Here is a 57,671-nt window from a genome sequence, read left to right on the forward strand (position 1 = left end):
GTTCTCGGTGCTGCTGCTCGGATCCGACCAGCGTGACAACGAACCGTCGCGTTCGGATACGATCATTTATTCGGTCGTACGTCCAAAGGATTCCAAGGTGCTGCTCATTTCGATTCCGCGGGACACGTATACAGAGATTGTCGGCAAAGGCAAAAAAGATAAAATTACCCATGCGTATGCCTTTGGAGGTCAGCAGATGTCCAAGGATACCGTCGAGGCGTTCCTGGACCACGATATCAATTATTATGCCACCATCAATTTCAAAGGTCTGAAGGACGCGGTTGACGCGCTGGGCGGCGTGGAGCTGCCGATCGGCAAAGATATTGTTAACAAAGGCAAGGATCATGAGAAATTTACGGTCAAAGCCAACAAGCCTATTTACAGCGGTGAAGAAGCGCTCAACTATGTGCGCTACCGGGAGGACAGCGATTTTAACCGGACGAAGCGCCAGCAGGTCTTTTTGGATGCGGTGGCCAATCGGATGCTGAACCTGAATCAAATTTCCAAAATTCCGGAGCTGCTCGAAATTATGGGTGACAATTTCAAAACCGATATGCAGCCCAATTTCATTATCAATTTAGCGAAACAAGTGCTGGCCGGCGATAAGGCTGAGATGACTGCCTATACCATCATGGGTGAGGGCATGAAGATTGACGGCGTTTATTATGATGAGCCGATCAAGAAGGATGTGCAGAACGCCAAGAAGCTGATCGACAGCTGGGAGAATCCGGACACCCCTTCGGATCAGCTGTTGACGCCGGACATGTTGGATAAGAAGGAAGAAACGACTGCTGTAAAGTAAGTTAGGAAGTCGGATCCCCGGTGTTTGTGCTTCCTTATGTCAAAAAAAGCGTGCCTATTGGCTCGCATATAGAGAAAACCAAACCGCAACAAGCAGCAGTGTGCATTTGCGGGATCAGAAATGCGGGGCATGATCGGCAGCCACAGGTTCGGCTGCTGATTTTGTGTCCCTACTGAGACATTGGGCGGTTTGAAACGTATGGAGTTAGGGGAACCTTGAAAAAGGGTAAGAGGAGGATCAATTTTCATGAATATAGCGTTTTTTCTGCTCCCTAAACAGGAAGTGGTCAGTGTTACCATGGACTCCACGCTGCGGCAAACGCTGGAACGGATGGAGTATCACAGGTATACGGCCGTACCGATCGTCGGGAAGAACGGGGAATATGCAGGAACGGTCACGGAAGGCGATCTGCTCTGGTATATGAAGAATTCCGGCGGAAAGGTGACGTTCGAGAACACGTCCAAATTTCTGCTGAAGGAAGTTCCGCTCAAAGTGCATAATAAGCCGGTGTCCATCGACGCCAATATGGAAGATCTGATTAATTTGGCGAAAGTGCAGAACTTCGTGCCGGTGGTGGATGATATGAACCGGTTTATCGGCATCGTGCGCAGAAGCCAGATTATCGAATACTGCGAGAAGTTCGTCTCCAGAGAATCCAAAGCTTCAGAGGAGACCAAGGCATCCATAGAGACCCGCTAATCCGCTGGTTTGAGGAAGCTGGGTAAAGATTTTGAATAAGCAATGGCAAAAGACCTGCTTGGATTGGGATGTACGGGATGGCAGGTCTTTTTTGCCTTATCATTTATTCATTTACCCGTTGGTAGGCAGGAACATAGGCAGAGGTTAATAAAGCCACTTTGCTGGATGTTTGCCGCCGTTTTAGGCCAAGGGGGGCTTTTCGTGAGAGGCTATTATTTATGCTATAATGGAGAATAAAGCTTTTTCATCAAATAAAGGCGTATTTGCTGATATTGGGCGCCGAAGAGAAACCGAATAGGCATCGGAGGATAAAGCCCCACATCGTGGGGTTATTTAAGGGAGTGTGACCTAGAGGCATGCCAAAGGATTTGGATGTAGCCAAACGCGCTAAAGTTATTGAATGGCTGAAAACCGAAGTCGTAGACCACGTATCCCGTCTTTTCAAAGCCTTGTGGGAAGGCAGCACCACCCGAGTGGGCGACAGTCTCGCCAGCTTGATTATGAGCTCTTACATACTGGCCCGCAGGCTCGGCATGTCTTACCGGGACATGGATGATCTGCTGCTCGACAAATTGAAGAAGCATAAACAGGAAGGTCACCAGCTTGAAGATTGGTACCAGGATATTTCCGCGCTGGAAGAACATATGCGTAAGAGGTGAACACATTGAAAATGCGCTGGACGTCGGTAGTCTGGAGTGTCGTCTATTTGCTCCTGCTGCTATCTTTACTATCTCCCTTCTCGATTGTGACCGTCTTTTTTCTCATCCTGCCGGCCGCAATCCTATTCACAACACTTAACGTCAAATCGTTCATACTGCATGTGCTCCCGGTTTGGCTGATTGCCTACCTTGTACATCCGGTGTATTTGCTGCTCGCCGTTTATTTTATGATTCCTGCCCTGATTATGGGGCGGGCCTACAAGAGAAGGGTGCCGGCTATACGCACATTGATGCTGGGTGCAGGTACCATTCTGGCGGAACTGCTGCTCCTGCTATTGGTCGGAACGGCGTTCTTCCACTTTGATCTGTCCAGCTACGTCCATGACATTGTCAAAATGACGATGTCTCCGCTGCGTGATGTGGGCGGAAGCAACCCGCTGATTTCGGATATGGCCTGGTCCCCCGAGGAGATGCAGATGGTAAGCGACGCCACGGTGCAAATGATTCCTTTTGCCATGATAGTCAGTTCCTTTATGATGGCGGTGATCACGCACGCGCTTGCTCGTCCGATCATGGACAGCATGGGCTTCTCTGTTCCAAAGCTGAAGCCGGCCCGCGAGTGGATGCTGCCGAGATCCCTGATCTGGTATTATCTGATTGGTGTCATTATTGAAATTTTCGCAAGCGGATCAAAGAACAGCTTTCTCGACATGATTGCAGCGAACTTGCTGCCGCTTCTGCATATTTGCTTTATGATTCAAGCGTTTGGCTTCTTCTTCTTTTTGGGGCACAAGCGGAAATGGCATCCCGTCATCCCGCTGCTGTTCGCGATTCCCATTCTGCTGTTCCCGCCGATGCGGATTATCGGCATTCTGGATCTTGCATTTCCGCTTCGTCAATTTATGACCAAATCAAAACGTTAGGGTGGGTGTCATGCCTAAATTTCTACAGAAACGCTGGCACGGCTATTATACCGTCTGGGCGTTTGCGCTGATGCTGGTTCTGGTCATTATTGTGACCCGGTATAACTGGGCGCTGGGAATCGTCAGCCTCTGCCTTGTCGTCGCGCTCTGCTATGCGGTGCTGAAGAAGGAAATGGATTTCCGCAAAAAACTGCTTGAATACATCAACGGCCTCTCCTTCCGGGTGAAACGGGTCGAAGGGGAAGCCATCAACACGCTGCCCTTCGGAATCGTGCTGTACAGCGAGGACCGCGTGGTTGAATGGAATAACCGTTTCGTGTGCACCATGTTCGGTCAAAAATCGCTTGTGGGCGCTAGCCTATCCGAGCTGTTTCCTGATCTGATGCCGCTGCTTGCCGAGAAAAGGGACGGCGGCCGGGAAGCGCATAAGGACGGGCCCAAGGAGATCGAGACGGAAATCCAGGTGGGCGAGCTGCACTACCATTTGATCCTGAATACCGATGAGCGGCTGATCTATCTGTACGATGTAACGGAGATGGTCGTGCTCCGGGAGAAATACGAGGCCGAGAAGCTGGCGATCGGCATTATTATGATGGATAACCTGGACGAAGCGGCCCAGGGCATGGACGACCAGCAGCGCACGTCGCTCATTGCTAAGGTGACTAGCGAAATCACGGAATGGGCGAAGCATTACGAAGTGTATCTGCGGCGTTTGTCGTCCGACCGGTATTTGATGATGCTGAACTACAGATCGCTTCAGGAGCTGGAGAAAAGCCGCTTTGTCATTCTTGACGAGGTCCGCGAAATGACCGCGGAGCTGAAGGTGCCGATGACGCTGAGCATCGGGCTGGGCTTTGGCCCCGACAGCATCAGCGAGCTGGGCGAGCTGGCGCAGTCGTCGCTCGACATGGCGCTCGGGCGCGGCGGCGACCAGGCGGCCGTCAAGGCCGGTCAGCGGCTGTCTTTCTACGGCGGCAAGTCCAACGCCGTCGAGAAGCGCACGCGGGTCCGGGCGCGCGTCATCGCGCATGCGCTGCGCGACCTGATGCAGGAGAGCGACAAGGTGTTCATCATGGGGCACAAGATGCCGGATATGGACGTCATCGGTGCCTCCATCGGCGTGCTGAAGGCAGCGCAGATGTACAATGTGGAAGCGTACATCGTGCTCCCGGGCACGAACCCGTCCATTGAGCGGATGATGACCCAGATCCAGAAGGACGAGAAGCTCGTCGAGCGCTTCATCTCGCCGGAACAGGCGCTGCAGCTGATCAGCCCGCACAGCCTGCTGGTCGTGGTGGACACGCACAAGGCGTCCATGACGATCGAACCGAAGCTGGTTCATCACGCCAGCCGGGTCGTCGTGGTCGACCATCACCGCCGCGGCGAAGAATTCATTAACGACGCCGTGCTCGTATACATGGAGCCGTACGCTTCATCCGCTTGTGAGCTGGTGACGGAGCTGCTTCAGTATATCCATGAGAAAATCCAGCTCACGCCGCTGGAAGCGACCATGCTGCTGGCCGGGATTACGGTGGATACGAAGCATTTTGCGCTGCATACCGGTTCCCGGACATTTGAGGCGGCAGGCTTCCTCCGCCGGAGCGGAGCGGATACGATCCAGATCCAGCGGATGCTGAAGGAAGACCTGCAGGAATATCTGGCAAAGTCAGATATCATTAAGCGTGCTAAAATGGTATATGATCATATCGCTCTGGCCGTCACGGATCCGGGAACGGTCATCCCGCAGCTGCTCATTGCGCAGGTGGCGGATACGCTGCTGAACATGACGGATGTGGTGGCCTCCTTCGTGATCAGTGAACGTCCGGACGGGTTGATCGGGATCAGCGCCCGTTCCTTCGGGAAGATGAACGTGCAGGTCGTGATGGAGCGCCTCGGCGGCGGAGGCCATCTGACCAATGCTGCCGTGCAGCTGAAGGGCACCGTCAAGGAAGCGGAGGCCCAGCTGCTCGAAGTTCTTGCACAAATTGAGGAGAAAGAGGGGTTGTTCGAATGAAAGTCATTTTTATCAAGGATGTTAAGGGTCAAGGCAAAAAAGGGGACATTAAAGATATATCGGAAGGCTACGCAACGAATTTTCTTATTCCGCGCGGTCTCGCCCGTGTGGCAACCGAGGGTAACATGAAGACGCTGGAGAACCAGAACGCGGCCGAACAGAAGCGCAAGCAGCAGGAGAAAGAGGAAGCACAGGTTCTCGGCAAACAATTGGAAGAGATGACCGTACAGCTTAAAGCGAAAGCCGGGGAAGGCGGACGGCTGTTCGGGGCCATCACGAGCAAGCAAATCGCGGATGCACTTTCGCAGCAAGGCATCAAGATCGACAAACGCAAGATCGAGTTGGATGAGCCGATCCGGACATTGGGCGTGACGCAGATGACCGTGAAGCTTCATCCGGATGTCAAAGCTACGCTGAAGGTCCAGGTCACGGAGGAATAAGATGGGCGGAGAGCTCTTTTTCGACCGGATTCCCCCGCAAAATCTGGAGGCGGAGCAGGCGGTTCTAGGTGCGATTCTGCTGCAGAGCGAGGCTATGATCACCGCGATGGAGCGGGTTACGCCCGAGGATTTCTACGATGTGCCGCATCAGCTGATTTATGAGGCGATGATCCAGCTTGGAGAAGAGAACCAGCCGATTGATCTCATTACCTTAACCTCGCGTCTGCAGGACAAGGGACAGCTGGAAGAAATCGGGGGCGTCAGCTACCTGGCGAAGCTGGCACATGCGGTGCCGACAGCGGCCAATGTGGAGTATTACGCTCAGATCATCGAAGAGAAATCCATGCTGCGGCGGCTCATCCGCACAGCGACGCAGATCGTCAGCGAAGGCTACACCGGCGGCGAAGACGTATCCGGCATGCTGAGCGACGCCGAGCGGCGCATCCTGGAGATTTCCAACCGGCGCAGCGGCAGCGGCTTTGTCGCCATCCGCGACGTGCTGATGGAAGTGTTCGAGCGCGTTGAGGTGCTGCACCAGCAGAGCGGAAGCACCACCGGCATACCGACAGGCTTTGTCGATTTGGACCGGATGACGAATGGCTTCCAGCGTTCCGACTTGATTATCGTGGCCGCCCGTCCTTCCGTCGGCAAGACGGCATTTGCCTTGAACATTGCCCAGAACGTGGCGGTGCGTGCGAAAGAAACGGTCGCGATCTTCAGTCTGGAGATGTCAGCGCCCCAGCTCGTCAACCGGATGATCTGTGCCGAAGCCAACCTGGATGCCAACCTGATGCGTACCGGCGATTTCAAGACCGATGAGGATTGGGCCAAGCTGACCATGGGGATTGCTTCCCTGGCGGAGGCCGAAATTTACATCGATGATACGCCAGGCATTACCGTTGCGGATATCCGCTCCAAGTGCCGCCGTCTGAAGAAGGAGAAGGGGCTCGGGATGATCGTAATCGACTACCTGCAGCTGATTCAGGGACGCGGCAAAGCCGGCGAGAACCGCCAGCAGGAAGTATCCGAAATTTCCCGTACACTGAAACAGATCGCGCGTGAGCTCAGCGTGCCGGTCATCGCTCTGTCCCAGCTCAGCCGGGGCGTAGAGCAGCGGCAGGACAAGCGTCCGATGATGAGTGACCTTCGTGAGTCGGGTTCCATCGAGCAGGATGCCGACATCGTTGCGTTCCTGTACCGCGACGACTACTATAACCAGGAGACGGAGAAGAAAAACATCATCGAGATCATTATCGCCAAGCAGCGTAACGGTCCGGTGGGCACCGTCGAACTGGTCTTCATGAAGAATTTCAATAAGTTCGTCAATTACGAGCGGACGCACACCGACGCATTCGCGATGTAGCGAAGCCGGCGATGATGTTGGCGATAACAGATAGATAGATCCAACCGATCTTATAAATGGTTATCCATATTTCTAAGAATGCTTGTCTTATTTCCGAACAATTGTACTTTAGTTAGTGCAATTGTTCGTTTTTTATTTGACTTTAAAAATGGGGACTGTTACACTGGTAATGCTGCTTTAGCACAGTCCAGCGCTCGTCTCATGGTAGGGGACACTGGAACGTGTGAGGGTTTTACATGCCCTTTGACGATGGCAGCTTTGAAATGGTGCATAATCATACTTGCAGGTAAACATAATGAAATAAGCTTGTAATTAAAATGCGGTGGTACACACCAAGCGGGGGAATGAACATGTCAACAGTAGTCGTTGTGGGAACACAATGGGGAGACGAGGGCAAAGGCAAGATTACGGATTATCTTGCAGAAAGCGCCGATGTGGTGGCCCGGTATCAAGGCGGCAACAATGCCGGTCATACCATTCTGATTGACGGTAAAAAATATAAGCTCAGCCTGATTCCATCCGGCGTATTTTATTCCGATAAAATTTGCGTCATCGGCAACGGGATGGTCATCAACCCGGCGGCACTGCTCGAAGAGATCCAATACATTCACGACAACGGATTTACGACGGACAATCTGAGAATCAGCGATCGCGCGCATGTCATTATGCCGTATCACATGGTGCTGGACGGTCTGGAGGAAGACCGCAAAGGGCCGAACAAGATCGGCACGACCCGGAAAGGGATAGGCCCATGCTACATGGACAAGGCGGCACGTAACGGCATCCGGATCTCCGATCTGATGGATCCCGAGGAGTTTGAACTCAAGCTCCGCCATCTGATGAAAGAGAAGAACCAGGTCATCGAAATGTACGGCGGGGAGCCGCTGGACGTCGAGGAAGTGCTGAAGCAGTACCTGGACTATGCAGAGCAAATTCGGAAGTACGTTACCGATACCTCGGTCGTCCTGAACGATGCGATCGACGAAGACCGCAAGGTGCTGTTTGAGGGTGCGCAAGGGGTCATGCTGGACATCGACCAAGGCACGTACCCATATGTAACTTCATCCAACCCGTCCGCGGGCGGCGTATGTATCGGATCGGGCGTAGGGCCGTCCAAAATCCAGCAGGTTATTGGCGTGGCCAAATCCTACACGACCCGTGTAGGCGACGGACCGTTCCCGACCGAGCTGAACAACGAGATCGGCGATTATATCCGGGAGAAGGGCCATGAGTACGGCACCGTAACGGGACGTGCACGCCGGGTCGGCTGGTTTGACAGCGTCGTGGTCCGCCATGCGCGCCGTGTCAGCGGCCTGACAGGTCTGTCGCTGAACTCCCTGGACGTGCTTACAGGTCTCGATACGGTTAAAATCTGCACCGGATACAAATACCGCGGGGAAATCATCACTCACTACCCGTCGAGCCTGAAAATGCTGGGCGAATGCGAAGCGGTTTACGAAGAAATGCCGGGCTGGCACGAAGATATCTCCGGCGCGAAGACGCTGGACGATCTGCCGGAAACGACACGCAACTATGTTAACCGCGTATCCGAGCTGACAGGCATTCCGATTGCCATCTTCTCGGTAGGACGCAATCGGAACCAGACCAATCAGGTATTGCCGATCTATTAATCAGTAATCAGCGTACAATAGCCTTGAAGCAGGCGAATAGATATCCGTTTTGATCGAAGAGGTCACCTCGACGCCAAGTGCGTCAGGGTGGCCTTTTTTGATGATGTAATAAATGTATAAACCACGCGGAGTCAGCTTCCTTGTTGTGGAGTCTGCGTAAAAGTATCTGGAATAAGCATCGAAGCGTAAGCCCCACTTTGTTGGGGCTATTTTGCGTACCGCAGGATTGAATCCTCCGCTTCTCGTCAATACTGCTAGATATATAGATTGAATTGAAATTTTACTGGAAGTTTTCAGTCCATTCTATTGAGCAGCGCCGTTTCATAGAGTTCGGCCGCTGTGACTTTGATAGAATCGGTCGGAACGGTGCAAGAATGGGGGCGGCCTGGCCCGTAGCGATTACGCTCTAATAACAGACAATCATACGTATTGGCATGGATAGGTCGTCACAGGTCGTCACAAAGAATAAAGGCTGGAATGCCGAGAAACAGCCTGGATATGAGACGGGAAGGGCAAAGGAGGAGGTGCGCCATGAAGATAGCGCAATGGCTGCTTAAAACGGTGCTGACTGTGGTGCTGATCAGCGGCCTGACGGTACTTACGACGGGAGCTGTCGTGAATATGTATGTCCAATCGCTGCTGGCCAGCTTTAACATTCAACTGGAGGGCCAGCCGACGGGCATTGGTGGCATAATGAAGGGAATGCTGGGTTTGAACACCACCAAGGAGAAGGAGCCCGATAAAGAGGCGTCCAGCACGGCTCATGCGACGGACGACAGCAAGACGTCGGGGGGAAGCACGAATACGGCCGACAACGGAACAGGCAGCACGGAGGGAGCGGGAGAAACCGCCGGAGACGGGTCCCAGACTGGAACCAACGCCGGTGAGGCGGGATCGGGGAGCGGCAGCACGGCCGGTACGGAGACGGGAGGAACTGCGGACGCCGAGGGCACGGATGCATCGGACGACGCACTGCCCGTTATGGGGCAGGGTCTGAGCGAATCGGCCATGGGCGGCCAGTCCGCAGCCGATCAGCAGGTCGTCATCAGTCCGGACGAAATGATCCAGAAGAAAGATGAGCTGACTGCAACGGAGAAGGAGCAGATTTTTAACATTTTGATGAAAAAGCTGCCGCAATCGGAAATGCAAAAAATTTCGGCCGCCATGGAGGACGGCCTGACCGAGCAAGAATTATCGACAATAGAAGACACGATCTCCAAGTATTTGACGAAGGAAGAATATGCCGCGCTTAGTAAACTGCTGGAGCAATAGGCGGCTGGAAACACTGGGCGATCAAACCCAACGGAGGAAGTTGTAACCTTTTAATGAATTAAAGCAGCGCAATCCACTTATAGGTAAATAACACAAACCCGCGCCGGACGCGGGTTTTTTGCTGTGCGCCGAGAGTTGAATTGTTTGTAAACGTTGTGTTAAAGTATAGATTGTGTTAAAAGGTATCAAAATTTTAACTTTTTCGTCATTTTTGAAAAAGCATACAAAGCAAACAAGGAGAGAGTTATGAAGGGTTTTAAAGGTAACCGCTGGAAGGAGAATAATCAAGCTTCGACAAATTCCGCGCAACTCTCCGGAAAGCAGGATGAACATCAGCATATGGGCGCTGCGACGCCTGGAACCGAACCCCAAGGGCGGAAATGGAGCGCTCCGCGGAAATGGATCGCGGGTACGGCCGGTGCGGTCATCGTGATCGCTGGACTTGTGTATGCAGGCAATCAGTACGTCAATGCCAATATGGTCCCGTATTATCATGTCCTTGTACATAATCAGGAAATCGGGACGGTCAAGGATCCCTCTCAAATCGATAAGCTGTTCAGCCAGAAGCAGCAGGAATATCAAGATAAATATCCGGGTGTGGAGATGGTGCTCCAGACGGACGGCATCACGACGAAGGTCGAGAAGGCGTTTCAGGCCAAGCCTGATACGGATAACACGCTCAAGAAGCTGGACGGTATGCTTAAGGCATATGCCGAAGGTGTGGAGCTGAAAGTAAACGGCAAGGTCGTCGGGATCGTGAAGGACCAGGCCACGGTGGATGCCGCGCTGGAACAGGCGCAGATGAAGTTCGCGCCGAAGGCTGCAGTTACTGCGGCCAGCGGGAAGGACAAGGCCGAAACGAAGCTGAAGAAGATGGCGGCTACCACCTCCTCGGCGAAAGCCGCGAATACACCGGGAGCTTCGGTCCAAAAGGTGTCGATTAAGGAGAAAGTGACGGTAGCGCCGGTCAAAGCCGACCCGAACAAAGTGCTGACCGCCGCGGAGGCAGCCAAGCTGCTGACGACGGGGCAGGAAGCGCCGCTCGTGTACACGGTGGAGGAAGGCGATACGATCAGCACGATCGCGAGCCAGTTCAAGATCAGCCAGAAGGAGATTTACAGCAACAATCCGGGTGTGAAGGAGAAGTACCTGCAGATCGGTGATCAGCTGAAGCTGACCGTACCGAAGCCGCCGATTACGGTGAAGACGGTCGAGAAGGTGACCGAACAGGTATCGACTGCGCCGGAAATCGAAATCCGCAAGAGCAAGGAACTGCCGGCCGGCAAGACCAAGGTCGTTCGGCCCGGACAGGAAGGCCTGAAGGTGATGACCTATCAGGTAACGAAGGAGAACGGAAAGGTCGTCAGCGAGCAGTGGCTCGGACAAACGGTCGTGAAGTCTTCGCTCAAAGAGGTCGTCCTGCAGGGAACGAAAGTTCCGGGCAGAGGCTCCGGACAGTTCGCCTGGCCGGTGAGCGGCCATATCATATCCAGCTCCTACGGCACCCGCTGGGGCAAGATGCATAAGGGCATCGACATGGTATCCGGCAACCGGACGATCATGGCGGCTGACGACGGCACGGTCACCTTTACGGGCCAAATCAGCGGCTACGGCAACGCCATCATCATCAGTCACGGCAACGGCTATGAAACGCTGTACGGACATTTGAACAGCATCTCGGTTCATAGCGGTCAAAAAGTAAGCCAAGGCGAAAAAATCGGCATCATGGGCAGCACCGGGCATTCGACCGGCACCCACCTGCATTTTGAGATCCACAAGAACGGTTCGATTCAGAACCCGATGAAATATTTGAACTGAGTTTGGCTGCGGTAAGGATTAGCATAAGATCATAACCGGATACAGCTATCATATATTTATATTCAAAGCATGGGCTCCTGAGGGAGGCCGTGCTTTTTTTAGTGGGATGGCGGAGGTTTGCAAGAAATTTTCATGAAAAGGAAAGGATTACTGTCAAAACTGCGGCTCTGCGGGATGTGACGGGCTTCCAGGTATGGTAAAATGAAAAGGACAGTATCAACAAGTACGGAGAGAAAAAGAGGTGGGGTCAGCCGATGCAGGGAACCATTTTGGTCGTGGATGATGAACAGCCGATTGCCGATATTTTGAAATTCAATTTGGAAAAAGAGGGATACGAGGTCATCTGTACCTTTGACGGCGTGAGCGCCGTGGAAATGGCCTTGTCTGCGCAGCCGGACCTGATGCTGCTGGATCTAATGCTGCCCGGCAAGGACGGCATGGACGTGTGCCGCGAGGTGCGCGCCGCCGGGATGGAGCTGCCAATCATTATGCTGACGGCCAAGGACGAGGAGATCGACAAGGTGCTGGGGCTGGAGCTTGGGGCGGATGACTATGTCACCAAGCCGTTCAGCACGCGCGAGCTGCTGGCCCGGGTCAAGGCGCAGATGCGGCGCCAGAACAAACCGAGCGGTACGGAGGCGGCCGCCGCGCCTGCCGCGGCAGCGCCGAAGCAGGGCGTGCAGCTGTTCGGCCTGTTTATCGATACGGATATGTATCTGGTGTACAAGGACGGCGAAGCGCTGGATCTGACGCACCGGGAGTACGAGCTGCTGTATTACTTGGCCAAAAATGCGGGCAAAGTCATGACACGGGAGCATCTGCTGCAGGCGGTATGGGGATTTGAATACTTCGGCGATGTCCGCACCGTCGATGTGACGATCCGGCGTCTGCGCGAGAAAATTGAGGAGAATCCGAGCAAGCCGGAATACATCCTTACCCGGAGGGGGCTTGGCTACGTCATGCGAAGTCCCAAAAACGGAGGCCTGTAAATGAAATGGCCCTCCTTTTTCCGCACGATCCAGGCGAAGCTGATCATCATCTATGTGCTGCTTATCCTGATCGCGATGCAGCTGATCGGGGTGTATTTTGTCAGCGCGATGAAAAATTCCCTGACCAGCAACTTTACGAAGGACCTGCAGGAGCGGGCGGAGCTGCTGTCGGTGCTTGCGGCGGATAAGCTGGGCGGCACCGGAGATACGGGAGAGAATAATCCGGTGGAGAGCCTGGGGGCGATCGTCAACAATCTGTTCAACCTGAACGGGGCGGAAATCCAGGTACTTGACGCGAGCGGCAAGGTGCTGATCACGTCGTACCCTTCGCATGCCGACTATGTCGGGAAGAAGAACACGCAAACGGTCGTGAGCCGGGCGCTGCAGGGCATCAAGGACAATGAGGAATACGTCATCGATGAAGACAATGTGCGCAAGAAGGTCGTGGCGAAGCCGGTCATGAACAACGGGAAAATCGTCGGCGCCATCTACATCGTCGCTTCGATGAAGGAGCTGTACGATACGATGGGCCGGGTGAACAACATTTTTATTTCCGGGATCCTGCTGGCGCTGGGGATGACCTGCGTGCTTGGCGTCATTCTGGCTCATACGATCACTCACCCGATCAAGGAAATGACCAACCACGCCACTGCGGTGGCCGAGGGCAGCTTCGACCAGAAAATGCCCGTATTCGGCAACGATGAAATCGGCCAGCTCAGCGAGGCGTTCAACTATATGACTTCGCGGCTGCGTGAAGCGCTGATCCAGAACGAAGAGGAGAAAGAGAAGCTCGCTTCGATCCTGACCAACATGAGCGATGGCGTGATCGCCACGGACGAGGCCGGCAAGGTCATCCTGATGAACCGCCGCGCCGGGGCGATCCTTGGCGTAGACGAGGATGAGCTGGCGGGAAGCGATATTGCGCAAGTACTGGGACTAACGCCGGAGCAGGCGGACACGTTCACGGAAGGAACGTACGTGACAATGCTGCTGCAGATCAGTCCGGAAGAGGAGAAGGAGAAGTCGCGCAATTACATGGTGCGCGTGACCTTTACTCCGATTCACCGCCGCGAATTCGGCATTACGGGCACGATCGCCGTGCTGCAGGATGTGACGGAGCAGGAGAAGCTCGAGGCGTCACGCCGTGAGTTCGTGGCGAACGTGTCGCATGAGCTGCGCACACCGCTCACGACGATCAAGAGCTACACCGAAGCGTTGGATGACGGGGCGCTGGACGATCCGCCGCTGGCCGCACGGTTTGTCGGGGTCATCCAGAACGAAACGGAGCGGATGATCCGGCTCGTGACGGACCTGCTCCATCTGTCCAGGCTGGACAACAAGGAGGCGCTGCTGCGCAAGCAGCCGACCGATGTGCTGGAAATGCTGGAGGACGTGTCGGACCGCTTTTCTTTTCAGATGCAGCAGAAGGGCATTCAGGCGGAAGTCCGCGTGGAGGAAGGGGTTCAGAAGGCGCCGTTCGACCGGGACCAGATCGATCAGGTACTGGACAACCTCGTATCCAATGCGCTCAAATATACGCCTTCCGGCGGCAGCATCACGATGGAAGCGGCGCTGACCGAAGGCCGTCTGCTCGCCATTTCGGTGCAGGATACCGGCATCGGCATTCCGAAGAAGGACCTGGACCGGATCTTCGAGCGCTTCTACCGGGTGGACAAGGCCCGTTCCCGCAACATGGGCGGCACCGGACTCGGATTGTCCATCGCCCGCGAGATCGTGCTCGCCCACGGCGGCACCATTTCCCTTCAGTCGGAGCTTGGGCAGGGCACGAAGGTGACGTTTACGCTGCCTCTGGGTGACGAAGGGGGGAGCGCCTCATGAAGGAGAAGATGAAATCGATCCTGCTGGCGCTGCTCGTGGCCGGCAGCCTGGTGCAGAGCTATTACCTGATTTACCGGCTGCCGGGCGGGGATTCGATCGCCAAAACGGAGAACAATTATATCAAGACGGACAACATGGGGCCGGAGGAGAGCGCCGAGAACCTCATTTATCCGGATAAAATGCAGATTCATATGGGAGAAGGCAAGCATACGGTCTTTTACCCGAACTCCACGTTCTACAACTTGATCTATTCGCGTCTAAAGGGACGCAGCTTCGAGAGCTTCCAGCGCCGTCCGGTGGAGAACACGGACTGGAACAAGATCCGCAATGAGGATCCCGGGATCGAGCTGACCTTCGGATCGGGGATCCCGGTATCGCTGCTCCAGCGCGTCATGCAGATCGCGCCGGATTCGCTGTTTGAAGCCGAGCGGATCGATCGGATCTGGATTTACACGTCGCCGAACGATTCCAAGACGCATGCGATGTTCTTCAGTACGGAAGGCGATGTCGTCTATGAAGCCGGCAAAGTCGATCTGACCGTGCAGGACGTGCAGCAGCATGTCGATTTCGGCAAGGAATGGACGGCTTACTCTTCGGAGGCAGGCGGCAAGTATTATGTGCCGCAGTCATCTATCCAGATGGTGGAGGCTGAGGTCAATATCGGCGTCTATACGGTGGAACAGATGCAGCAGAGCCTCTTCTTCGATCCCGGCATTACCCGTTACATCCAGGAAAAGGACGGATCGGAGATTTATACGGACAGCAAGCGGAGCCTGCAGGTGCGGCAGGAGCAGAAGTGGATCAGTTACACCGATCCGGCCGCGCCGCCGGCGGGCGAGAGCAGCGACGGGAAGGATGCGCTGGCCGCCCTTGACTTCGTCAACGAGCATGGCGGCTGGAACGGAACCTACCGGCTCGGTCAGTCGGGTACTGGAGAGGAACGCAGCCAAATCGTGTTCCAGCAGTATTACGGCGCCTATCCGATCCTGGACACGCTCAATTTCCATTACGGCACGATCCGGTTGAACTTGCAGCAGGGCACCGTGTCAGCCTATGAGCGCTCCCTGATCTATATGAAATCCGGAGAGCAGCACAAGACGATGGTGAAGCTGCCGGGCGGTGCCGAGCTCAAGGAGAAGCTGAGCCGGATCAACAAGGACTCGGCGATCGAGGATCTATATCCGGCGTATTTGCCGGAGCTGACCAAGACCGGGACAGGGCTGAAGCTGACGCCGGTTTGGGCGGTGAAGCAGGAGAGCGGCGCCGTGACGGTGATCCGCTAAGCGACGCCAGGCATGGCATGATGCGGGTTGACCGATGGAAAAGAGTGGCGTAAGGTGGGAGTAGCAGGGAATTCTGCCTACGGATGCAGCATCTAGCATGAAAGGTCGATTAGAAGGAGCAAAGCTCCATTTTCATAAACGATCGGATGGATCGCGTGTCGAGGCTTGGAAATGTTGGGTTAGACAAAGCTACAGGAACCATGCGGGATCAATTTGCGGGTAAAAGGAGGGCAAGGGATGGATTGGGGACGGGCCAAAAATGTGCTGATCTACGCTTTTTTGCTGCTGAACCTCGTGCTGGGCTACCAGCTGTGGGCCGACGTACGCGAACAGGCGGACACCAATCTGGACTTTGCCTCCCTGGCGGACAGCACGCAGAAGGCGATGGAGGAAAAATCGATTCAGCTGCTGTGCCCGATTCCGAGCATGACGCCCGCGCTGCCCAAAATCTCCTACCACTACGTGAGCGGGGAAAGCATCGGCAAGCCGGTCACGCTGAAGAAGCCGGTCGAGAGCAAGCTGATCTTTATGGGTACCGACCTTGTGGACGCCCTGGGCGACCAGATTCCCGAGTTCGGCAATTACCGGTATGACCCTCAGGCGAGTCAGGAGATGACGGAAGCGGAGCTGGAACGGGTGAAAGTTGCCGGCGCCGCGGGCCGATTCGTCATGCATACGCTGGTGGACGGCAAATGGCCGCTGTTCAACGATCAGCTCGAGCTGTACTACAGCGAGCAGAAAATCGTGTCGTACCGCCAGTCACTGGTGGAAATCGCCCCGATGGAGGACGAGCAGGAGCAGAAGATTTTGCCGGCATCCGGGGCACTAAAACGGTTAGTGGACGCTTTTATCCCGGAGGGATCGTCCATAAAGGATATTCAGCTGGGCTATTACGGCCAGGTATTTAACTCGGAGAGCCAGGTGGCCGCGCCATCATGGCGGTTCACGCTGGAGAGCGGAGAAATTTATTACGTACAGGGGATCAGCGGTGATGTGACCGTGAACAGCCCTAGGGATGAAGAGGGAAAGGAGCAGGGATGATGGGCATATCTTTTACCGTTCTGTCGAGCGGATCGACGGGGAACGCAACCGTGGTAAGAAACGAAGAGACGACGCTGATGATCGATGCCGGGCTTAGCGCCAAGCGGATCGACGAGCTGATGGAGCAGCGGGAGCTGTCGGGAGAGGAACTTGACGGGATTCTTGTCACCCATGAGCATTCCGACCATATTAAAGGGCTCGGTGCCGTGGCCCGCAAATACGATCTGCCGATCTATGCCAACGAGAAGACATGGGAGGCGATCAACAAGTCCGTCGGCAAAATCGCCGAGGAAAACCGTGTCGTGATGGACAGCGGCGAAGTGCGTGATTTCGGATCGCTGCGGGTGGAGTCTTTTCAAATCTCGCATGACGCGGCAGAGCCGGTGGGCTACTGCTTCTACGACGGGGACGAGAAGCTGAGCGTGGCCACGGACCTGGGCTATATGAGCGATAAGGTGAAGCAGGCCATCAGCGGCTCGAACGTGCTCGTGCTGGAGGCGAATCACGATATTGAGATGCTGCGGATGGGCCGTTATCCGTGGAACACCAAGCGCCGCATTCTGGGCGACCTTGGGCACTTGTCCAACGATGCCGCAGGCGAGGCGATGAGCGAGCTGCTGACGGGAGACCTGAAGCGCACCTATCTGGCGCATTTAAGCCGGGATCATAATCAGATGGATTTGGCGAAAATGACCGTGCGTACCGGGATGGAAGACCGGGGATGCTTCTATAAAGACAGCGAATTTAAACTGTGCGACACGTACTACGACCGTCCTACACCGTGGGATAAGGTGAGTGAGCCATAAACTCGTCGAGCTCCGCCGCTTTTCTCTCTACCTCATCACGGGTGAGAATGCCCTTGTCAATGAGCAGTTCAATGATCGTGCTTAAGGCAAGGGTATTGCGGTAGTGCTCGTCCTTTAAATCCCCCAGCTTGGCCATCATATTCACATAGTCCATCGAAGACGGAAATCGTTCCATGAGTCCGTTCCTCCTTGTTTTTCAACATCGTTTCAATTCCATAACCCACCAATGACGCAAGCGATAAAAGATTAGGGCAACCGCCCCACTTATGTTACAATAACTATACCGCATGAATGTCCGCGAGGGCTTGCATACAGCGGGTTTGACTGGTGTCCAGCCTGCAGCATAGACAGGTCATGCTTCGCCTTTTTCATAGTTTCATCAGGCTTTACTTTTATTCTAGTCTGTATATGCCGGAAACATTCCTGTTTCTATGAAAATAAATCTCATATGCTGTATAGAATAGGCTAAAGAATGAATGTTATAGGCCGCCTATCGGGCTGTTATAGCAGGAAGTTCAATGCAAAGCTTTAGTTCAATCTATATAGAAAGAGAATCCGAAGTCAACGTGGGCGAATTCCATACATACGAATGTGAGTGACTGAGACTTCAACGCTTCAAATTTGCTGCTTAGATTCGGCCCAATGTGGTGATGTAAAAAATAAAGGGTCTGCCTCGTGCAACCTTGGTGAGCTGGAAGCAGTTATTAATAGTATAGGCAGTCTGAACGATTAGAAGCTTATTAGAACATGCCGCCACGTCATTAGTTATACAGATCGGCCATTGGCGACGGATATTTTTCATTTCTCGTCAAAGGCATCTGTATGGATGAATCTCACAAGATTTTCGGGATGCGTTACAACAAAGGGGAGAGGATCACATGGGGCTGTTTCGTGACGATTTTTATTCGACCAAGATTTCCAAACGGCGAAGCCTTCGCAAAGTATATCCCGCACAGCGGGTGTGGGGCAGTAGCAGGCGCAGCCAGGGGACGTCCACGCTGTTCGTGGCGACGGTCAGCTCCGTCATCAGTGCGGTAGTGGCGGTGCTCCTGTTCAGCCTCATCACCGGCCTTCCTTCCCATACAAGGGAGACGGCGGCGGTCAGTGCCGTTACTTCAACCCCGCTGGACGGCAGCGGAGATCCGTTTGACCGGCTCGTTCAGGCAGCGGCCAAAGTCCGCCCGACCGTCGTCAGCATCGTGAACTATAAAGATGCGAAGGACGCGGACAAGGGGACGGCCGATCTGGAGGATTCGGCGCTCGGATCAGGGGTCATTTTCAAGAAGGAGAACGGCAAAGCTTATGTCATCACCAATAACCACGTCATTGAAGGCTCACAGGATCTGGAAGTGATGACGGTCGGCGGGGACATGAAAAAGGCAACGCTCATCGGTACCGATAAAGTGACGGATATCGCCGTCTTGTCGGTGGACGACAAGAATATTGCCGATGTGGCCGAAATGGGCGATTCTAAGAAGCTGCGCCTAGGGGAGACGGTGTTCGCCATCGGCAATCCGCTCGGGCTCGGGGATACGCTGACGTCCGGCATCATCAGCTACACCAACCGGGTCGTGCCGGTGTCGCTGAACCAGGATGGCGTGTACGACTGGGAGCAGGAAGTGATCCAGACCGACGCGGCCATCAATGAAGGCAACAGCGGCGGCGCGCTGGTGGATCTGAACGGCAAAGTGATCGGCATCAACACGATGAAGATTTCCGATGCCGGTGTGGAAGGCTTGGGTTTTGCCATCCCGGTCGATCAGGTGATGAAGACGGTGGATGAGCTGATGAAATACGGCAAAATCTCACGTCCTTACCTGGGCGTATACACCGTGGACCTGAACAATCCGTACGCTCCGCTGGATGAGGATCAGCGCAAGGAGCTGAAGCTTCCGGCTGACGTGAAAGACGGCGTGGTGGTGCTGGATGCCATCGGACCTGCCAAGGACGCCGGACTGAAGCTGAACGACGTCATTACGGAGTTTAACGGGGACCCGATCAAGACTACGCTGGAGCTGAAGAAGTACCTGTATGACAAAGTGAAGATCGGCGACATGCTCAAGGTCACCTTCTACCGTGCAGGCCAGCAGGAGACCGTGGACGTCAAGCTCGCCGACAAGCCGGATTCCTAAAATAGGACGTGTGATCCGGCCCAAAACCGGATATAATGAGAGTCATAGGTTTTCGGAATTGACCAGCCAGAAATACGTACATTGTGTGCAATTGTAAGGGGATGCCATTTTATGTTTGTCGTTTGTAAAGACCATGTGGAGCTCGCGATCGATATGTTCGTCGACGAGTACGAGGACGCGCCGGATATCGTGGACCTGAAGGAGACGGAGTTCTCCGATTGGGACCCGCCCGTGCAGTGCGCGCACTGCGAACAGCCGGCCAAGTTCCTGGTCGTGTAGCCGCAGGGTTTCGCAGGAAATGCTATGAAGAGATGAATAGCGATGGGAGAGCGTGGAGACACGCTCTTTTTTACTTTTTGGAAGAGTGGATCGGGTTCGTGAAATGCAATTTGATAGTTCGATGAAGGGCTGTTCTTTAAGGGAGCTTTTTAAGGCGAAGATCATCGGTGATATCGACGGTTTGGCGAGCAGGTTTGGAGATATAAGCCCTTATGGTGTGCTTCATATATTCAAGGCACGTAAAAAGATAGGTGGAGGGGTATTCATGCTGATTCAAATTATCGGCGTCGGCAAGCTGAAGGAGAAGTATCTGGTGCAGGGCATCCAGGAATACGCCAAGCGGCTGACGCCTTACATCAAATTTCAGATGGTGGAGGTCGCGGACGAGAAGGCCCCTGACACCTTGAGCGATGCCGAGGTGTCGATTGTGAAGGAGCGCGAGGGCGAACGCATCCTCGCGCACATTAAAGAGAGCGCGCATGTGATCGCGCTCGCCATTGGCGGCCAGCTCTGGAGCTCGGAGGAGCTGGCCGCTGAAATCGACCGGCTCGGCACCTACGGGACGAGCCATGTCGTGTTCGTGATCGGAGGGAGCCACGGGCTCTCCGATCCGGTGCTGCGCCGCGCTCAGCAGCGCTTGAGCTTCGGGCGCATGACCCTGCCGCACCAGCTGATGCGGCTGGTGCTGGTGGAGCAGATTTATCGTGCGGTGAAGATCAATCGGGGGGAACCGTATCACAAGTAGGGCGAAAACTGCTGTTTCCTGCCTGGAGATCTTTAAAAACGTCTGTTTGAGGCATTATGCGTTACGAATGACTATTGTCAAAAAAATCAATTGTGTCAAAGCCTGCTGAATTTGGCGACTGATCCAGTCGCTTCAGATTCTTCAACAAGTGAGAAGTGATTGCATTCAGGATCGGTATGAGCCGTGGATTGCGCTAGCCGGTATCCTTTCATTTTATAGTGGTAGTGAAATGTTGCGCTCGATCATAAAAGGGATTAATTTACGAAATGCTATTGTGCTCGCAGCCTGTCCATCCCGTTGATATGCATTATAATCGTTCTCGAAGGTTTCCTGCATTTCCTCCGATAAGTGGCGGATGTATAGATGCGCGCATTCACGTATTTGTTCAGGTGAGCCGAAATCAACCACCAGGTCTAGAACGTCAAGAATATAGAATTCCCTTGGATTCGCCTGCGGCAAAAACCATCCAGTCTGGATGACCTCCTCAAGGATCTCGTCAAGATTAGTCTCATACTTGTCCATCAATGGAACGACCTTATTTTGAATCAACATGATGATTTCTGCCAGTTCCCGCTCTCGGGTGGCTTCCTTGGCTAAATTCCATACCTTGCCTTTGTGCCGGAAGGTGCTTAAGCTGATCTCCCAGTATACTTTTCCGCTGTGCGTATTTAGGATTCGGCAATTGGTATTAAACTCCAAATAAATGCCGGCTATATTAGAAGAGTGACTTAAAAAACGTATCTCAGCTGTAAAGGGACCGAGCGGTTTAATCATCTTTCTTCTGGATTTATTGTATTTGAAACCGCATGGCGCGCAGGCCGCGGCAATCCTGGAGCAACATTCCCGAAAAATATCCTTGCCAGTTGGATAATCTGTCATATCGCTTCATCTCCATTTTTCTTATTTGTTTAATCTAAAAAGGTATAGCTAAACAGCAATTTTCATTTGTCTCCAAGCCTTTAGTTCCTGTATATATCCTATTATAATCTTACAGGTATAACAAAAAGCGCTTGAAGCCTTTCGTTATGATATAGTAAGGAGTAGAGGGCACCCGATGGGTGCCTTTCGACTTCGCCTTATAGATGTTACGGAGAACCGTATCATAAGTGACGGCGAAACATTCATGTTGAAAGGAGAATATAGATGACGGTAAAGTTTAGCTTGAGTTATACAGATGGAGATTTCATCGACAACATAGAAGTTCCAATTTATAAAGTGTATCGCAAGGATACCTCTTTTCAACTGTATCATTTAAATCGCAACCCTGCCCGTAATGAACACAAAGAATTGTTCGTTATCGATGAATCGGGGATAAAACCGGAGAGCATGTTTAAAAGTGTCACAGAATTTTGTGAAAAAATTATCCACTATTTATTGGATAGGAAAAATGAGTCGTTATTTTTATTTGGGGAGTACTATGATGCAGAGAAAGATAAGATGGTGGACATTGATGATATTGAGATTTCCTGTTTAATAGGCGGGGCAGCCGTCTTACAAGAAGAAGAGAATCAGTAATGTAGGATCTACAGAGGTAGTTACTGAGGAATATGAATCAATGGTTTAAAGGAAAAAAATAAAAATTTAAAAATATCGTAATCAGCTCTTGCGTAGCCTGAATTTCAAATCTCTATCTTTGTCTCCAAAAACTCAAGATACTTTGGGTCGTCTTCCATAAAAATCTCAATGCCGGCGCCCATGTAAGCCCGGGTTAACTCGTCAGCGGCCTTTTCAAAGTTTTCCTGTTCATAATATAACTGTCCCAGCCGAAGATGAATATACGGATTACCCAACCCCTTCGGACACTGCACGGCGTTAAAAAAGCACTTGAAGGCCTTATCGTAATTCTTTACACGATAGTGGACATCTCCAATAGCTACATAGATCCAGGTGGCGGCCTCCCATTCTTGATGATTTTCAGGCAATAAACGGAGGGCGGCAATATAATTTTGCTTGGCGGCATCAAGATCGCCTGTCTTCACGAAGTCATCGCCTTGTTTACATAGAGCCCTAATTGCGGAATAAGTGGAATTTGAGAGCTGCAAAGCGATCGCTCCTGTTCTGTTCGAATGGATTAAGGAATTTTAGCCAATGATCGTTTGTTGGCTTTCATCAAAAATGATGGCGTCTGGTATTGCCGGTAAATAGCCTATCGCCCCAATGATACGATCCGTAAATTCTTCTTCATGATCAGGCTGGAATACGAAGCGAATGCGCTTGGCACATAGTCTTTGACTTCAGGTAGATAATCACATATGAAAAGTCTACCAAATTTTTAAGCCTGATCATAGTTTGAAAGCACATTCCGGTTTATCAGCCCGGAATTAGTTGAATCCGCAAGAGTCAAATTTGGCGCGCAAAACCGTTTAGATACATGGATCCGTTCTGATCATGAGAATTATAGTTTTGCAAATAACATAGAGTGGAAGGACCATGATACGTTGGAGTTTGACGGTTCTCTAGCCTATCAGGATACGGAAATGATCAAGAATGTTACGGTAGCCTATGAATTCAGTAAAAAGGATCTTAAAGTAACCGAGCTTAACCAAGCTAAAAATCCATAAGAGCCTCGTAGCGGATGCGCGGCAGCAGCGCACCTTTCAGCGTGACCACCATACCACCCATAAAAAAGGCCCCATATTGGGCAAGGGGGCCTTTGACTTGTCTATTCACATTCCTGCATTTTTGGAACCCAACACGCCTACTTTAGTATTAAAAGTTCTCTATTACAATTTTTCCAATGGTCCGCCCGGTTTCCAGCTTCTCGTGTGCTAAACGCAGGTTTGCTGCATTGATGGGCTCTAGTCGTTCAGTTAGTGTAGTTTTTATTTTTCCATCATCGATTAAGTCCGCCAGTTTATTCAGCAATTCGTGTTGTTTGATCATGTCTTTGGTATAAAACATGGACCGTGTAAACATGAACTCCCATACAAAGGTTACACTTTTAGGAAACAGCAAGTCCATTTTGAAGCTCCCTGCCCAAGTTTCCTTGTTAATAGGAACGATAGAGCAAATTTTACCTTGAGGGACAATGACTTCTGTCATATTTTCAAGATGTTGGGCTGTATCATTCAAGCAAAAAATATAATCTACGGTGTCAATACCAACTTCTTTAAGCTGGGGTTGAAAAGGGTTGTTGTGGTTTATGATAAAGTCCGCACCTAAACTTCTGACCCATTGAACTGACTCTGGACGAGAAGCCGTACCGATGACAGTCAAACCTGCTAATTTGGCAAGTTGAATGGCGATCGATCCTACTCCTCCCGCTGCACCGATAATGAGTATGCTTTTGTTTTCATTTGCGTCTAAGCTAATTCCCAATCGATCAAATAGGCCCTCCCATGCAGTTATCGAGGTAAGTGGTAATGCAGCGGCCGCAGCGAAATCCAAACTTTTTGGCATAGTTCCCACAATTCGTTCATCAACCAAGTGAAATTCACTGTTACTTCCTGGTCGAGACACACTACCCGCATAAAAGACCTTGTCCCCAGGCTGAAACAGTTGGCAGTCAGGGCCAACTTGTTCTACGATTCCGGCGGCATCCCAACCAAGAATTTTCGGCGATTCGGTTTCGTAGTTATGTTTTTGACGAACGCCTACGTCTGCTGGATTGACAGAGAGTGCTTTTACATGTACAAGCAAATCGCGGCTGGTAGGTTTCGGCTTATCCAACTGAAGATCAATCAGGCTTTCTGGATTGGATATGGGAAGGTATCGGTAAGCACCGACTGCTTTCATCTTTTGGTGAGTATTCATGGGGATCCATCCTCTCAAATAGGAAATGTTGTACAGTTGCATTGTAAAGCAATTCAATTACTTTTAGTAAGTACGCAGATTTTTATGGTATAGTATGAAAAATCAAACCATTGGGGGATAAGCTGATGGGAGACCGAAGAAATAAATATGGATTGAATCCGGATATGCAAGCATGTCCGGTTGAAACAACGCTGGATGTTATTGGTGGAAAGTGGAAGGGGATCATTCTCTATCAGCTCTTGGAAGGCACGAAAAGATTCAATGAATTCAGGCGCCTTAATCCGGGAATCACGCAGTTCATGCTCACATTGCAATTAAGAGAGCTTGAACGCGATGGCATCATTCATCGCGAAATATTTAAAGAGGTTCCGCCTAGAGTGGAATACTCCCTTACTGATTTCGGAAGGACTCTGGAACCGGTTATAACGTCTATGAAAGCATGGGGGGAGTCTTATAAAGAGAGGCTTAATGAAAATCGAGCGATGCAAGGGGACGAGTAAGTCGTGAGCGCAGAACTGTGCCATAAGTAACGGCGGAAAATTTGAATGTTGCAAGTCCTTCCTAAGTATTACCGCAAGTTAGCAAATCATTTATTATCTAAATAAGCTGAGAGAAGATTCCCTTCTGTCAGCTTATTTTTTTAGCGGTTTGAGAAAAGTGTGTACTTTGATACATGAGGTTCCTGCTGTTCCTTCCCTACCAATCTCCCAAATTTTCTACATAGATTTGATATATTCTATGACTTCCATGATTTGATTTATGTTAAAATATCTCCGGATCAGAAATTGGAGAGGGGTTTTATAACTCATGTCATGGAAAAAAGTTCTGGGTAAAAGCACCATTCGTGTGGCGACTACTGCTCTATTACTTTCCCAATTGTTTGGCGCAGTAGGTTCTGTCTCTGCTGCAGGCAACGATGTCGAAGTACACTTGATTGGAATCAATGACCTGCACGGTCAGTTGGACACCACATCGATAGTTAGTGACAAAAAGGTCGGAACAGCTCCAATTCTAGCAACATATTTAAAAGAAGCTCAAGCCAAATATGAAAACTCCCTGCTCTTCCATAATGGAGACTCTGTTGGTGCATCCGCCCCCGTCTCATCTCTGGATCGTGATGAGCCTACGATGGAATGGATGAATATGATGGGCTTTGATGTAGGTTCTTTGGGCAATCATGAATTCGACCAAGGTATCGCTGCATTAAAAGCACAAATCTTTGGGGGTCTGGATCCAAAAGAAGGCAAGGTAACCCATGCTGGCGCCAAATTTGATTATGTAAATGCAAACGTCATTGAAACTTCCACAGGCAAACCATTGATTAAGCCCTATGTGGTTAAAGAAGTGGGCGGAGTCAAAATCGGATTTATCGGATTAGTGACGAAAGCGACACCTTCTAAAGTATCCCCAGCGGGTACAGCAGGCGTGCGTTTCTTAAGCGCAGAAGAAGAGGTTGCAGCCGTTAATAAATATGCAAAAGAATTGCAAGATCAAGGGGTAGAAACGATCATCGTCCTGGCACATGATCCAGCAACAACCAAAGAAGGTGTAACCACTGGAGAAGCGGCTGATTTGGCCAAAGCTTTGCCTGCCGATTCCCCTGTTGATGTTATCGTTGCAGGTGACAATCATGCTTTAGCTAACGGTGAAGTGAATGGAAAATTGATCGTTCAGGCTTATTCTTATGGTACGGCATTTGAAGATATTAAGCTGATGATTGACCCTACGACTGGAGACGTAGCCGAAAAATCAGCCACAGTTACAACAACTTTTCAAGACGGTGTCAAAGAAGACCCTGAATCTTTAGCTATTATTAAAAAATCATTAGACAAGCACCCTGAGCTAACGAAGCCGGTAGGTACGACAGATGGTTCTGTCACTCGTACAGATGCTTATAATAACGAAGCGCCTCTTGGAAACCTCATTGCAGATGCAATGCGTCAAGCAGACTTTGGTGATAAAGCAGGCGCTGCTGACTTTGCATTTATGAATCCAGGTGGAATTCGTGCGGATCTGCCGCAAGGCGATGTAACCTTTGCTGATCTTGCTAAAGTACAACCTTTTGGCAACACTTTAGTGAAACTGGAGCTGACGGGTGCACAAATTCAAACCTTGCTGCAGCAGCAATGGGGTACAAACGCGGACGGTACACCAAACACCAAAACACTACAAATCTCTGGCTTGAAGTATACGGCAGATTTCAACAAGCCCGTTGCTGAACGTGTGACTAGTCTCACTCTTGAAGATGGTACACCGATTGATCCTGGAAAAACATATACGGCTGTAGTTAACAACTTTATGGCAGCAGGTGGAGATAACTATAAAGTGCTGGTGGATGCTAAATCATCCTTAGCCGGTCCGATCGATCTGGATGTATTCTATCAGTACATTGTAGATAAATTTAAAGGTGGCGCTATTCAGGCTAAAACAGAAGGACGCATTACCAACCTGGGTGCATCTACAGAACAACCGGAAACACCTGTAAACACAGATGTCATTTCTCGTGCTGAATTTGTGAGTGCTCTAGTAGATATGTTGAAACTAAACCAAGTAGCTGCAGCACCTGCATTCAAGGATGTTGCTGCTGACGCTGCCTATGCAGATGCCATCGCTGAAGCTGCTCATGCCGGTTTCATCCAAGGCTACGGTGGTAACTTCAATCCGGATCGTGATATCACTCGTGAAGAAGCGGCTACCATTCTTGCTAAATTGTTGAACAATCCAGTTTCTGATAAAAACGCTGCTACGATTATTGCAGGTTTTGAAGATGGCAAAACCGTTTCTGCCTACGCAGTTAAATCTATGGCCACTCTGATTGATAAAGGTATTCTAAGTGCAACGGATAAAAAATTGCTTCAACCTAAACAAGGTCTTTCCAATAGCGATGCAAAAGCGTTAATTCAAAAGGCTGTTGCAGCAAAAGCTTCATAATGTAGAAGTGATTCAAACCTTGTATTAAGACAGAAAAACACATCCCTTTGGTGAAAAGGTATCTTTTAGTGATAAACCTCAATTAGTCCCTCAATTGATGGAGAGGTTTATCTAGAAGAATGCTATTTCCCAATTGAGGATGTGTTTTTTCATGCTTATATGACTAACACCTTATCTATACTCAATATTCAGTAATTATTCAGTAGGAATGAGTATAATCATCGCAAGTCGACTATATTCTCCAAAATTAGACAGAACTAAATGGGCTGGTCATACACCTGAGGAGATTTCGTGATGATAGATCACAGCGAAACTCAGATAACAGGAAGAGAAGAGAGCACAACTAAATGTGTTACCAACTAGGCCTATCAGCATCTGTGGAGGAGAGGAAAGGAGGGAACCCTGCAAGACTTAGATGATGCAAAGAGCTGCTGGGATTGAGCAAATATAAAAGTCTATTCGGTTGAGCGATATTGAACCGATGATCCTACAGTCGCAAAAATTTCAGTAGTTTCGGGAATGGAGGACAAAAGTGTCTTGAAACGAAAACGCAGTATAGGTAAAGCAATACTCTCTTTCTGCTTGGCAATTATGCTTGTCTTGCAGACGGTGGCGTTCTCTGCCGCCGCATATGCGGAGAGTGCGCCAGACAATTCGGGGGCGGAAGTAGTTGGTGAATCTGGCTCGCCGAGCACGGACGAACCGTCGTCGGGATCAGATGTGGAGATCGTGCCAAACGATTCCGAAACGGAAGTAGTCGACTCACCGGACGCGACTGAACCGCCGGTAACTGAAGCGGTGTATGGTGCCCCGGAGGGCGTCATGCCGTTAGCGGCAGGGCCGACGGATAAGACGAGTTTATTCATGGGTAAAAACGCCCCTTTCCCGCTGACGGTTACCCAAGGGGGGCCTTCGATAAAGCCAGTAAACGCCCCGGATTACGACGAGAATGTCGACAAAATCAACGGCAGACAGACATTCACCCTTACATCGGAGAGTCTCCGTGTGCCGATGCGGAGCGATAGTGACTCGAATCAAAGCGATCCAGAAACTTACATCCAGAAGGGCGACTTCATTGAGTTGAAGCAAGAGGATTATTTTCAGGGTGTAACCTTGACGAATGCCACAAAAGATTTGAACGTCACCCTGTTTGGGCAAGACTACAAGCTGGGCACCGCCATTTTCACCGGGACCAGCATTAAGGTCGTTTTTGACGGCGAGGATAGCTTGTTCCTCCAGGGGACCGATGTTTCCTTCCGCTTTGACACCACCGCGAAGGCTGATGTGGAGGGCATGGACTACGGCACGACCAAGCCCATCACCATTTTCGGAAGCGCCTATACGCTGGAAAACCCGAAAGTTACAGCAAAATACAGCATTAACTTGCGCTCCAACAGTAACACAGACAGTTTTGACAATACACAGCAACGAGGCAGGGTCGAGATATCTAACGCCGATTTCCAAGCGGGCAAAATTAAATGGCAAGCGGTTGTCACCGCCACTGACATGGACGATGTCAACATTAAGCAGCCGCTGGACGGAACGATATTTTCTAATAATCTGACTAATGTAGGTAATTATGTGACAGGTTCCTTCGAGGTAAAGGATGCCGCTAACAATGTGGTGGAAGGAGCAACGCCGATCTATAACGGGGGCGAGTTGACCTACACCTTCCCTGACAATATCGGCGATACGGCAACCATCGTCTTCGAAACATGGATTCCTAAGGAAAAATACTACAAGCAGTATCGTTATAATGATACTAGCTGGGACTTAACCAATACACAGCAAGTAAGTAATGGTAAGGGAACAAGTGCAGTAAAATTACTGGAATCGGACAATACGGAGCTGACAACAAGTAATCCGTGGACGGTTGCGCTCAAGCCTGTCTGGATTCAGAAGGACGGCGTGCAGAACTACAAGGACAACACGATCACATGGACCATTACAGTTAACTATAACGGCAAATACAACAGGACACCTCTGCAAGACTTGGTAATATCAGATGTCATCCCTGCCGGGCTCACCTTCAAATCGGCAACATATCAGAAATTTGAAGCAAATGTATGGTCGGATATACATACGATTACGGCGAGGCCTGCAGATGATGTCTATTCCTTCGGAAATGTGAACGGCCCGGTGAGGCTGGTCATTGTCACTGACATTACCGGCACGCAAACAAGCTTTACTAACAAGGCTACCGCCAAGTGGAATCTGGATCAGACCGACGGCAACGGGCAAAACAACGACATCGGAGTAATGGATCAGGCAACGGTCACCAAAGCGAGCAACAGCCTGAGCAAGACGGCCAACGGCGGTGATTTGACATCAGGTACGTTAGGATGGAAGGTGAGCTTCAAGCCACTTGATGCGATGCCGGACGGCAACATCTATGACCTGCTCGTGTACGGAGATGGAAGCGACATTGACTGGAGTAACGTAACGGTCAGCCCGTCTATCGATCCGGCACTCTTGACAGCAATTCGAACCAAAAATTCGGCAAATCCAAGATACTGGCAGCGGTATAAGCCGGATTCTTTTGCCTCCGCCGATGGGTTAACCGAAAAAGTCTACACCATTTCCCAAAATGGCAAGGCAGTCGCCGACATTCTGTCCGTCACTGGTTTTACAACCGGAGAGAAGGTATATACGTATACCTTTAACACCTTCTTGACGAACTGGAAGCATTTTGCACACAATTTCGGGAATAATTTTTACAATCAGGTATCTCTGTTCGACGGTGGAACTTATGCAATGGGCGTAAGTTCGAACAATAACGCTTTCAACAGCGGTATGCTGGCTAAGGGGATGCTCTTTGCATCAAAACCGGTGAACCCGGCAACCGGCGTGGAAGATAATGTTGCGCCAAATCAGGTCAACAGTTTTATCTACTCCGGAAATGAGAAGGACTATTGGACAAGAGCGGCCTATGACCGGGCGACCAACACGGTAACTTTCCGGTTAGCGGTCAACGCCAACGGAATCAATACCGAGGAAATGGCCAAGCACGGCGGCACGCATGTCGCACAAAATATAAAAGTCATCGACAACCTCCCCGAGGGCTGGGAGTTTAAGCCTTATTCCGAGGGGAAAGCATTTGAGATTTACAATGGAGTAAGGGCCGATTATGGCTTAAGTGTCAACGCTGCGACGCCTATTGCCGACTCTGGTAATCTGCTAAGCTTTTCGGCTACAGGCAATGTGGGGACGTTTAGCTTTACGAAGCTGGAACAGCCATACGTGATCCTGGTAAAGGCGGGGCCAACGGCGGCAACCCTCAAGCAATATGCGGAAGTCGGCCAGACAGAAACGACGGTATATAACAAGGCGGAACTGTCCATCAAATGGGGGGACGAGGATACCGTAGTCAACGTCGAGCGGGATAACAAGCCCATTCAGCGGAAAGTCATCGTTCCTTCGTCAAAATCCGTGAGCAAAACGGTAAGAAAGGCAGCCCCTGGCGTGCTGGAATGGACCGTGGAATATGCTACACCATTTACAGTGAAGGATACCGCCTACTTGCAGGATACGTTAGGCAAGGGACTCAAACTGCGCAACGACGAATTTGACCGGCTCTCTCTCCGTGCTCCCGATATGGCGGTCTATCCTGCCAAGCTAACGGCTAGCGGAGCTTTGGCCAAAGACGGTGAGGCTCTTGATCTGTACGCTCCTGATAGCGAGGTCAAGGTGATGGCGAACAAGGAGACAGACGGGACAACGACTCTGACCTTCAAGATGGCGAACCCGAACAAGCTGTATCTGTTCATCTACCAGACTGAAATCGACGGCACTGTACTCGGTGTCGGCGACACGGCGGGCAATAATGTTCAGATGATGGGCGACGATGCTGCCAAGGATGTCAGCAGTCATGCGGAATACACGGTAGAAAGTGCAGACATTAGTGGCGGTGCCGGATGGCAACCTATTCTGAAGCTGAAAAAGGTCGACCCGGACGGCAAGCCGCTGCAGGGCGTAGAGTTTACGCTGTACAACAAGGATGGTTCGGTAGCTCTTGACAAGAAGGGTAATCCGATCAAGGGAGTTACTGACAGCAAAGGCGAGCTGATTTTTAACGTCGAGGTAGGACTTTATGATCTGAAGGAAACCTGGATCGACGAGGCTACCTATCTACCAACCGAGCGAGTTTATAACGTGCGTGTGTCTAGTACGCCATTTAACCCTATCTGGGTGGACGGCGAACTGGTAGATAGCACTCATCCGCTGGTCGTGCCTACGCCGGCCCAAGGCAAGCTGACCATCACCAATAAGGTGGAAGGCAACGGAAGCGACCCGAACAAAGAGTTCGAGTACACCGTAACCTTCAACGGTGAGGGTAAGGGCGGAGAGTACTTTTATAAAAAGTCAGATAATACGACTGGCATGATCAAAAGCGATGACAAGATTACCCTTAAGCACGGGCAAACTATGACGCTGCCGGCATTGCCTGCTGGTCTGGTTTATACCGTTACCGAGGGCGATTATACGACCGTTGATGGTTACACGACTGAGCCGGAGTCGAGAGAATGGTCCGACACGATTGTGAATAAAGGCGATCACAAGGCCGACTTCATCAATGAACGGATCGTCAGCAAGCTGACCGTGAGCAATACGGTCATAGGCAACGGCGGCGACAAGACGAAGGCGTTCGAGTACACCGTTAGCTTTGAGGGTGCAGGCAAGGGCGGAAGCTACTCTTACAAGAAGTCGGATGGCGGCACAGGTACGATCAAGTCCGGCGAATCCTTCACACTCAAGGATGGAGAGTCGCTGGAAATTGTGGGTCTGCCTAAAGATCTAAAATACACAGTTACTCAGAAGGACTATGCAACCGATGATTACGTCACTACTCCTGAGGAACAAAACTATACGGGAGTCATGCAAGGTACTGATAAAGAGGCCCCGTTCACAAACGTGCGAGTCATAAAGGGCGACCTGCTCATCAGCAACACGGTTAAAGGCAAAGACGACGACAAGAAAAAATTGTTCAAGTACACGATCACCTTCACAGGAACGGGATCGGACGAATCCTACGCCTATGAGAAGCCTGACGGCACTACAGGCATGATTAAGAGTGGAGACACCTTCGATCTTACGGATGGTCAGACGCTCGTTGTGCAAGGACTCCCGACGGGCCTTCAGTATACGGTGACCCAGGACGATTATTCGGAAGACGGCTATGTGACGGATCCTGAAGGGTTCGTTCGCACAGGGACCATTCCGGAGAAAACAGCGGCCAAAGCATACTTTGTAAATACCCGCCCATATCTGGAAGGCGTGCTGCGTGACAACAACACAGGCGAAGTCATTCCGAACGCGGAAATCATCGTAACAAACAAGAAGACCGATGAACAGCAAACGATTCGGACGAATGAGAAGGGTGAATATTCGATTCCGGCCGCAGCCGATACGGACTATACGATCACTTATACGAAGCTGTATCATGTAGGCGGGAAGGATGTCCCTGTCGAGTTCACGCAAAAAGCAAATGTGGACGGCAGTGTGATAGACGAGACCGTTCCGGCCGACATTACGGCGGTAGGGATCGTGCTGTTCAAGCAGCTGGATGGAACAAAAGAGCTATTCAACGATTCGTTTACCAGCCAGATGCATATTTATTTAAAGGACAAGGACGGCAATTATATTCAAGAGAACGGTCGTCCCAAGGCGTTTCCGATGGCTTCAAACGGCACTTTCTCCGTGGAAGGGTTAACCGAGCAGAAGTACACCATGGAAGTTCGCTATGAAGCTGAGGACGGTAAGGAATTGCTCTTCAAGGTGACGCAGCTGGACATGAAAGCAAACGGAGAGCTGAATATTTCCGAGGAATTGGTCGATCCTTACGGTACGGTTTATGATGAAACGACAGGAGACGCTATCACCGGCAAGAAAATTGATGGAGCCAAAGTTACTCTGTATTATGCGGATACGCAGCGGAATAGAGATAACGGGCACACTCCGGATACGAAAGTAACGCTTCCTCCGGTCCCGAATTTCCCGCCGCACAACAACGAGAGCCCCGAGCAGGATAGCGACGCAAATGGCTTCTATGCATACATGGTGTTTCCTGACGCGGATTACTATCTGATCGTAACGAAGGACGGATATGAGACGCATCGGAGCGATACGATTTCTGTCGATTATGACATTATCAAATACGATGTGCCAATGAAGCCGATCCGTTCCGGTGGCGGCTCCGACAACGGTAACAGTGGGGGCGGCGACAACGGCAACGGGGGAACCGGTAACGGCAACAACGGAACCGGTAACGGCGGAACCGATAACGGTAACAATGGAACCGACAACGGCAACAACGGAACCGGTAACGGCAACAGTGGAACCGACAACGGCAACGGCGGAACCAACAACGGTAACAATGGAACCGACAACGGCAACAACGGAACCGGCAACGGCAACGGCGGAACCGATAACGGTAACAATGGAACCGACAACGGTAACAACGGAACCGACAACGGTAACAACGGAACCGGCAACGATAACAGCGGAACCGACAACGGTAACAACGGAACCGGCAACGATAACAGCGGAACCGACAACGGTAACAACGGAACCGACAACGGTAACAGCGGAACCGGCAACGGCAACAACGGAACCGATAACGGTAACAGTGGAACCGACAATGGCAACAACGGAACCGGCAACGTCGGCAACGAACTGGACGATGCTCCGAAAACCGGAGACAACAGCGTATCGCCTATCCTTTATATGGCTTTAGCGCTGATTTCCTTGATGACGATCGGGCTCTGCTTAATCGGTAACAAGAAGAAAAAGCACATTCAGTGATCGGAAAGGCGGTAAGAAAATGAGCAAAACTAAAAAGATTCTTATCGCCGTTTCCCTACTTGTGTTGGTATTTTCTCTCTTCAGTATTGCGAGGACTCTCCTTCAGGATTATGCTGAACAGCAGAAAATCAAAGAGCTGACAAAAGTTAGGGAGGATGGGTCTGGCAAAGGCGGAGGGGATGCAATCCCCTCCCTTTTGTCCAATAAGGCGGGTAAGCCGGTCATGCTTCCCGAATTTCGAGAGCTTTACGAGAGGAATCCGGATATCGTCGGCTGGCTGCAGATTGACGGCACCCGAATTGAGTACCCGGTCATGCAGAATCCCCAGGATGCGGAGTACTATCTCAATCATGATTTCGATAAGAAGGAAAACAAAGGCGGCCTCCCCTTTTTGGATGCGCATAGTCGGGCCAATGGTTCGGGCATTTTGCTGATTCATGGACATCACATGAAAAGCGGCTGGATGTTTAAAGATTTAATGAAATACAAGAACGAAAACTTTTATAAAGAGCACGCTACGTTCCAGTTCAGCACGCTTTATGAAAAGGAAAAGTACGAAATTGTAGCCGTCACTTTGTCGCAAGTTTATCGCAAATCGGACGACGTTTTTAAATACTACCAGATTGAAAATGTAAGTACGCCCGCCGAGTTCGATTCGTATGTACAGAACATCAAGAAACTCGCTCTTTATGACACGGGCGTCACAGCCCGATATGGCGACAAGCTTGTTGTACTGTCCACTTGCGAGTACTCAACCGAAAACGGCCGGCTAGCGGTGGTTGCCCGAAAGATTAATTGACGATGTAGAAATACGGAGTCAAGCTGTTTGATATCGCGTTCTTCCTTTGGAGGACGCGATTTTTTGGATTCGGAGCTGGTTGTGCCAGCCCCTCTTTCATTTCTTTTTCTCCAACTCCGCCTTTAATCTTGCATTCTCTTCCAAAAGCTTTTGAACGTCCGGGATATCCTTACCGGAAACCCAGCCATGTAAATCGTCTCTTGCTGCATAGCCCGGCAATTGATCACGAAGTACCATTTTAATGTGCCGTACATCCTCAACATAATAGATGGGGACTTGTTCCATGACCGTTTGCTTAAACGCTTGAAACTCCTGATAGTATTCAATCGCTGTAAAGTCGTATGGCTTTTGTCTTAATGCTTCATCTGTAACAACAAAAGCAAATCTGGTTTTGCCCGCTTCTCCGGCATACTCATACTCCCAATGCGTATAGCTTTTGGATTCATCAGGAAGCGTCAAACCATAGAATCCTCCCAGAATCAGGATATATACATCGGACTCGTCAATCCATCTCTTCCTAATGTTCATTGGGCTTTCCTTGAAAAATTGCTCGATTCCAGCAGGGATATGACCGGCTTGAAGTACGGCTTCCACAGCGGTATGTCTTTCCTCGATTAGATCATAGTAAGTAGACGATATGTAAATTTGTAGTTTTTTTCTCATAAGCCCACCTAAATTGTAGAATTCGTAAAAATATAGAATGAAATAAAGGAATGAACGAAATAGGCCGTATTGGGCCGGTATAACAGGAGGTTCAGGGTAAAACTATATTTCAATCCATTTAGAATCTACCACCCTCTCACATTATTTGTCAAAATTTGCAGGGGGTCTTATGCGGCAAGCTTGCCGCTTCGGGAACATTGGAACAACCCTACGAACCAGTATTAAACGTATATTAAACTTGAGGTCACCTAAAAATTATCCTAAGGAGGTTAGGGATTGGTGGCCGTACTCGCTGCTCTATTCGGCTTGTTATTCGTTAACAAGTCATCGGTTCGCCGCGAAAAAGCAGAGTTTTAACGTGGGGTTCGCAGTACCAAGCCCGTATCCACGCAACAAAAGAGCATCCTTAAGGATGCTCAATTAGTGTACGGTGAAGCGTATCAATTTTTTGGACCCGGCAGGGATCATTGATGGTTATCCCATGGAATTTTGCCTGCGCAGCTTAAGCGCATGAGTCCCAACAATGCAGACCCAGCCAAGATAGGACACAATGAGGATACGCCCGTACAAACCTGCAAGCACGCCTGGACCAAACTGGCCGTCGTGAGGGATCTGAAGGATGAAAAGCACCATGATGATGAACGTAATGCCGGCAGTAACAAACAGACGTACTCGAATGGTCCTCCAAGCTTCATTGCGTGCTAAGGCAAAGCTGATCAGGAGAGCGGCCACTGGCGTGTAGTCTAGCGTGGCTCCAATAGAATGCATTTTACCGCTGAACGTTGCATCATCCTGACTTACCGATAAAGGGTCTGTCACGAAAATGGCAGCGATCATGGTACCGATGGCGCTTATCCCTAGAATAACGAGTCCTATGTATCCTGCAATATTGCGGGCCTGTGAGTGGATCACGATTCCGGCGCTGATTAAGCTCACTGCTAATAGCCCAAAAGCAAGATGCATTAACCAACCGAAATTGCCTAATGCGTATTCGCTGATAAATCGCCAAGTCGGGTCGAATTCCGGCTCTAGCAAATGGAGGCTTCCTAGAATGATTACGAAAATCACTCCGGTACTGATGGACAATCGTGCAGCCGACGCAGAAATTGGTTTTGTATTCAAAACCGGTTTAATCACTTTGTAGATTTCCCCCTTTACGCTTGTTCCAATGCCTTAGCGATGATCACTTCAGCCAGTACATTCGGAGCCATCACAACAGCGGAATGATCCTGGCCTATCAGCGTGAAGGTTTCAGCAGCTGGCAGAATTCCAGCAAGCTCTTTGGCCGCGTCGTGAAACAAGGGTTCGCTATTCTCACCTGTAATGATTATAGCCGGAATGCTGACGTTCCAGCGATTGACTGGTAGCGGCTTGCCGGATTGGGTATCACCCATAATCATTCCATCGTAAGCGAGAGTGTGAGCCAAGGCCTCCATCGAATTCCAAGAAGGATCGGCTTTCATGTAACTTATATATTCCTCAGGAATACCAAGTGCTTCTAACATGTAATAGGCAACTGCATCGCTTCTTCTATCGGCTTCAATCAAACTGTTCAAGTGCTCGACGTATTCTGCGGGAACCGGCTTGCGGCTATCGTTAATAATAAAAGGCGGTTCATACAGGTACAGCCTCGCGACTTGCTCTCCTAAGCGGCTGGCTGCCTCAAGAGCCAAAACGGCGCCGGAAGAGCTTCCAAAAAGACATGCGTTGCCCCCGGCCGTTTGAATTAATGCCTCGATATCTTCTACCTCACGCTTAACGGAATACGGATGGGTATCGGAGCTTTGACCACGGCCTCGTCGGTCATAGTTGTAAACGGTGAAATGGTTGGCCAGCTGGTCGGCAAGCTGAGCAGCATCGTGATGGTCAGCAGCTGCAGAGGCAACGAGGATAATGGCAGGGCCGTTACCTTGCCTTTCATAAGCGATTTTTGTGCCATCTTTTGAAATGACAGTTTCCATGGTTAAGTTTCCTCCTCTTAACGATTCTGAATAGAGCTCAAGTCGGTCAAAGGCATCCGCGAAGCCCTCAATCATGCCCATGGCTTCGGCATTTTCCAGTTCTTCGACCGTAGCAAAACGTGTCACAATGCTAAGCTTTGTTCCTTTTGCCACCTCTTCGAATAAGACGGTCGTACTCATCTCGCTGTTCTCTACGATATTCCAGTCTTTATCGGTGAAAGTATCCATGTAAACGAGTCTGGAAGGCTCACTAACTTCCTGATAAACAGCATGACAAAATGCTTCTTCCCCGCTATTATCATCTGCTCTGAGACTATATCGCCAAACACCGCCGGGTTTTACATCCATCTCATACACGGTGGCAGTCCATCGTTTAGGTCCCCACCAACGGGCGATGTGCTCCGGTTTTGTCCATCCTTCCCAAGCAAGACCCGGTGGAATGGCTACTATGCGCTCAACAGTTAATTCGCGGCGTTCATGATCCCGGTGAATTTTTGTTTTCCTTCTCATATTCCCACCCACCTCATTCGTAAGTTTCAAAGAAGCCAAACGAAGGTACCGAACTTCAGTTATAAGTCCTCCTTTTTTTTGTAGTCGAGCATATATTCCTCGAAATTGTCCAGACGCTCCTCCCACAGGATGCTAAAGGAGTCAAACCATTCATCCAGATCCTGGAACGGTGCAGCCTCAAGGCTATATATTCGCTGTTGTGCTTTGTTACGGGATCGCACCAACCCGGCTTCGCTTAAAATACGCAGATGGCGAGACACTTGCGGCTGCCCAATGTTAAGGGCTTCAACGATTTGGCTCACCGACAGCGGCCCCTTTTTGAGCAGTTCAACAATATTGAACCGGTTAGGCTCCGCTAGTGTAAATAACGTCATTTGGAGAGTTGATGTGTTCATGTCTTATATATACACTAAAGTGTATATACGTGTCAACGTATATTTGTGATGCTAGTTGTGGAGCGGATTAATCTCATTTTTAGTTTTTATGGCTGCTGTGGATGAGCGAAACAGGTGTATCATGCTGATTGACGGGCCTGCAATTCCTGGCTGTAAACCGATAGACACGTTAAGCAAAAATCGCATCACAAATGACCCCAGCTTTTTAAATAAATATTTTTCTTGTAATGTAGAAATTGAAGCAGCCCACACGACATTATAGTGCAACCCAATTCCAATACGGTTTTACAGGGAGGAGTTTTTGTATGAGTTACACCTTAATGTTTTACGAGAGCCAGGAGGATTTTGCGGCTAGAATGGATCCAGCCCGGCAACAAGAATACCTGGCAGGCTGGACGCATTACGTGCATGCTTTACGACAGTCTGGAATCGTGGTGTTTGGTTCGGGGCTTCATGCTCCGGAGACAGCTGCAACGATGAAACGGCGCGGCGGTGAAATGGCGGTTCAGGACGGACCGTTTCCCGAGACGAAAGAGCAGCTCGGCGGAATATTCGTGATTGATGTTCCGGATCTGGATACTGCATTAGAGTGGGCTGCTCGAGGGCCAGTCGATACGGTGGAGGTCAGACAAAACCTTCCCGCGCTGAAGTAATCATCTCTATGGAAGCTCATCAAGTGATTGAACAAACAGCTCGTAACGCTTACGGCCGATTACTCTCCTATTTAGCTGTAAATTGGCATGATCTGCAGGCGGTTGAGGATGCGATCGGGGACGCTTTTCTCGCTGCGTTAGAAACTTGGCCGAAGATCGGCATTCCGGATAAGCCTGAGGCATGGCTGGTTACCGCCGCCCGTAGGCGGCTTATCGACCGTGCACGCCGTACCCGCGTTTCCGAAAGTGCGCTGCCGACACTCATTGCCATGTCAGAGGATACACAACGGCTCGCATCGTCAAACACTGGTTTTCCGGACGAACGACTGCGGATGATGTTTCTTTGTACTCATCCGGCCATTGACCCTGCGATGCGTACACCGCTTATGCTGCAGACGGTGCTTGGAATCGATGCAGCCCGGATTGCATCTGCATTCATCGTCAAGCCCTCCACCATGAGCCAGCGTCTGACGCGGGTAAAGGCCAAAATTCGTACCGAACGCATCACATTTGAATTGCCCGATGCTGAAGAAATCCCGAATCGTCTCGATTCTGTCCTGGAGGCTATTTACGCTGCTTACGGGAGCGGGTGGGACGAAGCAGCCAGTGCCGATTCGCCTCACAGGAGATTGGCAGAGGAATCGATCTATCTAGGAAAGCTGCTTCTCCAGTTCAACCCCCGCGAACCGGAGGTGAATGGCCTGTTGGCGCTCATGCTGCACTGTGAAGCGCGAGTCGGGGCTCGGCATGATGAAGAGGGGAACTATATTCCCCTCTCGCAGCAGGACTGTGCCCGATGGGAGCAAGGCATGACCTTGGAGGCGGAGCGTTATCTGCATATCGCCTCACATGCCGGTGAAATCGGACGCTTTCAACTCATGGCCGCGATCCAATCCGTGCATGCACAGCGTTTATGGACTGGGCAAACAGAGTGGGAGGCGATTGCTCAGTTATATGAGGGCCTCATTCGTATATCTCCTACCCTAGGCGCATTAGTCGGCCGAGCCGCCGCGGTGGCGGAGGCTTATGGATCGGAACGCGGCATTGCGCTTCTAGAAGCCATTCCAACTGCAGATGTGGTAAGCTATCAGCCCTATTGGGCACTTGCCGGTCATTTATACAAACGGATGCAGCGGAAGGAAGATGCCCACTTGGCTTATAGCCGTGCCATTGGGCTAAGCACAGATATATCGATTCGGCAATTTCTAAATCGCCAAGATGCTGAGATATAAATTACACACCGGGATAAAATAAACTTCCCGAGGAAGAAAGGGGCTGGCGTGCCAGCCCCTTTCTCATTTTTGCCGATAGATCCGTTTAAGCTGAACCGTACCATAAGTAACGGTAAATGTTTTATAGCATGCTTGATTTACATGGAATTTGTCAGCCTTTGGACAACTTGTCCTTCTTCCGTATCCGTGGGAGGACTTTGCAGGAGGGAGATGTGCTTAATTAAGTGCACTTTTAGTGTATTTCGAAGCTGGTCACTGGATATCCTAGGCATGGGTTCCCAATAGACCATAAAAGGAATGAGTTTTGTGAAGACAGATCAATCACAATTAACGGCAGCGGAGATGGGAAAACTTTGGGCAACGTATGTTGGAAATACGATGGGAAAATGCGTGCTTAGTTACTATCTCCAGCATGTGAACGATAAAGAAATTAAAGGAATTTTACAATTTGCCCTGGGGTTATGTGAAGATTATATACAGGATATCGAAGCCATTTTTAAAAAAGCGGACTTTCCCATACCCGTCGGGTTTACGAAGGACGACGTAAATCTGGAAGCACCCCGGCTGTATGAAGATGACTTTTATCTTCATTACTTACAGTATCTGGGCAAAGCCGGAATGAGTATTTATAGCGTGGCTATTCCTTTAGTAACGAGGAAGGATATCCGGGATTTTTTTGTCAAGACCCTTCATGATACGAGCCAATTAATGGTTCAGGTCAATGATGTTTTGCTTTCCAAAAATGCATCAATAAATCCACCTGTCATTCCTCCTCCCGAAGGAGTTGATTTTATTACCAAACAGAGTTTTCTAAATGTATTTTTTGGAAACGGGAGACCGCTGCAAGGCTTGGAAATTGCCCATTTATACGGGAACATGAACAACGACATCACAAGTAAAGCGATTATTACTGGCTTTGTCCAGGTGGCAAAGAGTGAAAAAGTCAGACAATATTTAGACCGTGGAAAGAATCTTAACGAAAAACATATTGATCTGATGTCGGATAAATTGTCCAAAGACGGTTTGCCGTCTCCTTCACTCATTGATCATTTGGTCAGACCATCAACGGAGTCCCCTTTCTCAGACAAACTGATGGTTTATCATAAAATCGATATGTTTGCCATGAAGATCAGGGAATACGCCAATGGTGCCTCACTAAGTGCAAGAAAAGATGTAGCCGCTTTATTTGCAAAATGCCAGTTGGAAGTATCGTTATATGTAGAAGATGGTGCCAATATTATGATTGACCATGGCTGGCTGGAGCAACCTCCAGAAGCTGTAGACCGAGATGGGTTACAAGCGGGACATTAAAAGCTTGATCTAGAAGCTGTTTTGGGTACAATAGTTGAATCGAGTGAGCTATAGGTATAGGAAGGGCCATCCTTTACAGGATGGCCTTTTGACTTGCGGTTACAAACAGTCCGGTGATCCGTATCCCAGGTACGGCGAAAATGAACGCTAATGGAGTACTCACTGATAGATAACCTCTTTTAAAATCTCTTCCGTTGTGCGAATCCGTCCCATCCTCGGGAAAATGACGTCCCGTACATGCTCATGCTCAGCCTTCGTGAACCCGGTCATGGCGTCAATCGCGAAAATGATATCATATCCGTGCTGAAATGCCTCTCTGGCGGTTGTATCCACACCGATCCCTGAGGCTATGCCGCAGATGACGATCGTATCAATGTTCCGGCGGCGTAACTGGAGATCAAGGTCTGTTCCATGGAAGGCCCCCCATTGCTTTTTAGAGATGATATGATCCGTTTCAGTTACGCCGAGTTCGGGAACAAATTCGTCCCAGCCCTCAACCAGATTTAGTTTGGGAGGTGCGGCATCCAGCTTAGGGCTAAGCATATCTTTGAAGTCCTTACTGGACACATGCACAAGTGCTACAAAAGCCCCATGGCTACGGAAAAGCTGGGTCAGCTTGGCTGCATTGGCAATGACCATTTCGGCGGAATAAGGGGCATACTGCGGACCTATCCATTTTTGGAGATCGATGACGACCAGAGCTGTTCTGTTCCAATCGATGAACGGTTCTCTTTGCCCGCTATGCGTATGATTGTCATGAAGTTGATTCATAGGAAATCCTCCGCTAATCTTGTAATGTAATGATGACGGAATCAGTATATATTAGGCCGTGGTGATTAACGAGAGAGTGGATTATCCTAGGAGTGATTCTCCTAGAATACATAGATTTTATGAAGATATGTGAAGGATTTTGACGCAAAGTGCTGAATATTTAAACGGGATGTTTGTTTCTACCAGTCTATGTAAACAATATTTAGAAGACTAACAAAATTGTCAGTCACCTTGTGAAATATAGATTTCTGGAAATTTAGAGAAAACGAGGGATGGAAATGTCGTATATCGTTGATTTTCAAAATGTATCTACGGTTGGTTTGGAATCTTCACCTGTCGCCGAAGCGCTTGCAGGGTTGCGCGCAAATGAAGCCCGTTACTTTATGAACAAGTACAAGCATGAATTTACGGTTGTGCCCGCCAGCGAAAGCCAGGAGACCCTGGACTATGTGAACCGGATTTTGAAGGAAGAACGGGATATTGAGTTTGCGGCCAAACCTTTGGAAACATCGCGTTTTCAAGTGGAAAATATCCAAATTGCCTACGTTTTTTATGAGGATGGTCTCGCACTCAATGTCATGTATACCGTGGATGACCCGAAGAAACGGGCCGTCGGTTTCAAGCTTTCGGAAGGGATGGAGGTACCGCAAGAGCTGGAAGGGAAGTTTAAGTTTGCGAGGCAGAAGTCCAAGCTGGCCGGAACGATTCGGGGCTCGTTTTTTGTCATTAAAGGGGAATATTAAGCTATGTGACAGGCGGGGCAGACCATGCTCTCCTGTCCTTTATCTTTTAAAGAACGCCAGCCTATGTTCCTCTGCTCTCGCGATCCTACTCCTCGACAGCAATGCCGGCAGCTTTCAAATGGCCATAGGTCACGATGTTACTGAACTGGGAAGATACCTCAGCCGCGGACAGGGGCCGGTCGTTTTTGATCCACCAAATCACGATCCCCATGAAAGCCGATACAAGGTATTCAAGCAGCAATTCTTTAGATACCGCTAACGGCGAACCCCCCTGCGCAGGATTCCACCCCTCATCCAGTTTGCCTTTGATGATCGCCTCCATTTTTGCTCGAAACGGATAGATTCTGCTCTCCTCCACCAACATGGCATAGTACAAAGTAATACTCCCCGAAATGTGTTCCAGAACGGCTTGCATGACAGTCTCCAGTCTGGACAGACGGAAAGGGTTCATATGGAATGGGCAAAGCACGACGGTCTGCTGCAATTCGCTTAACAGCTCATCCATGCATGTATCTAATAAATCCGGCTTGTTCTGGTAGTGAAGATAAAACGTGTTTCGATTGATCATCGCCCGGTCGGCAATATCCTGGATCGTGATCGCTTCGTATCCTTTTTCCTGAATCAGCTCATAAAATGCCTTTCGGATCGATTGTTTCGTGCGCACAATTCTTAGATCGGTCTTCTTTTTGTTCATGGATTCGCTCTCCTGCAAAAAATTTAAGACGTTAAGCGACAAATCTGTGCGAAATGCCTCTTATCCTGCAAAACTCAAAATATTGAATATTGAGGGTGCTATGGTTCCTTATTATAATGAACACAAGATAAATAAACAACATCGTGTTCATTATTTATCTGATGACGATAAATGGTGCGAGATCAGGACCGGTCCATCAAGCGCAAACGTTCATTTTAACTTTCGGTATCAAAGGGAGGATATTTCGATGACATTCAACGATCATAATGAGCTTGTTCTTAAGGCAACCGCTGTGCTGGAAAGCTTGGAGAGCGGCAGCCCCGAAGCGATTACGGCTTACGTTCATCCGGATAAATATATTCAGCACAACCAAGCCTTACCTGATGGCCGTGATGCCATGCTAGGTGCGCTGGCTCATTTAAAGGAAAACGGTACGAAGGTCAGCATTAAACGTGCTTTGGTCGACGGGGATTTTGTAGTCCTCCATTCCGTATATGAATTCTTCGGTCCTAAGATCGGGATTGATATTTTCCGTTTTGAAAATGGGCTTATCGTCGAGCATTGGGACAATTTGCAGGAGATGGTGGGGAAGACGACAAGCGGCCATACGATGATTGACGGACCGGTCACGGTTCAGGATATCGACAAGACGGATGCGAACAAAGGGCTTGTCCAAAGCTATGTGGAGAACATTTTGTTTGGGAAAAATCCGGAGCTGCTGAACTCCTATTTTGACGGGGATCGCTACATTCAGCATAGTCCGCATATTGGGGATGGCCTTTCGGGACTTCATGAGGCACTCAAGGCGCTATCGGCGAGAAATATTGAATTTCAATATACTCAGCTCCATCAGGTCATTGGCCAAGGCGATTTTGTGCTTACGGTAAGTGAAGGTTTGTTTGATGGCCAGCCTACGGCTTTTTACGATTTGTTCCGTGTGGAGAACGGAAAGATTGCTGAGCATTGGGACGTGGTCGAGGCTATCCTGCCAGAAGAAAAGCGGAAAAATTCGAACAACCGGTTTTGAGGCTTGAGGGGAGTTAATAGAGAGGCATCGCCGGATCATTGCGGCGGTGTCCTTTTGTGCTGCGCTTATTTCCGGAACGCAGCATTCAGACAAATAAAAAAGCCCTCACGGAAGAACAATACGATGTAGATTTACACTTGACACCATCGTGTCGGTGATATAGCATTAATCCTAATAATTAAACTACGTTGAAAAGGAATAGTACGGTTTTCTAAGCGAACAGAGAGCTGTTGGCCGGTGTGAAACAGCCGTGGAGAAAATTGGAACTCACCTTGGAGTTGCTCGCTGAAACTGTAAAGTAGGTGGAGCCGGAGCCTGACCGTTATCATCAGGAGGATCCAGGTTTGTCTGTTTATGCAAACCGTATCCGTAGAGTGCATGCCGGCGTTGGCATGAATTCGGAGTGGTACCGCGTAAGATGTTAAAGTCTTTCGTCTCTGTAGTGGAGATGAAAGGCTTTTTTTGCGCCTCCGATCTTTGGCAGATTAGCATAGGAATCGACGAAAGGAAGGGTATCCATGAAAAATGTAAACAAATACGACAGAGGATATTTTATGCCGCCGGAGACCAGCCTGAACTGGACCCGGAAGGAATATATTACGGAGGCGCCGATTTGGTGCAGCGTTGACCTTCGCGACGGCAATCAGGCGTTGATCGTTCCGATGAATCTGGAGGAGAAGCTGGAGTACTTCAAGCTGCTTGTGGATATCGGATTTAAGGAGATCGAGGTCGGATTTCCTGCAGCTTCGGAAACGGAATTTGCCTTTTTGCGCACGTTGATCGAGCAGGATTTGATCCCGGACGACGTGACGATCCAGGTGCTGACCCAGTCGAGAGAGCACATCATCCGTAAAACGTTCGAATCGCTGAAGGGCGCGAAAAAAGCCGTCGTTCATCTGTACAACTCCACCTCTGTGGCGCAGCGGGAGCAGGTATTCCGCAAATCCAAGCAAGAGATTATCGATATCGCTGTGAGCGGCGCCAAGCTGCTGAAGGAATGCGCGGCGGAGACGGAAGGGAACTTCCAGTTCCAATATTCGCCGGAGAGCTTTACCGGTACAGAGATCGAGTTTGCGCTGGACATCTGCAACAGCGTGCTTGACGTATGGCAGCCGACGGCAGAGAATCCGGTCATCATCAATCTTCCGGCAACGGTATCCATGTCGATGCCTCACGTCTACGCCAGCCAGATCGAGTATATGAGCGAGCATCTGAACTTCCGGGAACATGTCATTCTGTCGGTTCATCCGCATAATGACAGAGGCACGGGCGTGGCGGACGCCGAGCTTGGCATGCTGGCCGGAGCTCAGCGCGTCGAAGGCACGTTGTTCGGAAACGGGGAACGGACGGGGAACGTGGACATTGTGACGCTGGCGCTCAACATGTACTCCCACGGGGTCGATCCGAAGCTGAATTTTGAGAACATTCCGGCCATTGCCTCCGTGTACGAACGGCTGACCAAAATGAGAGTCGGCGAAAGACATCCTTACGGAGGCGAGCTGGTATTCACCGCATTCTCCGGTTCGCATCAGGATGCCATTGCCAAAGGAATGAAATGGCGCGAGGAAAAGGATCCGCAGCATTGGTCGGTCCCTTATCTGCTGATTGATCCGATGGACATCGGCAGGGAATATGAAGGCGACATTATCCGTATCAACAGCCAGTCCGGCAAAGGCGGAATCGGATACGTGCTGCAGCTGAAGTACGGACTTGACCTCCCGGCGAAAATGCGCGAAAACTTCGGATACTTCGTTAAAAACGTATCGGATCAGCAGCAGAAGGAACTGATGCCTGAGGAGATCTACGCTATTTTCTTGAAGGAATACGTGAATATCCAAACGCCTGTCGAGTTTGTGAAATACCGCATGACGGACAACGAGGATTTCCAAACGATCGTCACGATTCGTACCGGCAACGAAGTCAAGGAAATCGCCGGCAACGGAAACGGCAGACTCGATGCGATCAGCAATGCGCTGCAAACTGAGCTTGTGCTGGATTATTCCGATCTGGTCTATACGGAGCATGCTCTGGAAATAGGCTCGAAATCCCAAGCGGTGTCTTACATCGGGATCACGGCCTCCAACGGCAGTGTATATTGGGGATGTGGCATTGACGTGGATATTATGACTTCATCGGTAAAAGCACTCTTTAGTGCCGTGAATCAGTTTAGCCGCAATACCAACTGATCGGTTCAGGCTAAGAACGAAATTCGATCATTTCGTCCCCACTTAAAGAGAATGAGAGTATTCTCACACATAAGAAAAGGAGCTGCCGCGGGCAGCTCCTTTTCTGTTTATTCGCCCATAGACACCTTAGAGAGGGGTTAGGGCTTACAGAAAGTAGAAGGCCCCTTCACTGTTTGGGTGATGGGCCTGATCTTTACTGATCGATGTACTCATCTGTTTCACGAATAGCATTAACAAACGTGGTCAGGGCGGCGGGGTTTTACCAGACGAAGACCTTGTCTTCTCCGCTAACCTAGTAATCGACTCGATGTCTTGTTCGGTTAATTGATCAAAGAAATGCCTGCGTATGGCCCTGGAGGTGATGGGACGGGCATCCTCCAGCACGGATTTGCCGGCGGGAGTGATGACGACTTGAACGCCACGATCCGTGTTCAGCGGCTTCCTCCTCACGAGTCCACGTTTCTCCATCCGCGTCAAATGATGTGACAATCGGCTCTTATCCCAGTCCATCGAGTCGGCTAATTCCTGCTGGCGAAGGCTGCCGTCCCCAAGCAGGTCTAACCGGTCCAAAACACCATAATCACCTTCCGATAGTCCGGTCTGTTCGGACATTTCTTTGATGACGCGGCCGAAGATGGTCTGGAAGGAGCCCTTCCACATATGCCATATTCGCATTTCTTCTTCATTCAGCTCGTTCTTATCCATAGAACCATCATATCATGGTTGACGCATCAACCACAACATGTTACAGTAGATACCAGGTTGACGCATCAACCAGTAGCGATCGCACATGACGGGTTGAGGTGCAACCAAGTTTTTTACCCTTTAGGTTGACGTATCAACCCAAGGGTCCATTCTGGATACGAAGTTGGCGCATCAGCCTGGAGCATTTACAAATACCCATACTTCAATGCACGAAAGGAGATTTTTTAGATGCAGGATAAACCCGTCGCCCTGGTTACCGGGGCCAACAAGGGAATCGGCCTTCAAATTGCCAAAGATCTCGCGGTACACGGCTTCACCGTACTCGTCGGGTCGCGCAGCCTTAAGAATGGGGAGGAGGCAGCCAAAAGTGTAGGACCGGACGCACGCGCCCTCAAGCTCGACGTCACGAATCAGGCCTCCATCGACGCCGCGGCAGAGCGTATTCGCCGAGAGCTCGGCCGTCTCGACGTGCTCGTGAACAATGCCGGCATCTCGCATGCGGGCAATCCGGACCGGCCGCTGGAGGAGATCGCGGAATCGTGCCGGCCCAGCGTCGCTTCTCTTGACGAGGTACGCGCGGTGTTCGAGACGAACGTGTTTGGCGTTATCGCGGTCACCCAAGCGATGCTGCCGCTCCTGCGTAAGGCGCCGGCGGCTCGCATCGTCAACGTATCCAGCGAAGCGGGGTCGTTGACGCTCAACGCCGACCCGGCCAATCCGCATCGCCCGATGTTCGGTGCCGTGTACAGCCCGTCGAAGACCGCCCTCAACGCCGTGACGCTTGCTTTCGCCATCGAACTCGAGTCGGCGGGCATCAAGGTCAACGCAGCCTGCCCGGGCTTTACCGGGACGGACCTCAACAACTTCGCGGGCACGCGCACCGTCGAACAGGGGGCACGCGAACCCGTGCGCCTGGCGCTCCTCGATGAGAACGGTCCGACAGGCACGTTTTCGAACGAGGACGGCCCACTCCCGTGGTAATGCAGCTTCTAGTGGTTGATCCAAACCAACTCCCAATCTCTCTTAACGAAAGGAACTTTAATTATGGAAATCAACGTTAATACATCTACTCCGATCATCTCGGTAAAACCAGTAGTATTGCCCGCGCCGGAACGGGGTGAGGATCTGCAAGTGCGGGTGTCTGCACCCGCAGCGGGGCATGACCTGCCCATTATCGTTTTCTCCCATGGCTTTGGCTCGTCGATGGACGGCTATGCTCCCTTGGTGGACTTTTGGGCCGCACACGGCTTCGTGGTCATTCAACCCACCCACCTCGACTCGAGAACGCTGAATCTTCCACCTGAAGATTCCCGAACACCGCTGATCTGGCGCATTCGGGTCGATGACCTGAAGCGCATTCTCGACCAGCTTGATCTTATTGAAGCTGCGGTTCCCGGCCTCAGCGGACGCCTTGATCGGAGCCGCATTGCCGCAGCCGGACACTCCTGGGGAGGCCAGACGGTGAGCGCGCTGCTCGGCGCCCGTGTCCTTAATGCCGACGGTAAGCCGGGAGAGGACATGTCCGACCCGCGGATTAAGGCGGGATTGCTGCTTGCCACGACGGGCAAGGGCGGAGCCGACTTGAGCCCGTTCGCGGCCGAGCACTTCCCCTTCATGAATCCGAGCTTCGCGGACATGAACACGCCGACCCTCGTGGTCGCGGGGGACCAGGATCAGTCCCGGCTGTCCACACGGGGGCCGGACTGGTTCGCCGACCCGTACTTCCTGAGCCCGGGCAGCAAGAGTCTGCTCACCCTTTTCGGGGGAGAGCACTCGCTGGGCGGAATTCCCGGGTACAACGTCACGGAGACGACGGACGAGAACCCCGAACGGGTCGCCCTGCTCCAGCGGGTCACATGGGCTTATCTGCGCAGCGCGCTTGGCATCGAAGATTCCAGCTGGGCGGCAGCCCGCGCGGCTTTGGAAGATGGGGCCAACCCGCTGGGCCGCATTGATTCGAAGTAAGGGCCGGACGGGCGTCCGACGGGCGGATCGACCTGAGGCCATAGAGGTGCTCGCGCGCCCGGCTGCAGATATCATTTGAAGTTCGGTGCCGGGACAACTTTCCAAGACGATAGTTAGAACAAGCGATATCACCAAGGCCATCCCTAAAAAGGATGGCCTTTAAACTTGCCGCTATAGGCGGGGGTGTGATTATTTTGTGGGTACTCGCATGTTCCTACGCCTCACAACGGCAAATAGACGCTAAATACCGTGCCTGTGCCAACCGTGCTTTGCACATTAATCCAGCCTCGATGAGCAAGGATGTTTTGCCTTGCAATCGCAAGCCCGAGGCCGGTTCCGCCGCTTGGACGAGCACGGGAATGGTCCGCCCGATAGAACCGGTCGAAGATATGAGGCAAATCCTCTTCGGATATGCCGGCTCCGCTGTCTTCGATCCGAATTCGGGCATAGGACCCCTCTCGGTCCGGCAGGCGTACCGTTTCCACCCGTAGGCTGATCTGTCCGCCGGGGGGCGTATAGTAAACGGCATTCGTCAGGATGTTGTACAGCGCCTGAAGAATGCGGCCTTTTTCCACTGAAACGGATATTACCTCTTCCTCGGCGTGCAAGGACAGATCGATTTGCTTATCCTCCACCATAAACTTGGTCTTCGAAGTTAAATCCTCCACGAGCGCAACCAAGTTCTCCGTCCGCGGATGCAGCTCCGTCATGCCGGCTTCCAGCCTGGACAAATCCAGCACCTCATGAACCAGACGCGACAGCCGCAGCACTTCATCGTGAATCGAGGCCTGCTTGGCGGCAGAGAGGGAAGCTCCCGTCTCGTGGGCCAGCTCCAACTCTCCCTGGATGATCATCAGCGGGGTTTTGAGCTCATGGGCGACGTCGGACATCAGCTGCTTGCGGGTGCGCTCCGCGTCGGCCAGCGATTCGTTCATTTCGCGAAGGGACCTGGAAATCGCACCAAACTCATCTTTTCTATGTTCGGGAAAAATGGGTGCTGCATCCCCTTTTTTGATACTCTCAATCCCGCCGATGATTTTGCGTATGGGGCTTGTGAGCCTCCACGACAACAGGAAAATGGTCAGCAGTGCCGCGACGCCGGTGAACAGCAGCGATGCCAGCCCGATATTGGGCAGCATGCCGTACCACATCGTTTTGAACCCGTAGATTTTGAACTGGCGGTCATTCATCACATACAGTCTTCCGATTCGCTGGTCCCCTACGTTAAGCGGCACCAAGTAGCCGTCGCTTCGAAGCTCGTCCGCACTCAGCTCTCCTTGCTGATACAGGATCTTTCCCCCAGCGGATAATGCGATTTCCGCAAAGGCTGCGGCCGATTCAAACCTCGCACTGCCGACATTGTCCCAGGAATCACCGTGATGGATATAAAATTGCTCGAATTCACTTTTTAGGGAATCAAAGGGTTTCTTATCCTGAAGATACACAATGTCGCGGGATATATAAAACTGCACATGCGTGACCCCTAGCAGAAAAAGCAGGATAAACACGATCAGAACGCCCATCGACAGCATCAGCTTGTTTCTAATTTTCATGTTCCGCTCCGAAACGGTATCCGAAACCGTAAACGGTTTGAATATAGTCGGAGCCCCGGCCGCCGCCCTCGATCTTCTTGCGGAGCTTGCTGATATGCGAATCAACCGTCCGCTCATCGATGATAAACTCCTCCTCGAACGCGTGCTGCAACAGCTGCATTCGGCTGTACACCCGTCCGGGCTTGGATGCCAGGAGGTGCAGAAGCTTGAATTCGGTTGGGGTAAGATGCAGCTCCTCATCCCCCTTAAATACCTGAAGGCTGTCCTCGTGGATCGCAAGTTCTCCTCTTCGCAGGATCTGGGCGGGACCGTCTTGGCCGGTTCTATTCATGCGTCTCAACAAGGAGCGGATGCGTGCGGAGAGTTCTCTTAGGCTGAAAGGTTTTGTCAGGTAATCGTCTGCACCCATTTCGAGGCCCACGATTTTGTCGGTTTCCTCGGATTTGGCCGTGACCATGATGATGCCGGGGGACCCGATTTGTCTAAGCTGCCGGCATATGTCCAGCCCGTTCATTTGGGGAAGCATCCAGTCCAGAATCACGATATCCGGTTGATGTTTGGTATAGAGCTGCAAGGCGGTCGAACCGTCCATTGCGGTTAGGCATTCGTATCCTTCGGCTTGAAGAAACGATTCCATGAGGGATGCGATTTTGACTTCATCATCTACGATCAGCACCTTGATTCTCATTCCCACACTCCCTGACATGATCATTCATTTTTACCTCTTTATAGAATATGGGCAGCCCCCACAATGTGTAAATAGATTCACCACAAGTTTGCAACATTTCGCAGGTAATATAGCTAACATAGAAGCCGCTAAGGGAGGATTTGCCCATGAGTTACAAATTGCCGGTCAAGAAAAAGCAGGCGATCATCATCATCCACGTGCTGTCGGTCGTTTGCTGGCTCGGCGGAGCGTTGGTCATGCTGCTGTTCGGCATGTATATGCTGAAGGCGGAGAACGGGGACCAGCTGTATTACACATTGGAAAATATGCATTTGATCGATATCGTGTTCATCCGGTACACCGCTCTTGTCACGGTGATCACTGGGATTGCCTTGTCCGTTTGGACCAATTGGGGGCTGTTCAAATATTATTGGATCGTGATCAAGCTGGCCTTGACCCTATTGTTGATTGTGTTCGGCATTGTGTACATGGAGGACTGGTTGTCCCAAATCGTTCGCACTGCGGATCAGGCCCGACTTCTTGCGCTCAGCGACGCTGCCTTTCTGAATACAAGTTACTCGCTGATTGGAGGAGCCCTGGCTAATATTATATCGCTCGTCTTCATGACGGCCATTTCGTATTTCAAACCTTTCGGCAAAATCAACACAAAAGCCCATCCATCAAAACCGCGGGCGGCAGCTTCACGAAACATTCGGTCTTAAGGAGAGGAAAACTATGTTCGTAACGATAACCAGCATTCTGCTTACCGGCGGTATGACTCTGTTCTGGGGAGTCGCCGGCATGACGGCCGCATGCCTTCCGTACGCACGGACCAACCGCAGCCAGAAACATAAGAGGACCTTTGTGCTGTGGGCAGCAGGGAGCGCGATGCTGCTGAGCGCCGTTTGGTATGCAGCGATCGCCCTCCAATTCGTCAACGGCGGCTGGCCATTTATAGAAGGTACGGTCAAAATGCTTGTACCCTTGACGCTGATCCCCCAGTCGTATTTGGCGGTAAGGGTTCTGCCTAAGCTAAAAAGCTTGCGGGATTCCGGCGGGAATCCCCCGGGGCAGAAGGCACTGCGCACGGTGGCCCACCCTTCGGTCATGCTGTCCTTTTTGGCGGCGGTGCTCGCATCGGGGATTTCCGCTTTCAGTACCTTTTTCGCCCAGCCGGTTCTGCCCAGTCTGTTCCAGATCGCTTCCCGCTTTTTGCTGGTTGTGCTCTTACTGCTTGTGCCTGCGTTATTCGCATATCGAAGTTACTTAAAGGTGAACAGAGGGGAAAAGCTAGAGCGCGGGATCTTTGTCAGACTGCTAAAATTCGCATCTGCCGGTGTGCTCACCTTCGTCGTCGCCATTGCTATCCTTGTGTCCAATGTACTGGTCGGGGTGAATGCCTCGAAGCTGCCGGAAGCGTCCGACATGATGAATCATGACCTGATGGACGAAGGGGGCGGCGCGGCTACCCTGATGTCGATGTCCGGTGGCTCCGATCATCAGCAGCATCACGCTCATCATGCATCAGGTTCGGCCGGGTCGGATCAAATCGAAGTAGCCGCTCTGACGGGCGATATTTCGGCCCCCGCCGACAAAACATTCGAGCTGGTCGCACAGCGCAAGAAGATGACGCTGGCCTCTGGAGCCGTGATCGATGCCTGGACCTATAACGGTGAAATTGCCCCCGAGCTCAGCGTACAGCAAGGAGACATGGTCGAAGTGAAGCTGATCAACCAGGATGTGGATAGCGGGGTAACCATCCATTGGCATGGTTATAACGTTCCAAATGCGATGGACGGCGTGCCCGGGATGACCCAAAATGTCGTCAAACCAGGGCAATCATTCACATACAAGTTCCGGGCCGAGCAAGAGGGGGCATACTGGTTCCATTCCCATCAACAGGCATCGGAGCAAGTCGCCAAGGGGCTGTTCGGCACGCTGATCGTGGAGCCTAAAGAGGAAACAGAAACCTTCGATGAGCAGTTTACTGTGATCAATCATCGCTGGATGACCGACAAAGGGCACATCAATGCCCTTGGCAATGAAGATGGTCTGCAATGGAAGCAGGTGCAGCCCGGGGAGACGGTCAAGCTGAGAATGATCAACACGCATAACCTTTCTCAGAAGTACCTTCTGCAGGGGGCTGACTTTCGCGTCACCAGCATTGACGGGATGAAGATCCAGGATCCGCAGCCCTTGTCCGATCAAACCGCGCTTCGGCTGGGATCGGGTGGCAGATACGACGTGGCCTTTACGATGCCGAACCATCCGGTCTTCCTGAAACTCGGCAATGCCAAGGACGACAGCAATCCGGGCATCGTTTTTTATTCAGGGGTGAAGCCGGAGAAACCGGTCTTTCGTAAGGAAACCACACTGTTTGATCCGTCCAATTACGGCCAGCCCGTCGTGAACGAGGTTACGAGTACAGTGAAATTTGACCGGGAATTCCAGATGATCCTTGGCAACACAATGGGCTTTTACAACGGTACATTCCATTTTCTGTGGACGATCAACGGGGAAGTGTACCCCCGGATTCCGACCCTCGTCGTCAAAGAAGGAGATAAAGTGAAAACGACGTTCGTAAACAAAAGTTTGGGGGAGCACCCGATGCACCTGCACGGGCATCATATGACGGTCCTGAAGAAAAACGGCGAGAAGGTGAAAACGCCTTGGCTGACCGATACGCTAAACGTCATGCCCGGCGAATCGTATGAAGTGGCCTTTGTCGCGGACAATCCGGGCATGTGGATGGACCACTGCCATAATCTGGACCATGCGGCGACCGGCATGATTCTGCATCTCATGTACGACAATGTCCGGTCATCGTACGAAGTAGGGACAAGATCCGGGAACCTGCCGGATTAGTGCAAAATGGCGTCATTTTCGTTGGGATACCAAAACACATCAACATGACGCCTGCCTTATCCCGCAAACATCCACTCCGTTAATCGCGAGTTTTATGTTAAGGGAAGAACTGATATGATAAAAGAAAGTATTGCTGATGCAGACATCTGTTGTGAGATTGCGATACACTGTAAACAGGAGGGATTTAAATGATATCTAACCGGAGCGCCCAGATTGGTCCGCCGCGTTTCGCCACTGCCGTTCATGCCCTGATCTTGCTTGCCAAATGCGAAGGAACGCTTAACAGTGCGGCCATTGCCTGCGATGTCCAAACACATGCCACATTCCTCCGCAGAGTATTGGCGCAGCTCACGCATAACGGAATGGTTGAAGCGAGAGAGGGACGGAATGGGGGTTACTATCTGAAGCGCCGTCCGGATGAAATTACGCTGGCGGATATATATTTGGCTGTAAAATCGGATTGCTGCGAACCAGAGGTTAAAGAGGACTGCACTTCGGGCCGACAAAAGCTTGAAGCAATTATGGGAGAAGTGCAGAATCAGACGGTTGAATTGCTCAAGCAGCATACGTTAGCCGATTTGATGCAATAATAATTACCGGATTGCAATGTGAGCCGAAACGTTATATACTGTGTTCATGTTAGTTGCAGTTGGTGGCCCGACTGCATTTTATTTTAAGATATACTGTGCCTTTACTGAGCACAGTAATTACGAGGAGGAGAGAAGCATGTCCGTTTCACAATTGTCACAAACCGTGGAGCAGCAGCCATTTTTCAACGTTATTCAGGAACGGCGGTCCGTCCGCAGCTATGATCCCGAAGTGAAAATTTCGCGGGAGGAAATGAACGAAATCCTGCAGCAAGCTGCGCTGGCTCCTTCAGCCGCCAATCTGCAGCCGTGGCGATTCCTCGTCATCGACTCGCAGGAGCTGAAGCAAAAACTGTATCCGATTGCCTTCAATCAGCAGCAGGTGATCGAGGCTTCGGCTGTCATTGCGGTACTCGGAGATTTGGAGGGCTATAAACTGGCCGAGAAGATTTACGGAATGGCGGTTGATGCGGGTTACATGCCTGCAGACACTGCTCAATCCTTTGTGGAACGCTATCAAACGATGTTCGCGAGCATGCCTTCAGAGACTGTTCTCCAGAAAATATCTATTGACGGTGGATTGGTATCCATGCAGCTTATGCTTGTCGCCCGTGCCAAAGGCTATGATACGGTTCCGATGGGCGGTTTTGATCATGCTAAATTTGCAGAAGCGTTCGATATTCCAGAGAGATACGCTCCTATTATGCTAATCGCCATCGGCAAGGCGGCAAATCCCGGACACCCGACGTTAAGACTGCCGATTGAGGATGTCGCTTTCTACAACGAAATGCCTAAGGCATAATATCATCATTCAAGCAAGAAAAAAACGCCCAAGGATATGAACGGTATCGCAGCGGTTTGGACGATACCGTTCCATCAGCATATTAAAGACGAAACCACTCCAGATAATGGAGTGGTTTTTTAGCGGAATTTACATTCGTGCGCCGGGAGCAGATTCGTTACGGAAAGCCTGGCGGCCGATCAGGCCGACTCCCAGCGCCAGCAAGGTTAGGACTGCTGCTAACAAGTATAGGTTCACAATGCCGAGCCATTCGGCAAGGGCAGCCATAACGAGCAGCGAAATACAGAACACCAGATTCAGCAAGGAGGCTTGGGCGGACAGCACTTTCGGCAGAACCCCTTTGTCAACGCTGCGCTGAATCAAAGTGCGGCGGTTGATTACCGAGAGCTCGGCGAATGGTCCCATCAGCAGGACGAGAATGAGCGCGATAAAGGGCTGGGTGTTGAGGGCGTATATGGCGGTGAGGATGCCATACCCCGCCATGCCGATCAGCATGGCGGCCAGAAGGCTGCTGCCGATGGCGCGTGAAATGGCCAGAACCAGCAGTCCGCCGCCAACCGTCCCCGCAAAATATGCCGCATTAATGAAGCCCCACCACTCTTCGCCTTGGCCAAGCGCCGTCTGAACGAAGGCCAGCGTAAAAGCGCCGACCCATACCGAACCGCCCAGCATGTCGATGATGTCCATGAAGGTCAGCAGGCGCAGGCGCGGCATTTTCCAGATGATTTTCCAGCCCTCGGTCAAGGTGTGCCATCTGGAAGCTGGAGCCGCTGCTATGCTGTCGTCAGGCGCTGCGTCGGTCGGCTGCTGTTCAAGATGGGCTTCCGCCGGCTCCTTGACGCCCAGTGTAAAAGCCGCTGCCAGCCCATAGACGACGGCCGTCACCAGCAGTGTTGGACTGGGTCCAAGCACGGCGACAATAACGCCGCTGAGCCCCCAGCCGGCAAACTGCACCACCTGATCGCTGACGCTGATCAAGCTGTTGGCCTTGAGCAGGCCCTGCTCATGTGCGACGAGCCGCGGAACAAGCGCGTTGCGGGCGGGAACCGTCCACCCGTCCAGGAAGGACATGGCGAAGACCAGCGCAAACACCAGAACAAACACAGCGTCCTTTCCGGTAAGCTGCAGGTAAACGGCCAAGCCTACGAACAGCAGAAACTGACCCGTCTGCGAGAGGAGCAGCAGGGCTGGAAGTTTGAAGCGGTTCAACAGCAGCGGCGCGATCAGGCCGCTCAGCATTTGGGCTCCGCTGCGCATCAGCGGCATAAACGCCGCCGATATGAGTGATTCGGTCTGGTTTAACACCAGCACCGTAAGTGCCATAATGTAGAGCACATCCGCGGCGTTTGCCGCCGTCTGGGT

Annotated in this window: 49 protein-coding genes and 1 other annotated feature (2 of these 50 cut by a window edge); of the genes, 35 read left to right on the forward strand and 14 right to left on the reverse strand. The window is 51.0% G+C overall.

Annotated features, from left to right (window positions below):
* The 15 genes from ABID47_RS21645 to ABID47_RS21715 all read left to right on the forward strand — a co-directional run.
* Positions 1–802 carry the 3' portion of an LCP family protein gene (locus ABID47_RS21645; RefSeq protein ID WP_354499788.1) on the forward strand. It extends 218 nt beyond the left edge of the window, so 802 of the gene's 1,020 nt are visible here — the last part of the coding sequence; its start codon lies off the left edge, out of view; its stop codon occupies positions 800–802.
* A 246-nt stretch (positions 803–1,048) separates the two neighbouring features.
* Entirely contained in the window at positions 1,049–1,501 is a 453-nt protein-coding gene (locus tag ABID47_RS21650; protein ID WP_116233205.1) for a CBS domain-containing protein, read from the forward strand.
* A 356-nt stretch (positions 1,502–1,857) separates the two neighbouring features.
* On the forward strand, positions 1,858–2,160 hold the full coding sequence (locus ABID47_RS21655; protein WP_076172449.1) for a MazG-like family protein: 303 nt from the start codon (positions 1,858–1,860) through the stop codon (positions 2,158–2,160).
* Positions 2,161–2,165: 5 nt separating this feature from the next.
* The gene (locus ABID47_RS21660) at positions 2,166–3,083 is read left to right on the forward strand and encodes a DUF2232 domain-containing protein (protein ID WP_116233206.1); all 918 of its coding nucleotides are present in this window, start codon (positions 2,166–2,168) and stop codon (positions 3,081–3,083) included.
* Between the two features lie 10 nt (positions 3,084–3,093).
* Positions 3,094–5,097 (forward strand): DHH family phosphoesterase, encoded by a 2,004-nt coding sequence (locus ABID47_RS21665; RefSeq protein WP_354499791.1) that lies wholly within the window; start codon positions 3,094–3,096, stop codon positions 5,095–5,097.
* Entirely contained in the window at positions 5,094–5,537 is a 444-nt protein-coding gene (gene rplI, locus ABID47_RS21670; RefSeq protein ID WP_116233208.1) for a 50S ribosomal protein L9, read from the forward strand. Before ABID47_RS21665 ends, rplI begins: the two co-directional genes overlap by 4 nt.
* A gap of 1 nt (position 5,538) precedes the next feature.
* Entirely contained in the window at positions 5,539–6,900 is a 1,362-nt protein-coding gene (gene dnaB / locus ABID47_RS21675) for a replicative DNA helicase (protein WP_076172441.1), read from the forward strand.
* Between the two features lie 350 nt (positions 6,901–7,250).
* Positions 7,251–8,531, forward strand: coding sequence for an adenylosuccinate synthase (locus tag ABID47_RS21680; protein ID WP_076172439.1), 1,281 nt, complete (start codon positions 7,251–7,253; stop codon positions 8,529–8,531).
* Between the two features lie 531 nt (positions 8,532–9,062).
* Positions 9,063–9,803, forward strand: a complete 741-nt coding sequence (locus ABID47_RS21685) for a hypothetical protein (protein ID WP_354499794.1) — start codon at positions 9,063–9,065, stop codon at positions 9,801–9,803.
* A 246-nt stretch (positions 9,804–10,049) separates the two neighbouring features.
* Positions 10,050–11,621: a M23 family metallopeptidase gene (locus tag ABID47_RS21690; protein ID WP_354499796.1), complete on the forward strand. Its 1,572-nt coding sequence runs from the start codon at positions 10,050–10,052 to the stop codon at positions 11,619–11,621.
* A 254-nt stretch (positions 11,622–11,875) separates the two neighbouring features.
* Entirely contained in the window at positions 11,876–12,610 is a 735-nt protein-coding gene (yycF, locus tag ABID47_RS21695) for a response regulator YycF (RefSeq protein WP_116233212.1), read from the forward strand.
* Positions 12,611–12,685: 75 nt separating this feature from the next.
* Positions 12,686–14,449 (forward strand): cell wall metabolism sensor histidine kinase WalK, encoded by a 1,764-nt coding sequence (walK, locus tag ABID47_RS21700; protein ID WP_435530661.1) that lies wholly within the window; start codon positions 12,686–12,688, stop codon positions 14,447–14,449.
* Positions 14,446–15,732 (forward strand): YycH family regulatory protein, encoded by a 1,287-nt coding sequence (locus ABID47_RS21705; RefSeq protein WP_354499801.1) that lies wholly within the window; start codon positions 14,446–14,448, stop codon positions 15,730–15,732. The genes walK and ABID47_RS21705 overlap by 4 nt, the downstream gene beginning before the upstream one ends.
* 237 nt (positions 15,733–15,969) lie before the next feature.
* Positions 15,970–16,773 carry a two-component system regulatory protein YycI gene (gene yycI / locus ABID47_RS21710; protein WP_116233215.1) on the forward strand — a complete coding sequence of 268 codons (804 nt, stop codon included), beginning with the start codon at positions 15,970–15,972 and terminating at the stop codon, positions 16,771–16,773.
* A complete protein-coding gene (locus ABID47_RS21715; RefSeq protein ID WP_145948223.1) occupies positions 16,773–17,579 on the forward strand; it encodes an MBL fold metallo-hydrolase in 807 nt (268 codons plus the stop codon). Before yycI ends, ABID47_RS21715 begins: the two co-directional genes overlap by 1 nt.
* Here ABID47_RS21715 and ABID47_RS21720 read toward each other — a convergent pair.
* Positions 17,548–17,754 carry a hypothetical protein gene (locus ABID47_RS21720; protein WP_076172423.1) on the reverse strand — a complete coding sequence of 69 codons (207 nt, stop codon included), beginning with the start codon at positions 17,752–17,754 and terminating at the stop codon, positions 17,548–17,550. The genes ABID47_RS21715 and ABID47_RS21720 overlap by 32 nt on opposite strands.
* Positions 17,755–18,457: 703 nt before the next feature.
* On the opposite strand from ABID47_RS21720, the gene ABID47_RS21725 reads away from it, so the two are divergent.
* The 3 genes from ABID47_RS21725 to rlmH all read left to right on the forward strand — a co-directional run bounded on the left by ABID47_RS21725 (position 18,458) and on the right by rlmH (position 20,735).
* Positions 18,458–19,711: a S1C family serine protease gene (locus ABID47_RS21725; RefSeq protein ID WP_354499803.1), complete on the forward strand. Its 1,254-nt coding sequence runs from the start codon at positions 18,458–18,460 to the stop codon at positions 19,709–19,711.
* Between the two features lie 111 nt (positions 19,712–19,822).
* A complete protein-coding gene (locus ABID47_RS21730) occupies positions 19,823–19,990 on the forward strand; it encodes a CxxH/CxxC protein (protein ID WP_076172419.1) in 168 nt (55 codons plus the stop codon).
* A 265-nt stretch (positions 19,991–20,255) separates the two neighbouring features.
* Positions 20,256–20,735: a 23S rRNA (pseudouridine(1915)-N(3))-methyltransferase RlmH gene (gene rlmH, locus ABID47_RS21735; protein WP_145948221.1), complete on the forward strand. Its 480-nt coding sequence runs from the start codon at positions 20,256–20,258 to the stop codon at positions 20,733–20,735.
* Positions 20,736–20,948: 213 nt separating this feature from the next.
* Here the strand turns inward: rlmH and ABID47_RS21740 are convergent, their stop codons facing one another.
* Complete coding sequence (locus tag ABID47_RS21740; protein ID WP_354499806.1) at positions 20,949–21,614, reverse strand: hypothetical protein; 666 nt, start codon at positions 21,612–21,614, stop codon at positions 20,949–20,951.
* 264 nt (positions 21,615–21,878) lie between these two features.
* On the opposite strand from ABID47_RS21740, the gene ABID47_RS21745 reads away from it, so the two are divergent.
* The gene (locus ABID47_RS21745; RefSeq protein WP_354499808.1) at positions 21,879–22,250 is read left to right on the forward strand and encodes a hypothetical protein; all 372 of its coding nucleotides are present in this window, start codon (positions 21,879–21,881) and stop codon (positions 22,248–22,250) included.
* A gap of 104 nt (positions 22,251–22,354) precedes the next feature.
* On the opposite strand, the gene ABID47_RS21750 is transcribed toward ABID47_RS21745, so the two are convergent.
* Positions 22,355–22,777, reverse strand: a complete 423-nt coding sequence (locus ABID47_RS21750) for a tetratricopeptide repeat protein (RefSeq protein WP_354499810.1) — start codon at positions 22,775–22,777, stop codon at positions 22,355–22,357.
* A gap of 667 nt (positions 22,778–23,444) precedes the next feature.
* A complete protein-coding gene (locus tag ABID47_RS21755) occupies positions 23,445–24,488 on the reverse strand; it encodes a zinc-binding alcohol dehydrogenase family protein (RefSeq protein WP_354499812.1) in 1,044 nt (347 codons plus the stop codon).
* Positions 24,489–24,613: 125 nt separating this feature from the next.
* Between ABID47_RS21755 and ABID47_RS21760 the strand changes: the two genes are divergently transcribed.
* The 4 genes from ABID47_RS21760 to ABID47_RS21775 all read left to right on the forward strand — a co-directional run bounded on the left by ABID47_RS21760 (position 24,614) and on the right by ABID47_RS21775 (position 35,019).
* On the forward strand, positions 24,614–24,988 hold the full coding sequence (locus tag ABID47_RS21760; RefSeq protein WP_354499814.1) for a winged helix-turn-helix transcriptional regulator: 375 nt from the start codon (positions 24,614–24,616) through the stop codon (positions 24,986–24,988).
* Between the two features lie 307 nt (positions 24,989–25,295).
* Positions 25,296–27,419, forward strand: coding sequence for a bifunctional metallophosphatase/5'-nucleotidase (locus ABID47_RS21765; protein WP_354499816.1), 2,124 nt, complete (start codon positions 25,296–25,298; stop codon positions 27,417–27,419).
* A gap of 537 nt (positions 27,420–27,956) precedes the next feature.
* Positions 27,957–34,220 carry a DUF7601 domain-containing protein gene (locus tag ABID47_RS21770; RefSeq protein WP_354499818.1) on the forward strand — a complete coding sequence of 2,088 codons (6,264 nt, stop codon included), beginning with the start codon at positions 27,957–27,959 and terminating at the stop codon, positions 34,218–34,220.
* A gap of 19 nt (positions 34,221–34,239) precedes the next feature.
* Positions 34,240–35,019 carry a class B sortase gene (locus ABID47_RS21775; protein WP_354499820.1) on the forward strand — a complete coding sequence of 260 codons (780 nt, stop codon included), beginning with the start codon at positions 34,240–34,242 and terminating at the stop codon, positions 35,017–35,019.
* A gap of 96 nt (positions 35,020–35,115) precedes the next feature.
* On the opposite strand, the gene ABID47_RS21780 is transcribed toward ABID47_RS21775, so the two are convergent.
* From ABID47_RS21780 to ABID47_RS21795, 4 genes are all read right to left on the reverse strand, one after another.
* A complete protein-coding gene (locus ABID47_RS21780; RefSeq protein WP_354499822.1) occupies positions 35,116–35,682 on the reverse strand; it encodes a DUF4062 domain-containing protein in 567 nt (188 codons plus the stop codon).
* Between the two features lie 474 nt (positions 35,683–36,156).
* Positions 36,157–36,819: a DUF998 domain-containing protein gene (locus tag ABID47_RS21785; protein WP_354499824.1), complete on the reverse strand. Its 663-nt coding sequence runs from the start codon at positions 36,817–36,819 to the stop codon at positions 36,157–36,159.
* A 17-nt stretch (positions 36,820–36,836) separates the two neighbouring features.
* Positions 36,837–38,153, reverse strand: a complete 1,317-nt coding sequence (locus ABID47_RS21790) for an alpha/beta fold hydrolase (protein WP_354499826.1) — start codon at positions 38,151–38,153, stop codon at positions 36,837–36,839.
* A gap of 59 nt (positions 38,154–38,212) precedes the next feature.
* Complete coding sequence (locus tag ABID47_RS21795) at positions 38,213–38,548, reverse strand: ArsR/SmtB family transcription factor (RefSeq protein WP_116233229.1); 336 nt, start codon at positions 38,546–38,548, stop codon at positions 38,213–38,215.
* Between the two features lie 305 nt (positions 38,549–38,853).
* Between ABID47_RS21795 and ABID47_RS21800 the strand changes: the two genes are divergently transcribed.
* From ABID47_RS21800 to ABID47_RS21810, 3 genes are all read left to right on the forward strand, one after another.
* On the forward strand, positions 38,854–39,201 hold the full coding sequence (locus ABID47_RS21800; protein WP_105445395.1) for a YciI family protein: 348 nt from the start codon (positions 38,854–38,856) through the stop codon (positions 39,199–39,201).
* Between the two features lie 8 nt (positions 39,202–39,209).
* Complete coding sequence (locus ABID47_RS21805) at positions 39,210–40,433, forward strand: RNA polymerase sigma factor (protein ID WP_354499828.1); 1,224 nt, start codon at positions 39,210–39,212, stop codon at positions 40,431–40,433.
* A 297-nt stretch (positions 40,434–40,730) separates the two neighbouring features.
* Positions 40,731–41,744 carry a DUF3231 family protein gene (locus ABID47_RS21810; RefSeq protein ID WP_354499830.1) on the forward strand — a complete coding sequence of 338 codons (1,014 nt, stop codon included), beginning with the start codon at positions 40,731–40,733 and terminating at the stop codon, positions 41,742–41,744.
* A gap of 159 nt (positions 41,745–41,903) precedes the next feature.
* Here the strand turns inward: ABID47_RS21810 and ABID47_RS21815 are convergent, their stop codons facing one another.
* The gene (locus ABID47_RS21815) at positions 41,904–42,515 is read right to left on the reverse strand and encodes an isochorismatase family protein (RefSeq protein WP_354499832.1); all 612 of its coding nucleotides are present in this window, start codon (positions 42,513–42,515) and stop codon (positions 41,904–41,906) included.
* Positions 42,516–42,793: 278 nt separating this feature from the next.
* On the opposite strand from ABID47_RS21815, the gene ABID47_RS21820 reads away from it, so the two are divergent.
* Positions 42,794–43,258, forward strand: a complete 465-nt coding sequence (locus ABID47_RS21820) for a phage tail protein (protein WP_105445572.1) — start codon at positions 42,794–42,796, stop codon at positions 43,256–43,258.
* A gap of 85 nt (positions 43,259–43,343) precedes the next feature.
* Here the strand turns inward: ABID47_RS21820 and ABID47_RS21825 are convergent, their stop codons facing one another.
* Positions 43,344–43,952, reverse strand: a complete 609-nt coding sequence (locus tag ABID47_RS21825) for a TetR/AcrR family transcriptional regulator (protein WP_354499835.1) — start codon at positions 43,950–43,952, stop codon at positions 43,344–43,346.
* A gap of 247 nt (positions 43,953–44,199) precedes the next feature.
* Here ABID47_RS21825 and ABID47_RS21830 point away from each other — a divergent pair, with 247 nt between their 5' ends.
* Positions 44,200–44,979: a nuclear transport factor 2 family protein gene (locus ABID47_RS21830; RefSeq protein WP_354499837.1), complete on the forward strand. Its 780-nt coding sequence runs from the start codon at positions 44,200–44,202 to the stop codon at positions 44,977–44,979.
* 179 nt (positions 44,980–45,158) lie between these two features.
* Positions 45,159–45,421: a binding site (T-box leader), on the forward strand.
* A gap of 76 nt (positions 45,422–45,497) precedes the next feature.
* Complete coding sequence (gene leuA / locus ABID47_RS21835) at positions 45,498–47,165, forward strand: 2-isopropylmalate synthase (RefSeq protein ID WP_354499839.1); 1,668 nt, start codon at positions 45,498–45,500, stop codon at positions 47,163–47,165.
* Between the two features lie 243 nt (positions 47,166–47,408).
* Here the strand turns inward: leuA and ABID47_RS21840 are convergent, their stop codons facing one another.
* Entirely contained in the window at positions 47,409–47,870 is a 462-nt protein-coding gene (locus ABID47_RS21840) for a MarR family winged helix-turn-helix transcriptional regulator (protein WP_354499841.1), read from the reverse strand.
* Positions 47,871–48,098: 228 nt separating this feature from the next.
* Between ABID47_RS21840 and ABID47_RS21845 the strand changes: the two genes are divergently transcribed.
* Positions 48,099–48,851 carry an SDR family oxidoreductase gene (locus ABID47_RS21845; RefSeq protein WP_354499843.1) on the forward strand — a complete coding sequence of 251 codons (753 nt, stop codon included), beginning with the start codon at positions 48,099–48,101 and terminating at the stop codon, positions 48,849–48,851.
* Between the two features lie 63 nt (positions 48,852–48,914).
* A complete protein-coding gene (locus tag ABID47_RS21850) occupies positions 48,915–49,835 on the forward strand; it encodes an alpha/beta hydrolase family protein (protein ID WP_354500419.1) in 921 nt (306 codons plus the stop codon).
* Positions 49,836–50,056: 221 nt separating this feature from the next.
* On the opposite strand, the gene ABID47_RS21855 is transcribed toward ABID47_RS21850, so the two are convergent.
* Positions 50,057–51,388 carry a sensor histidine kinase gene (locus ABID47_RS21855; protein ID WP_354499845.1) on the reverse strand — a complete coding sequence of 444 codons (1,332 nt, stop codon included), beginning with the start codon at positions 51,386–51,388 and terminating at the stop codon, positions 50,057–50,059.
* Complete coding sequence (locus ABID47_RS21860) at positions 51,378–52,076, reverse strand: response regulator transcription factor (RefSeq protein ID WP_354499847.1); 699 nt, start codon at positions 52,074–52,076, stop codon at positions 51,378–51,380. The genes ABID47_RS21855 and ABID47_RS21860 overlap by 11 nt, the downstream gene beginning before the upstream one ends.
* Positions 52,077–52,222: 146 nt before the next feature.
* Between ABID47_RS21860 and ABID47_RS21865 the strand changes: the two genes are divergently transcribed.
* The 4 genes from ABID47_RS21865 (at position 52,223) to ABID47_RS21880 (ending at position 56,309) form a co-directional block, all read left to right on the forward strand.
* Entirely contained in the window at positions 52,223–52,777 is a 555-nt protein-coding gene (locus tag ABID47_RS21865; protein WP_116233241.1) for a DUF2269 family protein, read from the forward strand.
* Positions 52,778–52,790: 13 nt separating this feature from the next.
* A complete protein-coding gene (locus ABID47_RS21870) occupies positions 52,791–54,920 on the forward strand; it encodes a multicopper oxidase family protein (RefSeq protein ID WP_354499849.1) in 2,130 nt (709 codons plus the stop codon).
* Between the two features lie 188 nt (positions 54,921–55,108).
* Complete coding sequence (locus ABID47_RS21875) at positions 55,109–55,510, forward strand: RrF2 family transcriptional regulator (protein WP_116233243.1); 402 nt, start codon at positions 55,109–55,111, stop codon at positions 55,508–55,510.
* A gap of 136 nt (positions 55,511–55,646) precedes the next feature.
* Positions 55,647–56,309: a nitroreductase family protein gene (locus ABID47_RS21880; protein WP_354499852.1), complete on the forward strand. Its 663-nt coding sequence runs from the start codon at positions 55,647–55,649 to the stop codon at positions 56,307–56,309.
* A gap of 129 nt (positions 56,310–56,438) precedes the next feature.
* Here the strand turns inward: ABID47_RS21880 and ABID47_RS21885 are convergent, their stop codons facing one another.
* Positions 56,439–57,671: the 3' portion of an MFS transporter gene (locus ABID47_RS21885; protein WP_354499854.1), read on the reverse strand. Its footprint extends 45 nt past the window's final position; the window shows 1,233 of its 1,278 coding nt (coding positions 46–1,278); its start codon lies off the right edge, out of view; its stop codon occupies positions 56,439–56,441.

Source organism: Paenibacillus favisporus, from assembly GCF_040545415.1.
GTDB classification, from domain to species: Bacteria; Bacillota; Bacilli; order Paenibacillales; family Paenibacillaceae; genus Paenibacillus_AQ; species Paenibacillus_AQ favisporus.

What these genes read in the sequence shown, in the direction of transcription:
- ABID47_RS21800 (WP_105445395.1), top strand. Translation starts at nt 38,854, where the DNA reads ATGAGTTACACCTTAATGTTTTACGAGAGCCAGGAGGATTTTGCGGCT.
- ABID47_RS21870 (WP_354499849.1), top strand. Translation starts at nt 52,791, where the DNA reads ATGTTCGTAACGATAACCAGCATTCTGCTTACCGGCGGTATGACTCTG.
- ABID47_RS21865 (WP_116233241.1), top strand. Translation starts at nt 52,223, where the DNA reads ATGAGTTACAAATTGCCGGTCAAGAAAAAGCAGGCGATCATCATCATC.
- ABID47_RS21730 (WP_076172419.1), top strand. Translation starts at nt 19,823, where the DNA reads ATGTTTGTCGTTTGTAAAGACCATGTGGAGCTCGCGATCGATATGTTC.
- ABID47_RS21745 (WP_354499808.1), top strand. Translation starts at nt 21,879, where the DNA reads ATGACGGTAAAGTTTAGCTTGAGTTATACAGATGGAGATTTCATCGAC.
- ABID47_RS21740 (WP_354499806.1), bottom strand. Translation starts at nt 21,614, where the DNA reads ATGACAGATTATCCAACTGGCAAGGATATTTTTCGGGAATGTTGCTCC.
- rplI (WP_116233208.1), top strand. Translation starts at nt 5,094, where the DNA reads ATGAAAGTCATTTTTATCAAGGATGTTAAGGGTCAAGGCAAAAAAGGG.
- leuA (WP_354499839.1), top strand. Translation starts at nt 45,498, where the DNA reads ATGAAAAATGTAAACAAATACGACAGAGGATATTTTATGCCGCCGGAG.
- ABID47_RS21725 (WP_354499803.1), top strand. Translation starts at nt 18,458, where the DNA reads ATGGGGCTGTTTCGTGACGATTTTTATTCGACCAAGATTTCCAAACGG.
- ABID47_RS21880 (WP_354499852.1), top strand. Translation starts at nt 55,647, where the DNA reads ATGTCCGTTTCACAATTGTCACAAACCGTGGAGCAGCAGCCATTTTTC.
- ABID47_RS21715 (WP_145948223.1), top strand. Translation starts at nt 16,773, where the DNA reads ATGGGCATATCTTTTACCGTTCTGTCGAGCGGATCGACGGGGAACGCA.
- ABID47_RS21760 (WP_354499814.1), top strand. Translation starts at nt 24,614, where the DNA reads ATGGGAGACCGAAGAAATAAATATGGATTGAATCCGGATATGCAAGCA.
- ABID47_RS21765 (WP_354499816.1), top strand. Translation starts at nt 25,296, where the DNA reads ATGTCATGGAAAAAAGTTCTGGGTAAAAGCACCATTCGTGTGGCGACT.
- ABID47_RS21690 (WP_354499796.1), top strand. Translation starts at nt 10,050, where the DNA reads ATGAAGGGTTTTAAAGGTAACCGCTGGAAGGAGAATAATCAAGCTTCG.
- ABID47_RS21680 (WP_076172439.1), top strand. Translation starts at nt 7,251, where the DNA reads ATGTCAACAGTAGTCGTTGTGGGAACACAATGGGGAGACGAGGGCAAA.
- ABID47_RS21795 (WP_116233229.1), bottom strand. Translation starts at nt 38,548, where the DNA reads ATGAACACATCAACTCTCCAAATGACGTTATTTACACTAGCGGAGCCT.
- ABID47_RS21775 (WP_354499820.1), top strand. Translation starts at nt 34,240, where the DNA reads ATGAGCAAAACTAAAAAGATTCTTATCGCCGTTTCCCTACTTGTGTTG.
- ABID47_RS21665 (WP_354499791.1), top strand. Translation starts at nt 3,094, where the DNA reads ATGCCTAAATTTCTACAGAAACGCTGGCACGGCTATTATACCGTCTGG.
- ABID47_RS21755 (WP_354499812.1), bottom strand. Translation starts at nt 24,488, where the DNA reads ATGAATACTCACCAAAAGATGAAAGCAGTCGGTGCTTACCGATACCTT.
- ABID47_RS21685 (WP_354499794.1), top strand. Translation starts at nt 9,063, where the DNA reads ATGAAGATAGCGCAATGGCTGCTTAAAACGGTGCTGACTGTGGTGCTG.
- ABID47_RS21810 (WP_354499830.1), top strand. Translation starts at nt 40,731, where the DNA reads ATGAGTTTTGTGAAGACAGATCAATCACAATTAACGGCAGCGGAGATG.
- rlmH (WP_145948221.1), top strand. Translation starts at nt 20,256, where the DNA reads ATGCTGATTCAAATTATCGGCGTCGGCAAGCTGAAGGAGAAGTATCTG.
- ABID47_RS21850 (WP_354500419.1), top strand. Translation starts at nt 48,915, where the DNA reads ATGGAAATCAACGTTAATACATCTACTCCGATCATCTCGGTAAAACCA.
- ABID47_RS21860 (WP_354499847.1), bottom strand. Translation starts at nt 52,076, where the DNA reads ATGAGAATCAAGGTGCTGATCGTAGATGATGAAGTCAAAATCGCATCC.
- ABID47_RS21780 (WP_354499822.1), bottom strand. Translation starts at nt 35,682, where the DNA reads ATGAGAAAAAAACTACAAATTTACATATCGTCTACTTACTATGATCTA.
- ABID47_RS21815 (WP_354499832.1), bottom strand. Translation starts at nt 42,515, where the DNA reads ATGAATCAACTTCATGACAATCATACGCATAGCGGGCAAAGAGAACCG.
- ABID47_RS21655 (WP_076172449.1), top strand. Translation starts at nt 1,858, where the DNA reads ATGCCAAAGGATTTGGATGTAGCCAAACGCGCTAAAGTTATTGAATGG.
- ABID47_RS21820 (WP_105445572.1), top strand. Translation starts at nt 42,794, where the DNA reads ATGTCGTATATCGTTGATTTTCAAAATGTATCTACGGTTGGTTTGGAA.
- ABID47_RS21790 (WP_354499826.1), bottom strand. Translation starts at nt 38,153, where the DNA reads ATGAGAAGGAAAACAAAAATTCACCGGGATCATGAACGCCGCGAATTA.
- ABID47_RS21650 (WP_116233205.1), top strand. Translation starts at nt 1,049, where the DNA reads ATGAATATAGCGTTTTTTCTGCTCCCTAAACAGGAAGTGGTCAGTGTT.
- ABID47_RS21840 (WP_354499841.1), bottom strand. Translation starts at nt 47,870, where the DNA reads ATGGATAAGAACGAGCTGAATGAAGAAGAAATGCGAATATGGCATATG.
- ABID47_RS21825 (WP_354499835.1), bottom strand. Translation starts at nt 43,952, where the DNA reads ATGAACAAAAAGAAGACCGATCTAAGAATTGTGCGCACGAAACAATCG.
- walK (WP_435530661.1), top strand. Translation starts at nt 12,686, where the DNA reads ATGCAGCTGATCGGGGTGTATTTTGTCAGCGCGATGAAAAATTCCCTG.
- ABID47_RS21875 (WP_116233243.1), top strand. Translation starts at nt 55,109, where the DNA reads ATGATATCTAACCGGAGCGCCCAGATTGGTCCGCCGCGTTTCGCCACT.
- ABID47_RS21845 (WP_354499843.1), top strand. Translation starts at nt 48,099, where the DNA reads ATGCAGGATAAACCCGTCGCCCTGGTTACCGGGGCCAACAAGGGAATC.
- ABID47_RS21705 (WP_354499801.1), top strand. Translation starts at nt 14,446, where the DNA reads ATGAAGGAGAAGATGAAATCGATCCTGCTGGCGCTGCTCGTGGCCGGC.
- ABID47_RS21805 (WP_354499828.1), top strand. Translation starts at nt 39,210, where the DNA reads ATGGAAGCTCATCAAGTGATTGAACAAACAGCTCGTAACGCTTACGGC.
- ABID47_RS21720 (WP_076172423.1), bottom strand. Translation starts at nt 17,754, where the DNA reads ATGGAACGATTTCCGTCTTCGATGGACTATGTGAATATGATGGCCAAG.
- ABID47_RS21830 (WP_354499837.1), top strand. Translation starts at nt 44,200, where the DNA reads ATGACATTCAACGATCATAATGAGCTTGTTCTTAAGGCAACCGCTGTG.
- yycI (WP_116233215.1), top strand. Translation starts at nt 15,970, where the DNA reads ATGGATTGGGGACGGGCCAAAAATGTGCTGATCTACGCTTTTTTGCTG.
- ABID47_RS21855 (WP_354499845.1), bottom strand. Translation starts at nt 51,388, where the DNA reads ATGAAAATTAGAAACAAGCTGATGCTGTCGATGGGCGTTCTGATCGTG.
- yycF (WP_116233212.1), top strand. Translation starts at nt 11,876, where the DNA reads ATGCAGGGAACCATTTTGGTCGTGGATGATGAACAGCCGATTGCCGAT.
- dnaB (WP_076172441.1), top strand. Translation starts at nt 5,539, where the DNA reads ATGGGCGGAGAGCTCTTTTTCGACCGGATTCCCCCGCAAAATCTGGAG.